At 34.8% G+C, this 40,557-nt stretch carries 48 protein-coding genes and 1 other annotated feature; of the genes, 45 read left to right on the top strand and 3 right to left on the bottom strand.

Features of this window, described 5'->3' with window-relative positions:
- From ACZM4J_RS01820 to ACZM4J_RS01795, 6 genes are all read left to right on the top strand, one after another.
- Positions 1 to 1,687 (top strand): hypothetical protein (locus ACZM4J_RS01820; RefSeq protein ID WP_489485506.1); only part of this gene is annotated, 1,687 nt, incomplete at its 5' end.
- Positions 1,688 to 1,718: 31 nt separating this feature from the next.
- Positions 1,719 to 1,877, top strand: coding sequence for a hypothetical protein (locus ACZM4J_RS01815; protein WP_022165714.1), 159 nt, complete (start codon positions 1,719 to 1,721; stop codon positions 1,875 to 1,877).
- Between the two features lie 16 nt (positions 1,878 to 1,893).
- Positions 1,894 to 2,859 carry a hypothetical protein gene (locus tag ACZM4J_RS01810; RefSeq protein WP_428245256.1) on the top strand — a complete coding sequence of 322 codons (966 nt, stop codon included), beginning with the start codon at positions 1,894 to 1,896 and terminating at the stop codon, positions 2,857 to 2,859.
- 197 nt (positions 2,860 to 3,056) lie between these two features.
- Positions 3,057 to 3,308: a binding site (T-box leader), on the top strand.
- Between the two features lie 138 nt (positions 3,309 to 3,446).
- Positions 3,447 to 6,608: an isoleucine--tRNA ligase gene (gene ileS, locus ACZM4J_RS01805; RefSeq protein ID WP_302690103.1), complete on the top strand. Its 3,162-nt coding sequence runs from the start codon at positions 3,447 to 3,449 to the stop codon at positions 6,606 to 6,608.
- Positions 6,609 to 7,016: 408 nt separating this feature from the next.
- Complete coding sequence (locus ACZM4J_RS01800; protein ID WP_412335862.1) at positions 7,017 to 9,470, top strand: glycogen/starch/alpha-glucan phosphorylase; 2,454 nt, start codon at positions 7,017 to 7,019, stop codon at positions 9,468 to 9,470.
- A gap of 826 nt (positions 9,471 to 10,296) precedes the next feature.
- Entirely contained in the window at positions 10,297 to 11,118 is an 822-nt protein-coding gene (locus tag ACZM4J_RS01795) for a hypothetical protein (protein WP_022165407.1), read from the top strand.
- A gap of 295 nt (positions 11,119 to 11,413) precedes the next feature.
- Here the strand turns inward: ACZM4J_RS01795 and ACZM4J_RS01790 are convergent, their stop codons facing one another.
- The gene (locus ACZM4J_RS01790; protein WP_428245257.1) at positions 11,414 to 12,814 is read right to left on the bottom strand and encodes an MATE family efflux transporter; all 1,401 of its coding nucleotides are present in this window, start codon (positions 12,812 to 12,814) and stop codon (positions 11,414 to 11,416) included.
- A gap of 467 nt (positions 12,815 to 13,281) precedes the next feature.
- Here ACZM4J_RS01790 and ACZM4J_RS01785 point away from each other — a divergent pair, with 467 nt between their 5' ends.
- From ACZM4J_RS01785 to ACZM4J_RS01760, 6 genes are all read left to right on the top strand, one after another.
- Positions 13,282 to 14,883, top strand: coding sequence for an MBL fold/beta-CASP domain-containing RNA metallo-hydrolase (locus tag ACZM4J_RS01785; RefSeq protein WP_022164726.1), 1,602 nt, complete (start codon positions 13,282 to 13,284; stop codon positions 14,881 to 14,883).
- Positions 14,884 to 15,352: 469 nt separating this feature from the next.
- Complete coding sequence (locus ACZM4J_RS01780) at positions 15,353 to 15,514, top strand: hypothetical protein (RefSeq protein WP_022165572.1); 162 nt, start codon at positions 15,353 to 15,355, stop codon at positions 15,512 to 15,514.
- A gap of 58 nt (positions 15,515 to 15,572) precedes the next feature.
- The gene (locus ACZM4J_RS01775) at positions 15,573 to 15,914 is read left to right on the top strand and encodes a class B sortase (protein ID WP_022165571.1); all 342 of its coding nucleotides are present in this window, start codon (positions 15,573 to 15,575) and stop codon (positions 15,912 to 15,914) included.
- 111 nt (positions 15,915 to 16,025) lie between these two features.
- Positions 16,026 to 16,577 (top strand): DNA-3-methyladenine glycosylase I, encoded by a 552-nt coding sequence (locus ACZM4J_RS01770; protein ID WP_022165570.1) that lies wholly within the window; start codon positions 16,026 to 16,028, stop codon positions 16,575 to 16,577.
- Positions 16,578 to 16,705: 128 nt separating this feature from the next.
- A complete protein-coding gene (gene ybaK, locus ACZM4J_RS01765; RefSeq protein WP_022165569.1) occupies positions 16,706 to 17,182 on the top strand; it encodes a Cys-tRNA(Pro) deacylase in 477 nt (158 codons plus the stop codon).
- A gap of 25 nt (positions 17,183 to 17,207) precedes the next feature.
- Positions 17,208 to 17,846, top strand: a complete 639-nt coding sequence (locus ACZM4J_RS01760; protein ID WP_022165568.1) for a 4'-phosphopantetheinyl transferase family protein — start codon at positions 17,208 to 17,210, stop codon at positions 17,844 to 17,846.
- Positions 17,847 to 18,179: 333 nt separating this feature from the next.
- Here the strand turns inward: ACZM4J_RS01760 and ACZM4J_RS01755 are convergent, their stop codons facing one another.
- On the bottom strand, positions 18,180 to 19,040 hold the full coding sequence (locus tag ACZM4J_RS01755; RefSeq protein WP_022165567.1) for a class I SAM-dependent methyltransferase: 861 nt from the start codon (positions 19,038 to 19,040) through the stop codon (positions 18,180 to 18,182).
- A 365-nt stretch (positions 19,041 to 19,405) separates the two neighbouring features.
- Here ACZM4J_RS01755 and rbr point away from each other — a divergent pair, with 365 nt between their 5' ends.
- The 33 genes from rbr (at position 19,406) to ACZM4J_RS01590 (ending at position 38,341) form a co-directional block, all read left to right on the top strand.
- The gene (gene rbr, locus ACZM4J_RS01750) at positions 19,406 to 19,945 is read left to right on the top strand and encodes a rubrerythrin (protein ID WP_022165566.1); all 540 of its coding nucleotides are present in this window, start codon (positions 19,406 to 19,408) and stop codon (positions 19,943 to 19,945) included.
- Between the two features lie 449 nt (positions 19,946 to 20,394).
- Complete coding sequence (rpsJ, locus tag ACZM4J_RS01745; RefSeq protein WP_022165565.1) at positions 20,395 to 20,709, top strand: 30S ribosomal protein S10; 315 nt, start codon at positions 20,395 to 20,397, stop codon at positions 20,707 to 20,709.
- Between the two features lie 115 nt (positions 20,710 to 20,824).
- Complete coding sequence (rplC, locus tag ACZM4J_RS01740; protein ID WP_022165564.1) at positions 20,825 to 21,454, top strand: 50S ribosomal protein L3; 630 nt, start codon at positions 20,825 to 20,827, stop codon at positions 21,452 to 21,454.
- 23 nt (positions 21,455 to 21,477) lie between these two features.
- Positions 21,478 to 22,098, top strand: coding sequence for a 50S ribosomal protein L4 (rplD, locus tag ACZM4J_RS01735; RefSeq protein WP_022165563.1), 621 nt, complete (start codon positions 21,478 to 21,480; stop codon positions 22,096 to 22,098).
- Positions 22,098 to 22,397, top strand: a complete 300-nt coding sequence (gene rplW, locus ACZM4J_RS01730; RefSeq protein WP_022165562.1) for a 50S ribosomal protein L23 — start codon at positions 22,098 to 22,100, stop codon at positions 22,395 to 22,397. Before rplD ends, rplW begins: the two co-directional genes overlap by 1 nt.
- A gap of 112 nt (positions 22,398 to 22,509) precedes the next feature.
- Positions 22,510 to 23,352, top strand: coding sequence for a 50S ribosomal protein L2 (gene rplB / locus ACZM4J_RS01725; RefSeq protein ID WP_022165561.1), 843 nt, complete (start codon positions 22,510 to 22,512; stop codon positions 23,350 to 23,352).
- A gap of 13 nt (positions 23,353 to 23,365) precedes the next feature.
- The gene (gene rpsS, locus ACZM4J_RS01720) at positions 23,366 to 23,638 is read left to right on the top strand and encodes a 30S ribosomal protein S19 (RefSeq protein ID WP_022165560.1); all 273 of its coding nucleotides are present in this window, start codon (positions 23,366 to 23,368) and stop codon (positions 23,636 to 23,638) included.
- A 33-nt stretch (positions 23,639 to 23,671) separates the two neighbouring features.
- The gene (rplV, locus tag ACZM4J_RS01715; protein WP_022165559.1) at positions 23,672 to 24,058 is read left to right on the top strand and encodes a 50S ribosomal protein L22; all 387 of its coding nucleotides are present in this window, start codon (positions 23,672 to 23,674) and stop codon (positions 24,056 to 24,058) included.
- A 15-nt stretch (positions 24,059 to 24,073) separates the two neighbouring features.
- Positions 24,074 to 24,721, top strand: a complete 648-nt coding sequence (rpsC, locus tag ACZM4J_RS01710; RefSeq protein ID WP_022165558.1) for a 30S ribosomal protein S3 — start codon at positions 24,074 to 24,076, stop codon at positions 24,719 to 24,721.
- The gene (gene rplP, locus ACZM4J_RS01705; RefSeq protein WP_022165557.1) at positions 24,721 to 25,158 is read left to right on the top strand and encodes a 50S ribosomal protein L16; all 438 of its coding nucleotides are present in this window, start codon (positions 24,721 to 24,723) and stop codon (positions 25,156 to 25,158) included. The genes rpsC and rplP overlap by 1 nt, the downstream gene beginning before the upstream one ends.
- Complete coding sequence (rpmC, locus tag ACZM4J_RS01700) at positions 25,148 to 25,357, top strand: 50S ribosomal protein L29 (protein WP_022165556.1); 210 nt, start codon at positions 25,148 to 25,150, stop codon at positions 25,355 to 25,357. The genes rplP and rpmC overlap by 11 nt, the downstream gene beginning before the upstream one ends.
- A gap of 37 nt (positions 25,358 to 25,394) precedes the next feature.
- The gene (rpsQ, locus tag ACZM4J_RS01695; RefSeq protein ID WP_021952768.1) at positions 25,395 to 25,649 is read left to right on the top strand and encodes a 30S ribosomal protein S17; all 255 of its coding nucleotides are present in this window, start codon (positions 25,395 to 25,397) and stop codon (positions 25,647 to 25,649) included.
- A gap of 29 nt (positions 25,650 to 25,678) precedes the next feature.
- Complete coding sequence (rplN, locus tag ACZM4J_RS01690; protein ID WP_022165555.1) at positions 25,679 to 26,047, top strand: 50S ribosomal protein L14; 369 nt, start codon at positions 25,679 to 25,681, stop codon at positions 26,045 to 26,047.
- A gap of 12 nt (positions 26,048 to 26,059) precedes the next feature.
- Entirely contained in the window at positions 26,060 to 26,371 is a 312-nt protein-coding gene (gene rplX, locus ACZM4J_RS01685) for a 50S ribosomal protein L24 (RefSeq protein ID WP_022165554.1), read from the top strand.
- A 22-nt stretch (positions 26,372 to 26,393) separates the two neighbouring features.
- A complete protein-coding gene (gene rplE / locus ACZM4J_RS01680; protein ID WP_022165553.1) occupies positions 26,394 to 26,933 on the top strand; it encodes a 50S ribosomal protein L5 in 540 nt (179 codons plus the stop codon).
- A 15-nt stretch (positions 26,934 to 26,948) separates the two neighbouring features.
- Positions 26,949 to 27,134 carry a type Z 30S ribosomal protein S14 gene (locus tag ACZM4J_RS01675; protein WP_021952764.1) on the top strand — a complete coding sequence of 62 codons (186 nt, stop codon included), beginning with the start codon at positions 26,949 to 26,951 and terminating at the stop codon, positions 27,132 to 27,134.
- Positions 27,135 to 27,161: 27 nt separating this feature from the next.
- The gene (gene rpsH / locus ACZM4J_RS01670) at positions 27,162 to 27,563 is read left to right on the top strand and encodes a 30S ribosomal protein S8 (protein ID WP_022165552.1); all 402 of its coding nucleotides are present in this window, start codon (positions 27,162 to 27,164) and stop codon (positions 27,561 to 27,563) included.
- A 104-nt stretch (positions 27,564 to 27,667) separates the two neighbouring features.
- On the top strand, positions 27,668 to 28,207 hold the full coding sequence (rplF, locus tag ACZM4J_RS01665) for a 50S ribosomal protein L6 (RefSeq protein WP_022165551.1): 540 nt from the start codon (positions 27,668 to 27,670) through the stop codon (positions 28,205 to 28,207).
- Positions 28,208 to 28,223: 16 nt separating this feature from the next.
- Entirely contained in the window at positions 28,224 to 28,592 is a 369-nt protein-coding gene (gene rplR, locus ACZM4J_RS01660; RefSeq protein ID WP_022165550.1) for a 50S ribosomal protein L18, read from the top strand.
- A gap of 17 nt (positions 28,593 to 28,609) precedes the next feature.
- Positions 28,610 to 29,119, top strand: a complete 510-nt coding sequence (gene rpsE, locus ACZM4J_RS01655; protein WP_118000545.1) for a 30S ribosomal protein S5 — start codon at positions 28,610 to 28,612, stop codon at positions 29,117 to 29,119.
- An 18-nt stretch (positions 29,120 to 29,137) separates the two neighbouring features.
- Positions 29,138 to 29,320 (top strand): 50S ribosomal protein L30, encoded by a 183-nt coding sequence (gene rpmD / locus ACZM4J_RS01650; RefSeq protein ID WP_022165089.1) that lies wholly within the window; start codon positions 29,138 to 29,140, stop codon positions 29,318 to 29,320.
- A 20-nt stretch (positions 29,321 to 29,340) separates the two neighbouring features.
- Positions 29,341 to 29,781, top strand: a complete 441-nt coding sequence (gene rplO / locus ACZM4J_RS01645) for a 50S ribosomal protein L15 (protein WP_022165090.1) — start codon at positions 29,341 to 29,343, stop codon at positions 29,779 to 29,781.
- A 1-nt stretch (position 29,782) separates the two neighbouring features.
- Entirely contained in the window at positions 29,783 to 31,123 is a 1,341-nt protein-coding gene (secY, locus tag ACZM4J_RS01640; RefSeq protein ID WP_302690187.1) for a preprotein translocase subunit SecY, read from the top strand.
- A 150-nt stretch (positions 31,124 to 31,273) separates the two neighbouring features.
- A complete protein-coding gene (locus tag ACZM4J_RS01635) occupies positions 31,274 to 31,918 on the top strand; it encodes an adenylate kinase (protein ID WP_022165093.1) in 645 nt (214 codons plus the stop codon).
- Between the two features lie 4 nt (positions 31,919 to 31,922).
- A complete protein-coding gene (gene map / locus ACZM4J_RS01630; protein WP_022165094.1) occupies positions 31,923 to 32,672 on the top strand; it encodes a type I methionyl aminopeptidase in 750 nt (249 codons plus the stop codon).
- Positions 32,673 to 32,690: 18 nt separating this feature from the next.
- On the top strand, positions 32,691 to 32,909 hold the full coding sequence (gene infA, locus ACZM4J_RS01625) for a translation initiation factor IF-1 (protein ID WP_022165095.1): 219 nt from the start codon (positions 32,691 to 32,693) through the stop codon (positions 32,907 to 32,909).
- 184 nt (positions 32,910 to 33,093) lie between these two features.
- Entirely contained in the window at positions 33,094 to 33,207 is a 114-nt protein-coding gene (gene rpmJ / locus ACZM4J_RS01620) for a 50S ribosomal protein L36 (protein ID WP_040446913.1), read from the top strand.
- Positions 33,208 to 33,522: 315 nt separating this feature from the next.
- Positions 33,523 to 33,891 (top strand): 30S ribosomal protein S13, encoded by a 369-nt coding sequence (gene rpsM / locus ACZM4J_RS01615; RefSeq protein WP_118000551.1) that lies wholly within the window; start codon positions 33,523 to 33,525, stop codon positions 33,889 to 33,891.
- A gap of 31 nt (positions 33,892 to 33,922) precedes the next feature.
- Positions 33,923 to 34,318, top strand: coding sequence for a 30S ribosomal protein S11 (gene rpsK / locus ACZM4J_RS01610; RefSeq protein WP_118000553.1), 396 nt, complete (start codon positions 33,923 to 33,925; stop codon positions 34,316 to 34,318).
- A gap of 17 nt (positions 34,319 to 34,335) precedes the next feature.
- Positions 34,336 to 34,929: a 30S ribosomal protein S4 gene (gene rpsD, locus ACZM4J_RS01605; protein WP_118000555.1), complete on the top strand. Its 594-nt coding sequence runs from the start codon at positions 34,336 to 34,338 to the stop codon at positions 34,927 to 34,929.
- Positions 34,930 to 34,995: 66 nt separating this feature from the next.
- Positions 34,996 to 35,955, top strand: coding sequence for a DNA-directed RNA polymerase subunit alpha (locus ACZM4J_RS01600; RefSeq protein WP_022164908.1), 960 nt, complete (start codon positions 34,996 to 34,998; stop codon positions 35,953 to 35,955).
- Between the two features lie 36 nt (positions 35,956 to 35,991).
- Positions 35,992 to 36,519 carry a bL17 family ribosomal protein gene (locus ACZM4J_RS01595; protein WP_022164907.1) on the top strand — a complete coding sequence of 176 codons (528 nt, stop codon included), beginning with the start codon at positions 35,992 to 35,994 and terminating at the stop codon, positions 36,517 to 36,519.
- A gap of 343 nt (positions 36,520 to 36,862) precedes the next feature.
- On the top strand, positions 36,863 to 38,341 hold the full coding sequence (locus tag ACZM4J_RS01590; RefSeq protein ID WP_022164906.1) for a glycosyltransferase family 2 protein: 1,479 nt from the start codon (positions 36,863 to 36,865) through the stop codon (positions 38,339 to 38,341).
- 75 nt (positions 38,342 to 38,416) lie between these two features.
- Here the strand turns inward: ACZM4J_RS01590 and ACZM4J_RS01585 are convergent, their stop codons facing one another.
- Positions 38,417 to 40,300, bottom strand: coding sequence for an LTA synthase family protein (locus ACZM4J_RS01585; protein ID WP_428245260.1), 1,884 nt, complete (start codon positions 40,298 to 40,300; stop codon positions 38,417 to 38,419).
- Between the last annotated feature and the right edge of the window lie 257 nt (positions 40,301 to 40,557).

The following is a 40,557-nucleotide window of genomic DNA, read 5'->3' as shown; positions in this document are numbered from 1 at the left end:
AGACATTAATGGAATAACAGGTTACAATGACAGTTATATTTCATTAAATGGTAGTTCAAAATATTTTACAGGAACAACAACTAAGATTTTTGTACAAAGGGGTGATAGTACTTCATTAGTTTCTAAGTCAATATATGATAGTTATTATGAAGGTCAGACATTAATGAATTCTTCAACAATGTTTGAATTACCGAAGGGATTTGCAAAAGGCACAACTTACTACTATGTAGTTCGTGTTTGTGGAAATAATGGAAATACATATAAGGATTTCTACTTTAAGATAATTCCAACAGATGATTCAATTGATTCAGGTGTTAATCATACAGGAAAATGGAGAGAGATTAGTGGTGAATCACAATTGTCTGTAAAGATGGGCTCAGGCTCGAAACTTAAAGGTACAATCAGCTTTTTAGATTATCCTGCATTTAATGAAGGTTCTTCTATAACAGAAAAAGGAGGAACAACATCTATTGGAACAAATACATATAATGCAGTTGGTTACAATGGATACTACTTATCCATAATCGGTGATACAAATTATTATGTAGCAGGTAACACAAAAGTCTATGTTTCAGAAGGAAGCGATTCTGTTTTATATGCAGAGAATGCAAATGATTTGACTTTTACAGAGAAAAAAGTAAGTGACCAGTCTTATTCAGGTCAGATAATCTCTGAAACAGAAGAACTGTTTAGTGTTGTTTATGCAACAACATATTATTTGTTGAAAGTTCAAAGTGGAGACAAAGTCACATACATACCTTTTGAAGTAAAAGTCAACATAGGAAATGTAGAAGTTCTGGGCTTCCAGATGAACACAAATAAGAATGCCGGTGGAGTAGCTGAATACAATCCATCATTTAGAGTTGTTTCAAAAACAAGTAATGTAATGACAATCAATAACAGACTGTATGAAGTTAAGAAAATGGGTACAGTTTATGCAATTGATGATGGAAATACGGACATAAAATCTAATATGAATTTGGATGCAGTTTCATCTAATGCAAATGTATCAAAATATGAAACAACAGATAGAGGCAAATTGGCAGGCTACACGACTTCTGCTAATGACAATGATTACTATACATACTATGCGTTAACATTTAAATATAATAATTACAAATATGCTTCATTGGAACAGAAGTGGGCATTTAGAGCATATGCAGTATTAGATATGGGTGATGGTACAGAAAAAGTTGTATATGGTAAAAATATTTACACAACAAATATGTATGACATTGCACAGAATTTATATAAAAATCAGAAAATGGGAACAAAAGAATCTCATGATTACCTATATGATAATGTTCTAAATATTGTTGATATGTATAACAATATGGGACAAATTGCAAATGCAATGTTTAAGGCAATGGGAGTCACATCAACATCTGACAGCAGATATGAGACAGTGACAAAAATGACACAGGACTTACACAATTATTGCAAATGCTTATGGGGAATATCATATGACACAAGAGGTAAGTTTAGAAGCTCCCAGGTAGAAGATGAATTACTGAAATTACTTAACGGAGTGAAAAACAATGACAAGAACTATGCTAGTGTTTATGATTGGATTTACAATGAAACATCCAAGTATGGAAAGAAAAATGGAACGAAATACAAAGGATGTTATAGGCTTGTAGATTATTCATGGGATAATAGCATTGATAAAGATTTTTATAAACAGTAATACTACATACAATTAATAGGAGGGTATTTAAGTGAGTCGCACAAAAAAATATGAAAAACCTATAATTGAAGTTACACGTTTTGACATAAATCAAAATATTATGGATGGCTGGGATGGTGACATTACCACAGTGGCTGATATTTCACAACCTGATGGTGGACCAACCACTCCGATAATAGATTTGGATTAGGAAAGGGGCAGATGTTATGAGAAAAGAATATAAAAAGATTATATCTACAGTGTGTGTTGTAACTTTAGTTGTAGGCTCCTTAACATTTACTAATAAACAAAATGTAGAAGCTGTGGGCAAAACCACAGCAGCTACATTCAATAAATCATTGAATCAAGGGATAAGCCTTTTAGCAGACGATACAGAAAATGGAACTTACACAGTGAAAGTTACATCCACATTGAACGGTGTGGAGTCAGAAGGTTCAGTATCTGACGCGGTAGAAGTTGTTTCAGTTTTAACTACAGATAATTCAGCAGTTGAAGGTTTCCAAATTAAAACAAATGGGGCTGATTCGAATATTGCTTTTAGAACTGTTTGTAAGGGACTAAACGTAGGAAGCGCTATTACAGCAAGTGATGGTAACACATATACTGTTAAACAATTTGGAATAATATATGCCCTGGATCCGAACCAAAGTGGCTATAGAAAAAATGATGCTTTAAACACAGCATATACAATTTTAAATCCAGATGTAGTTACAGGACAACAGTATTCTTACGAAGGAAAAATACAGTATGCCGGTAGTAATGTTACTTATGGCTTCCTAGCAAGTGATGGGGCAGTAATTAATAATTGGGATACTACTGATACAGAAAATACATATTATGTTGTAACAATGAATGGAATTAATCCACAGATTACAAATTCCATTTTTGTAAGATCATTTATAATAGCAACAGACACCACAGGAAATAATACAATCATTTACGGAAAGAAAACTGCTGTTATGTCGGTTGCAGAAGTAGCAGATTATTTATACCGCAACAGTAAAGCACAAAATTACTCAGGACATAAATATTTGTTTGAAAATATTTTAAGCAAGGTTGCTACAACCAATCCATATTTTAGAAACACAACACTTCCGTATGGCTGGGACAATAACTTGTTTACACCATCAAGCCCAACATATACTGTTACAGACGGAACGTTGGAAAATTAGAACAGGAGGTTAATATGTGTAAGGCAATAGATGCTGTTAACAAATATTATCAATAATTTAATTTTTTAAACTGTTAATATTTATAGAGAGCTCTTGAATTATTAATATTTATGTAGATTTCTTGAATTATTAGCATCTATAGTGGTTGACATTCTTAAATTAATTGACTAAAATAACAAATGTATAAAATTTAATGAAAAAAGACTTTGATAGAGACAGTAGTTTATCAGTGAACGTTTCAGAGAGCTTGACGTTGGTGGGAGTCGGGTATTAGTAGCAGATATATGAAAATCACTCTGGAGTTGCAGCCCGAAATGTTTTTTGACTTTTGTAGTTTATATTAATGTAGGCGCTGACGGTTTCTCCCGTTACAGAGAACACATATAAAGGGAATTCCCGAGTATGCTGTTAAAGGTGGTATAACGAAAATTCAGGCTTTCGTCCTTAACAGGGCGGAAGCTTTTTTACGTATGCGACTCATAGACCAAAGGTCTATGAGTAGACAAGGCTCATGCCCATACGTAGTGAGCAAATGATTAAACACTTAAATAGATAGCAATACTATATAAAAATGAAAGGAGTACAGAATGTACAAGAAAGTTTCAACTAATCTCAATTTTGTTGAGAGAGAAAAGCAGACAGAAAAGTTTTGGAAAGACAATGACATTTTTAAGAAAAGTATGGACAGTCGTAAGGAAGGAGAAACATATACATTTTATGATGGACCTCCAACAGCCAACGGTAAGCCACATATTGGACACGTTTTAACTCGTGTTATAAAAGATATGATTCCACGTTACCAGACAATGAAGGGCCATATGGTTCCAAGAAAAGCAGGTTGGGATACTCATGGACTTCCTGTTGAATTAGAAGTAGAAAAGATGCTTGGTTTAGATGGAAAAGACCAGATTGAAGAATACGGTCTTGTGCCTTTCATTGACAAATGTAAGGAAAGTGTTTGGAAATACAAAGGTATGTGGGAAGATTTCTCAGGTACTGTAGGTTTCTGGGCTGACATGGATAATCCTTATGTAACATACGATAACAACTATATTGAATCAGAATGGTGGGCTTTAAAAACTATTTGGGATAAAGGCTTATTATACAAAGGCTTCAAAATCGTTCCTTATTGCCCACGTTGTGGAACACCTCTTTCATCACAGGAAGTAGCTCAGGGTTACAAGGATGTAAAAGAACGTTCAGCAATCGTTAGATTCAAGGCAAAAGACGAGGATGCATATATTTTAGCATGGACAACAACACCTTGGACATTACCTTCAAACGTTGCTCTTTGTGTAAACCCAAATGAAGATTACGCAAAGGTGAAAGCAGCAGACGGCTATGTATATTACATGGCAGTTGCTTTATTAGATACAGTTTTAGGTAGCCTTGGAAATGAAGAAGAAGGTGTTAAACCATACGAAATTCTTGAAACATACAAAGGTAAAGAACTTGAAGGCAAAGAATACGAGCCATTATATGAATGTGCTCATGAAAAAGCTGAAAAGCAGCACAAGAAAGGTTTCTTCATTACATGTGATACTTATGTAACTCTTACAGATGGTACAGGTGTTGTTCATATTGCTCCTGCATTCGGTGAGGACGATGCCAATGTTGGACGTAACTATGACCTTCCATTTGTTCAGCTTGTTACTGAAAAAGGTGAAATGTCAGAAGAAACACCATTTGCCGGCTTATTTGTAAAGAAGGCAGATCCTGAAGTATTAAAAGATTTAGATGCAAGAGGTTTATTATTTGACGCACCTAAATTTGAACATAGTTATCCACATTGCTGGAGATGTGATACACCACTTATTTACTATGCACGTGAATCATGGTTTATTAAGATGACAGCAGTTAGGGATGATTTAATTAAAAATAACAACACAATTAACTGGATTCCTGAAAGTATCGGTAAGGGACGTTTCGGAAACTGGATTGAAAATGTTCAGGACTGGGGCGTAAGCCGTAACCGTTATTGGGGAACACCACTTAACATTTGGCAGTGTGATTGTGGTTGCATGCAGTCAATTGGCAGTCGTCAGGAACTTTTTGAAAAGTCAGGTGACGAAAAAGCTAAGACTGTTGAATTCCACAGACCTTACATTGATGAAATTACAATGCCATGTCCTGAATGTGGTGGCACAATGAAGAGGGTTCCGGAAGTTATTGACTGTTGGTTTGATAGTGGAGCAATGCCTTTTGCACAGCACCATTATCCATTTGAAAATAAAGATTTATTTGAACAGCAGTTCCCTGCAGACTTTATTTCAGAAGCTGTTGACCAGACTCGTGGCTGGTTCTACACATTACTTGCAGAATCAACATTGTTGTTTAACAAGGCTCCATACAAGAACGTAATCGTTTTAGGTCACGTTCAGGATGAAAATGGACAGAAGATGAGTAAGTCAAAGGGTAATGCAGTTGATCCATTTGAAGCACTTGATAAATACGGTGCAGATGCAATCAGATGGTACTTCTACATTAACTCAGCTCCATGGCTTCCAAACAGATTCCATGGCAAGGCAGTAGAAGAAGGACAGCGTAAGTTCATGGGTACACTTTGGAACACTTATGCGTTCTATGTACTTTATGCAGAAATCGATCAGTTTGATCCAACTAAGTACACACTTGATTATGATAAATTATCAGTAATGGATAAGTGGTTATTATCAAAGATGAATTCTATGGTTAAGGCTGTAGATGACAACCTTGGAAACTACAGAATTCCTGAAGCTGCAAGAGCGTTAGATGAATTTGTTGATGAAATGTCAAACTGGTATGTAAGACGTTCAAGAGAAAGATTCTGGGCAAAAGACATGCCACAGGATAAGATTAATGCTTATATGACACTTTATACAGCACTTGTTACAGTATCAAAGGCAGCAGCACCTATGATTCCATTTATGACTGAAGACATTTACCAGAATTTAGTTAGAAGTGTGGATTCAAGTGCAAAAGAATCAATTCACCTTTGTGACTTCCCAGAAGTTAATGAAGCTCAGATTGATAAAGAATTAGAAGAAAATATGGAAAGAGTTCTTAAGGTAGTAGTTCTTGGTCGTGCTTGTAGAAATAAGTCAAACATCAAGAACAGACAGCCAATTGGCAAAATGTTTGTAAAGGCTGATTTTGATTTACCTGAATTTTTCCAGGAAATTATTACAGAAGAATTGAATATAAAAGAAGTAGAGTTTACTGATGATGTTAGAGCATTCACATCATACTCATTTAAGCCACAGCTTAGAACTGTTGGACCAAAATATGGTAAGTTCTTAGGCAAGATTAAGGAAGCATTGGCAAGCCTAGACGGAAACAGTGCTATGGATAAGATTAATGCCGGCGAACCTCTTACATTTGACTTTGACGGTAATGAAGTTGTTCTTGAAAAAGAAGATTTACTTATCGACATGGCTCAGGTTGAAGGTTATGTTTCTGAAGCAGATGGCGACGTTACAGTAGTTCTTGACACTAACTTAAGTGATGAATTATTAGAAGAAGGTTTTGTTCGTGAAGTAATCAGCAAGATTCAGACAATGAGAAAAGAAGCTGGATTCGAAGTAATGGACAAAATCGTTGTAAATGTTGCTAATAATGACAAGGTTAAGGACGTTGTAGAACGTAATATTGATGAAATTAAGTCAGAAGTGTTGGCAGATAATGTCGAATTTGATACAATAAAAGGGTATGAGAAGGAATGGAACATTAATGGCGAAAAGGTTACATTAAGCGTTGAAAAAAACTCATAGTAGGCTAGTTATTTGAACAGAATATAAATTTATAAAGGAACGGTGTAAATCGTTCCTTTATGCGTGTTATACGAATATACGCAACAGCATATGTATAGAATTTATCGATATAAGTTGTGTTATATGTTGGTGTACATTTAATATTAGCATATAGGTTATATATGTTGGTACACATTTAATATTAGCATATAAGTGAAGTGTAAGCTTTGTAATATGTGATTCTTTGGGGAAAATCGAAGGAGTGCTAAGCATGGAACAGTCATCATAATTAGGATTGTGGTGTTTGGATATCGAAATCATATTGGGAAAACAGCAGCACATATATTTTGCAAAAGATAGATGAATTTTATTGTATGTTACCAAATAATAAGGATAGGAGAGGGGTTTATGACTAAAACAATGGACAGAATACAAAAAGAAGAATTCAAGGAAGAATTCAAAAAGCGTGTAAAAGATCAGGCAAAGATGCTTTACCGTAAGACTTTAGATGAAGTAAGTGACAGACACAAATTTGTATGTGTTGCTTATGCGGTAAAAGATATCGTTATTGACCAGTGGATTGCTACACAGAAGGCTTATGATGAAGCTGATGGCAGAACAGTTTATTATTTATCAATGGAGTTCTTAATGGGAAGAGCTTTAGGTAACATGATTATTAACTTATCTTCAAGAGATGAAATTAAGGAATCAATTGAGGAACTTGGACTTGATTTAAATGTAATTGAAGACCAGGAACCTGATGCAGCTTTAGGTAACGGTGGTTTAGGACGTCTTGCAGCTTGTTTCTTAGACAGTCTTGCAACTTTAAATTACCCTGCATATGGATGTGGAATCAGATACAAATACGGTATGTTCCAGCAGAAGATTGAAAATGGATATCAGAAAGAAATTCCTGAAGATTGGTTAAGACATATTAATCCATTAGAAATCAAGCGTGAAGAGTATGCTTGTGAAGTTAGATTTGGTGGTACTGTTAAGATTGATCACAGAGACGGACGTGATTATTATGGTCAGGAAGGTTATCAGGCAGTTATGGCTGTTCCTTATGATATGCCAATCGTAGGATATGGCAACAATGTTGTTAATACATTACGTATTTGGGATGCAGAACCAATTGTTCATTTTAACCTTGAAGAATTTGACAAGGGTTCATACATGGCAGCAGTTGAACAGGAAAACCTTGCTAAGACAATTACAGAGGTTCTTTATCCAAATGATAACCATTATGCAGGTAAGGAACTTAGATTAAAACAGCAGTATTTCTTTGTTTCAGCTTCACTTCAGACAGCAATTAAGAAGTATTTAAAGAAGCATGATGACATTAAGAAGTTACATGAAAAAGTAGTATTCCAGATGAATGATACTCATCCAACATTAACAGTTGCAGAATTAATGAGACTTTTAATGGATGTTTATTATTTAGAATGGGATGAAGCTTGGGAAGTTACTACAAAGTGTGTAGCTTATACAAACCATACAATTATGGCTGAAGCTCTTGAAAAATGGCCTATTGAATTATTCTCAAGATTACTTCCAAGATGTTATCAGATTGTTGAAGAAATCAACAGAAGATTCTGTCTTGAAATTGAAGAAAAATATCCTGGTAACTATGACAAGATTGCTAAGATGGCAATTATTTATGATGGTCAGGTTAAGATGGCAAACTTAGCAATTTGTGCCGGCTATTCAGTAAACGGTGTTGCTAAGCTTCATACAGAAATTCTTGAAAAGCAGGAATTAAAGGACTTCTATGAAATGATGCCACAGAAGTTTAATAACAAAACAAATGGTATTACACAAAGAAGATTCTTGCTTCATGGAAACCCTCTTCTTGCTGAATGGGTTACAAACAAGGTTGGCGATGATTGGATTACAGACCTTCCAAAAATCAAAGGCATTGAAGTATACGTAGATGATAAGAAGGCTCAGGCTGAGTTCATGAACATTAAGTATCAGAACAAAGTTCGTCTTGCAAAATATATCAAAGAACACAACGGAGTTGATGTAGATCCACGTTCAATCTTTGATGTTCAGGTTAAGAGACTTCATGAATACAAACGTCAGTTACTTAACATTTTACATGTTATGTATTTATACAATCAGGTTAAAGAACATCCTGATATGGAATTTACTCCAAGAACATTTATTTTCGGAGCAAAGGCAGCAGCAGGATACAAGATTGCAAAACTTACAATTAAGTTAATCAACAGTGTTGCAGATGTAATCAACAATGATGAGTCAATCAACGGTAAGATTAAGGTTGTCTTCATTGAAAACTACAGAGTTTCAAATGCAGAAATCATTTTTGCAGCAGCAGATGTTTCAGAACAGATTTCTACAGCTTCAAAGGAAGCTTCTGGAACAGGTAACATGAAGTTCATGTTAAATGGTGCATTAACACTTGGAACAATGGATGGCGCAAACGTTGAAATCGTCGAAGAAGTTGGCAAGGAAAATGCATTTATCTTTGGTATGTCTTCAGACGAAGTTATTGGTTACGAAAATAATGGTGGCTATGATCCAATGCAGATTTTTAATTCAGACATGGATATTAGAAAAGTTCTTATGCAGTTAATTAACGGATTCTACTCACCAGATGATCCTGAAAGATTCAGACCAATTTACAACTCACTTCTTACAAAGGAAGAAACAGGTTGTGCAGACAGATACTTCATCTTAAAGGACTTCCAGTCTTACGCAGAAGCTCAAAGACGTGTTGAAGCAGCTTACAAAGATGAAGCAGGTTGGGCAAAATCAGCAATGCTTAACGTAGCAAACGTAGGCAAGTTCACATCAGATAGAACAATCGAAGAATACGTAAGAGATATCTGGCACTTAGAGAAAGTAAAGGTAGAATTGTAGGAGATTTACCTAGGGGCAGCGTAGCTGCCCCTATTTTTTTGACTTGTTATGCAAACAAAACTAATATTATGGCGATAATACACCCTAAAGATGCCATAACAATTTTTAAGGGTGGAAAAAATAGAAAGACAGTAGTGAGAAAAAGAGTGAGAAGTCCAGCTTTCCACCCCCTAGGAAAAATAACAAGCTGAAGGGGTGGAAAAATGGGAAATACTGAAGAGAGAAAAAGAGTGAGGAGTCCAGCTTTCCACCCCATAGGAAAAATAACAAGCTATAAGGGTGGAAAAAAGAGAAAGATTGTAATGTGAAAAAGTGTAGGGAGTCCAGCTTTCCACCCCCCAGGAAAAATAACAAGCTGAAGGGGTGGAAAAATGAGAAAGACAGTAGTGCGAAAAAGAGTGAGAAGTCCAGATTTCCACCCCATAGGAAAAATAACAAGCTGAAGGGGTGGAAAAATGGGAAATACTGAAGAGAGAAAAAGAGTGAGGAGTCCAGATTTCCACCCCCTAGGAAAAATAACAAGCCATAAGGGTGGAAAAAATAGAAAGATTGTAATGTGAAAAAGTGTAAGGAGTCCAGATTTCCACCCCATAGGAAAAATAACAAGCCATAAGGGTGGAAAAATGGGAAATACTGAAGAGAGAAAAAGAGTAAGAAGTCCAGCTTTCCACCCCCTAGGAAAAATAACAAGCTGAAGGGGTGGAAATTTCTAAAAACAGTAAAATCGTCATATCTAATTAATAATAATACTTGAAAAATAAATCAACTTAACATATAATAAATGTAACATAATAGATGTAACATAACGGATGAACAAGGACGGCGCATGGAAAATTTAAAACAAATCTTATATGAAAAACAATTAGAGTTAGAAGAAATAGAAAAGACTAATAAAAAAATATTAGAAAGACTTCCTGAGGGATACGTTAATATAAGTAGAAATAAAAATTCAATTCAGTATTATTGGCGAAAAGATGATGGTACGGAAACATACATAAATAAAAAAAATCGTAGTATTATTAAAAAACTTGCTCAAAAAGAATATGAGAAAAAAGTTCAAATTATAGTTAAGAAAAATAAAAAGTGTCTTAGAGATATGTTGGATAAATATGAATTTGATGAAACATTAAAAGCTTACGACAAGATATCAGATAAAAAGAAAATATTTGTTGAACCATATACAATGCCGAATGAAATGTACGCAGAAAAGTGGCAGGCAGAACAAAACAAATTAAAAGAACAGAATATGAGTAAAGTAAGTGAAAAATACATATTCACAGATAAAGATAATGAGATACTTACTGAAAAGGGAGAGGCGGTTCGTTCGAAATCAGAAAAAATAATTGCGGACAAATTATATATGAAGGGGATACCATACGTTTACGAGCAACCGTTATATTTGAAAGGCTATGGATATGTAGTACCTGATTTCAAAATCTTGAATATTAGAACCAGAAAAGAATATTATTTGGAACATTTCGGAATGATGGACGACAGCGAGTATTCAAGGAAAGCATTAAGAAAAATCGAAACATTTCAGAAAAATAACATATTTCCTGGTGATAATTTGCTAATGACATTTGAAACAAGTGACAGTCCGCTTAATACAAGAATTTTGGAAGAACTGGTAAAAAAATATTTGGTATAAGATAAAAAAGATAAATGATTAACATTTGCATAAGGCGTGAAAATATAATCACCAATATTTGCTGTGATAGGGAATAGATTAAACTTAAAAATTAGATTAAATCACAAACTTAGAAACTAGATTAAAACAATAGGAAATAGATTAAACATAAGAATAGGATTGAGTGAGACATTACAATTCAATCCTATTCTTCATATAATCAAATGTTATAATGTAGACAAACTACACAAGATTCATCAAAAACTCAATCCTACTAATTCCATAAATAAGAAATATTAAGTAAACAAACCATATTCTACTCCACAATTGTATTCAGCCAAATGTCTTTTTTTACCATTACGAAACCAATAAATGACTTAATGCCTTCCAACATGTTTATAAGTAGGAATATGCTTACAATATTCATGGAGGTGAATTTTGCAAGGCACATTGAAACCGGCACATTTACAAGGCAAACAAAACAACTATCAAAAAGGAATGTAATGATAGTTTTGCCACCGCTTCGCAAAATAAAATATTCAGAGTTAGTGAATGATATAAAAGGTGTTGCCAGAGCTACCACCCAAATGAAACGTGTTGCCAGTTGGCGAATCTCCCCTGTTGTATTATAAAAATGTGGGAATATCGGTCCAAGTATAAATAAAATTACGGCAGTGCCTAATGAAATTAAAAACGAAAAAGTTGCCATACGTGTGGCTGTGACCTTTGCGTCTTTTAGTTTGCCAGCACCCAACAGTTGACCGACAACAATGGCGATGGTTGTACCAAGTGTTACAAAAATTGAATTTGAAATATTACCTAAAGTATTACAAATATTTAATCCACCGATTGTAGCAAGTCCCCTTGTAGAAAAAGCCTGTGTCTGCAAAGTAAGTCCGCCAGCCCACAAAAATTCGTTAAGCATAAGTGGCGTTCCGGTAATAAGAATTTTCTTCGCAAGTGACATAGGAAGTCTCAAAGTTCTGTAGCAATTTTTAATAAAAGGATATTCTTTTACATGTGTGTGGGTGTAAACAACCAAATAGCCACATTCCATAAAACGTGAAATAACAGTGGCGATAGCTGCACCGGTAACGCCCATGGCAGGCACACCGAATTTCCCAAAAATAAAAATATAATTCAGTACAATATCAAAAACTACAGCCAGAACTCCGGCTTTCATTGGCACAATAGTCTGCCCGGATTCTTTTAAAGTGGTGCTATAGCAGTTAGAAACTACAAAAGGTGCAATGCCGATAACCATCACGTATAGGTAGCTTCGTGCATAATTAAAAGTGTCAGCAATGTTTCCCGAGTCGCTACCTTCGTGGAGAAACATGTTAATCAAAGGTTCGTGTAAAAATAGCATAACCCCAAGAGATGCAATGATAATTGTTATGCCAATAAGAATCTTCATTCTAAAAACATTTCTCACACCGTCATTGTTTTTCTGACCAAAATACTGTGCGGAAAAAAGACCGGCACCTGACATACCACCAAAAACCAGCAAATTAAAAACAAAAAATAACTGATTTATAATGGCAACTCCGGACATTTGGTCAGTACCCAACTGCCCAACCATAATATTATCAGCCATACTAACAAGATTTGTCAGTAAATTTTGAATAATAATTGGAACGGCAATTGCAAGAATCATTTTGTAAAAAGCCTTGTCGCCGAAAAATTTATTTTTTAAAGAAATTGTCTCTTCGTTCATAAAAACCTTCTTTCTTTTTGTAAATGTCTATTTAATAATTTAGTTCCCAAACCTATCTAATATACAAATATGTTTAACCACTTAGTCTTAAAATATCTAACTAATATACAAATCTGTTTAACCACTTAGTCCTAAAAATATTTATATGTGTTGAAATACTATTATGCAATGAAAAAAATAATAGTTCAACATCTTTTATGCAGATTATGAAATTTTATAAAAAATCATTTCCTTTAAACAAATTGCAAAATATGCATATTATAAAGCAAGAAGAGCGGAAGGAAGCCGGACTGATGTTATATACAAAAAATAGTTGAAACTATTTTCTGAAAAAAAGAAAAACTCAAAAAACTCTCCATAAAAGTCTTTGTAAGTGTTATAATTAATCCATAACAGGAACGGATTAAAAGTCTTATAATAAGACAAAACAAACTAACGAAAAATAAACTTACAAAGGGGGCGATTTTATGATTCTCACATTTTTAGGCGCAGATCATGAGGTAACAGGAAGTTGTCACTATTTACAGGTAGGTGACAAGAAAGCAGTTGTAGATTGTGGTATGGAGCAGGGCAAGGATATTTATGTAAACCAGGAATTGCCGGTTCCCGCAGGGGATATTGATTACATTTTCCTGACACATGCTCACATTGACCACTCAGGTTTAATTCCATTGATGGTTAAGAAAGGTTTTAAGGGGCAGATTTTTGCAACCAAAGCAACCTGTGAACTTTGCAACATTATGTTGCGAGACAGTGCGCATATTCAGGAGTTTGAAGCACAGTGGAAGAACAGGAAGGCAAAAAGAGCAGGACGTGAGGAGTATGTTCCTATTTATAATACGGAAGATGCAGCGGCCGCTTGCGAGCTGATGATACCTGTAGATTACAATCAGGTTGTAAAAGTATGTGATGAATTTCAAATAAAATTTGTAGATGCAGGGCATTTACTAGGTTCATCAAGTATAGAAATGAAAGTTACGGAGAATGGTGTAAGTAAAACAATTATTTTCTCCGGCGATATTGGAAACATTAACAAGCCTATAATCAAGGATCCTGAAACTTTAAAAGGTGCGGACTATGTTTTGATTGAGTCAACATACGGTGACAGATTACATGAAGAGCGACCAGACTACATTAAAACATTAACGAAAGTTTTAGAGGAAACTTTTGAAAAAGGTGGTAATGTTGTTATTCCGTCATTTGCAGTTGGACGAACTCAGGAAATGTTATATTTCTTAAGGATAATAAAAAAAGCAAATTTGATAAAAAAATATCCTGATTTTGAGGTTTATGTTGATAGCCCGTTGGCTGTGCAGGCAACGAATATTTTTAATAACAATGTAGTTGACTGCTTTGATGAGGAAACGAAGAAACTGATTAATGATGGAATTAACCCTCTTCAGTTTGAGGGCTTGAAAGTTTCTGTAACAAGCAATGATTCCATTGCAATTAATGAGGATACCAAGCCAAAAGTTATTCTATCAGCATCGGGTATGTGCGAGGCAGGTAGAATAAGACATCATTTGAAACACAATCTGTGGAAAGAAAACTCAACAATTCTTTTCGTTGGTTATCAGGCAATTGGCACGTTAGGAAGAAATCTTCTTGAAGGTGCAACTTCAGTAAAACTTTTTGGTGAAGAAATTGCAGTAAAAGCAAGAATTGAAAGCCTTAAAGGAATTAGCGGTCATGGTGACCAAAAAGAATTGATAAGATGGCTTGAAGCAATGGAAATTAAGCCTGAAAAAGTTTTCGTAGTTCATGGTGAAGACAATGTGTGCGATTATTTTGCTAATCTTTTGGATAAAGAACATGGCTTTAATACATATGCTCCTTATAGTGGTACGGAATTTGACCTTTTGACAGGTGAAATTATCAAAGAGGGAGTGCCTATTCCAATTAAGAAAAAATCAGCAAAGGAAAGAAGGGCATCCTCTGTTTACGAAAATTTACTTGCAGCAGGTCAGCGTTTGCTTGCAGTTATTAAGCGAAGCGAAGGAGGTACGAACAAAGATTTAGCTAAATTTACAAATCAGATTCAAAATTTGTGCGACAAGTGGGACAGATAATGACAAGCAAAAAGCGTGCCGAAAACGCTTAGTGCGATTATTGTGCTATTGAGGCAGCAGAGAAGTTTGATAACGAAAAATATGTAAGTATACGCATGAAATTCAAACTATTCTTTTATAAGTGGAATATAAATCGGTCAGATCCATCTCCTCCACAAACTGACTGAGTAATCGCAAGGAATCGTTCTCCGGAATAATTGTTTCGATGTTTAGTGGAAGGTTTAATTGATATCCGCTTCTATTTAAAGTATAATTCGTATGTGTTAATTTTGGTTTTTACATAACTTAATTATACACCTACAGCCAGACTTTTAGGAGCCTGGCTGTAGGTGTTTTTAAAAAAAAATTTTTATTGAAATAGGCTGCCGCTAGTGGGACAGCCCCTATTTTTATTTATGCAAATTATTATAATATATGGGAAAAAAAGAAAAGGAGAAAGTGTAAAAGAAAACCACACCAGGAGGTTGTTATGGGTAAGGCTAAATTAAATAGGAAATGGACATCACTAATATTGATTTTAGCACTGGTTGCAACAATTATCCCAACCAGTGTCTATGGCAATTTATTGGTGAGCAGAAGCACAAACGGCGTGGCAATTCCCAGAGGATGTAATGTACCTTCTTTCTATTGAAAAAATATGAGATAAATGTAAAATTAAAAGTGCAAAAAGGCTGAAAAGGATTTTAAACATGAAAAACGGAACAATGTTTTCGGACCTAACTAAATACAAAAACAAGGATTTTTACAAAGAACATAAATATGTACAGTTTGACACAACAAAAGCCAGTGGAACCTATCTGGTAGTTTATGCTTTTGTTTCAGAAGTAAATGTGAAAAATGCATTTGAATACTATAACGCAGAGAACTGGTCAGACAAGAAAAAAACTCTAAAATACATAGAAAAACTTTCGAAGCTGAAACTCTACGATACAGGTGAGCAGATTACATCAAAGGACAAAATAATAACATTGTCCACTTGTGAAAATACAAATGAAAACAGCAGAATGGTAGTGGTTTGTAAAAAAAGTTGAAAAATAGGACGAAAATAAAATGATTTATTTACTAAAAAGCGAAATAGTAAATTGTAATCATTTATAAAATGCTATATAATTGACAGTTGGAAATGAAAGGTTTTGAATCCCATGCAGGAAGTGAAAAAGTGCCATTGGCTTAACGAAAAAAATGAAAAATATGTTGAATATCACGATAAGGAATGGGGCGTTCCTGTTCATGATGACCACAAGTTATTTGAAATGCTTCTATTGGAGGGTTTTCAGGCTGGTTTGTCATGGGAATGTGTTTTAAACAAAAGGGAAGCTTTTAGAGAGGCTTTCGATAACTTTGATTTAGAAAAAATTTGTAACTATGATGCAAACAAATTAGAAGAATTAAGAAATAATCCCGGCATAATCAGAAACAAGCTGAAAATTTCAGCTACGGTTAAGAATGCAAAAGCTTTCAAAAATATTATTGCAGAGTTTGGCAGCTTTGATAAATACATCTGGGGATTTACAAACTATAAAATCATTTATGAATACGATAAAACAACCTCTGATTTGTCAGATACAATTTCAAAAGATTTAAAGAAGAGGGGGATGAGCTTTGTGGGAAGCACAATTATTTATTCATATTTGCAGGCAGTAGGAATAATCAATTCCCATGAGCCACAGTGTTTTTTATACAACGTAATGTAACCTAAAAATAAATTAAACGTATCAGGTGCGTAGAATATCGCAAGTGACATTCTTTGTTGTTACAGAAAAAATATAAAAAGTTATAAAAGAAAAATGAAAAGAATAAGTACAAAAAGAAGGAATATAAAATGAAAAAAGAAGAAAAGACAAATGTAATGAGAGTTTTGGACAGCAAAAAGATTAATTACAAAAGCCACAATTATGTAGCCTCAGAGGCAGTAGCCGGTGACCAGGTAGCAAAAGCACTAGGTCAGGATCCTAATGGGGTCTTTAAGACTTTAGTTACGGTTTCAAAATCAAAAAACTATTACGTTTTTTTGGTTCCTGTTTGTAAAGAACTTGATTTAAAGAAGGCAGCAAAAGCTGTTGGCGAGAAGAAAATTGAAATGCTTAAGTCAAAAGAACTTTTACCACTTACAGGTTATATACATGGTGGCTGTTCTCCAATAGGAATGAAAAAGTTCTTTAAGACAACAATTGACGAAACAGCAAAGAATTACGACACCATTATGTTTAGCGGCGGCAAAATCGGTTATCAGGTAGAGTTGGCACTTGGAGATTTGGAAAAGGTTATCCGCTTCCAGTTAGCAGACATTACAGAGTAAAAATATAAATAAAAGAGGAAAAGAAATGAAGGTTTATTATTTTAATATAACACCATTAAGAAATAAAAATATATTTGCACAAAAAGTTAAAGAAGTAAGTCCAAGAAGACTTGCAAAAATCGAAAGACTAAAGAAAACAGACGATAAGTTAAGATGTCTCGGCGCAGGCTTGCTTATTAATTACATACGTGAAAAGTTTGATATTAAAGACGAAATTATGGTAGCAAAAAATGGCAAACCTCATTTTACAAGAACAAAAATGTCTTTTAATATCTCCCATTCAGGAAACTACGTTGTTATTGTTGTGTCAGAATATAATATCGGTATAGACATTCAAAGAATGGAAAAACACAATCATCTAATTGCCGAAAAGAATTTCTGCGCAAATGAGTGTGCTTATATAAACGAGAACGACAACTACGAAATTCAAAGACAAAGATTCCACGAAATTTGGACCATAAAAGAAGCCTATCTTAAAAACATTGGCATAGGTTTAAGAAAACCCTTAAATTCTTTTGAAATTGATTTAAGCCATGGCAATCCAAGAATTATAGATAATCCCGGCTACGCCATCTTGCAAATCAAGTTAGATAAGCTTTACGTTATGGCAATTTGCTCAGATATTCGAGATAAAGAATTTACAATGGAAGAAGTGGAAATATAAATTATCAAATGTTAATTAAGTTTAGGGATAACATAAATAATTAAGTTTAAGAAGAATATAAAAATTAAGTTTAAGAATAGTACAATAATTTTAGATTAAGAATAATATCAAGTTTAAGTATTGTATTAGATTTAAGAATAACTAGGAATTTTATAATAAAAACAGTTATGAAATAATATAATTTACTGTAGTAGATTGGGACAAAGGCCCCATTACATTACAGTGAGTAATATTATAATCATAACTGTTTATTTTTATATGTTAGAAATTCACATTAGTTTCTATGCCATATATAAAATCATTATTTGGAATTAGATGTTTCACTTATGTAATTTATTTACTCCAACGTCCTGAAGCCCCACAAGGTAAAACAAGACCATTTGATGATACAGGAAGCCCAATTTCTTCTGCTTCAACTTTTCCACCAAACTTTGGCACAATAGCAGTGTTAATCATATAATTCAAAACTGCCGGCTGTAAGCCTGTTGTATAAGAGTTAATAAGGAAGAATAAAGGATTATCACTTAAAATATTTGTACATAATTCCACAAATGGAAAAATGCTTTCCTCAATTTTCCAAGTTTCTCCCTTTGGACCTCTACCGTAAGAAGGTGGATCCATAATGATTCCATCATATTTGTTCCCACGACGGATTTCTCTTTCAACAAATTTTACACAGTCATCAACTAACCATCTCACAGGTCTGTCAGCAAGTCCTGAAGAAACGGCGTTTTCTTTTGCCCATGTAACCATTCCCTTTGAAGCGTCAACGTGTGTAACATGAGCACCGGCTTCTAGAGCAGCCAAAGTAGCCCCACCTGTATAAGCAAAAAGGTTTAATACCTTAACAGGTCTACCGGCATTGCGAATCTTCTCTGAAAACCAGTCCCAGTTAGTAGCTTGCTCTGGAAATAATCCTGTATGCTTAAAACTAAAAGGTTTAAGATTAAATGTAAGGTTCTTATAATTAATTGTCCATTGTTCAGGCAAATTGAAAAAGTCCCATTTTCCACCGCCTTTGTTGCTTCTGTGATAGTGACCGTTGTGCTTGTGCCAGCCTTTGTTTTTCTTTGGAGTGTTCCAAATAACCTGAGGGTCAGGTCTGACTAAAAGATAGTCACCCCATCTCTCTAATTTTTCTCCTGTTGAAGTATCTATAACTTCATAATCTTTCCAATTATCTGCAATCCACATAAATTAATCCTCTTTATCGTTAAAATTTAAAGTTAAGTATTTAATAGGTTACTTCCTATTATAATATGATTTTTAATATCTTGTATGATTAGTTCATAATGCATCCTGAAATATAATATTTAAATAATTAATAATTTATTTTTAAATAATCAATAATGTATTGCAAAATCCATTATTTAATAACCGCTAATATATTAACATAGAAAGCATCAATAAACAATTAAAAGTAATTAAAGTTTATTAAGTGTTAAAAGTTGAAAACGGTAAAAATATAAAAGAATTAGAAACAATAAAAGGTTGTTTCGATGAAGTGTTGTGTTATAATTATTTTAATTACAAAATATACAAAATTTGGAGGTAGCGTTATGGCAAATAAGTATGAGGGAACACAGACAGAGAAAAACTTAGAGGCTGCATTTGCAGGAGAATCACAGGCTAGAAATAAATACACATATTTTGCATCAGTTGCAAAGAAGGAAGGATATGAACAGATTTCTTCATTATTCTTAAAAACAGCTGACAATGAAAAGGAACATGCAAAAATGTGGTTCAAAGAATTAAGTGGTCTGGGAGATACATCAGAAAACCTTGCAGCAGCAGCTGAAGGTGAAAATTTCGAATGGACAGACATGTATGAAGGCTTTGCAAAGACAGCCGAAGAAGAGGGTTTCCCTGAACTAGCAAAGAAATTCCGTTTAGTTGCAGAAATTGAAAAACATCACGAAGAAAGATATCGTGCTTTACTTAAGAATATTGAAACAGCACAGGTATTTGAAAAGAGTGAAGTAAAAGTATGGGAATGCAGAAACTGCGGTCACATTTGCGTAGGAACAAAAGCACCGGAAGTTTGCCCTGTATGTAATCACCCACAGAGCTTCTTTGAAGTACATGCTGAGAATTACTAAATAGCAGAAATGTTATGAAAACATAGGTCATGTATTGAAAACACCTTTGGCAATGTATATACTGGTTATGTATATTGTCGGAGGTGTTTGTTTATGAAAAATAGTCAAGATATAGGATTGCCTAAATGTTTATTGAAGAAAAAAGAAACATTTTGAAAACTTAAAACTTTTTGAAAAAGGGTATTGCATTTAGAAAAGAGTTGTGTTATGATAACTCTTGCTGTGACATGATAGCGTTGAAACGTGAGGTTGCTACATTACATATATGTAGGTTTTCCGTGGAGCGAATGTCAAGTTAGGAAACTGGCGACAAGTCACTGTACAAATAATTGAGTCCACCATAGAGTGGAAACGTCCATGCGAAGTTGTAGAGAATACGACACGCACGGAAAGGTTGTACGGTCACCGCTTGTCGTGCTAAATAGTACGAAAAGGAGGCGGCTTTTTTTATGGCACAAGTAATGAGAATTACACTTAAGGCTTACGATCACAAATTAGTAGATCAGTCAGCTAAGAAAATTGTTGAAACTGCAAAGAAGACAGGAACAGAAGTTAGTGGTCCAGTACCTCTACCAACTAAGAAAGAAGTAGTTACTATTCTTAGAGCTGTTCATAAGTACAAAGATTCAAGAGAACAGTTTGAACAGAGAACTCATAAGAGACTCATCGATATCATTACTCCAAACCAGAAGGCAGTAGAAGCTTTATCAAAGCTTGAAATGCCAGCAGGTGTTTATATTGATATCAAAATGAAAAACAAATAGTGAGAAATTATCCTTGAAGGTTTATATAGATAATTAATCAGACGGATTAGTTATGAAACTGTTCTAGGATGATCGCGGAAAGCGATCCGCTGTAGATTAACAGGAGGTAATTAAAATGAAGAAAGCTATTTTAGCGAAAAAAGTTGGAATGACTCAGATCTTCAACGAAGCTGGCGAATTAGTACCAGTAACAGTTCTTCAGGCTGGACCTTGTGTAGTAACACAGGTTAAGACAGTTGAAAACGACGGTTACGATGCAGTACAGGTTGGTTTCGAAGATATCAGAGAAAAACTTGTTAACAAACCAGTTAAGGGAATGTTTGACAAGGCAGGCGTATCTTACAAGAGATATGTAAGAGAATTTAAACTCGAAGGTGAATACGCAGTTAAAGACGAAATCAAGGCTGAAATTTTTGAAGCTGGAGATAAGGTTGATGCAACTGCAATTGCAAAGGGAAAAGGATTCCAGGGCGCAATTAAGAGACATGGACAGTCAAGAGGACCTATGGCTCATGGTTCAAAGTATCATAGACATGCTGGTTCAAACGGTGCTTGTTCATCACCAAGTAAGGTATTTAAAGGAAAGAGAATGCCTGGTCACATGGGTGGCAAGAAGGTTACAACTCAGAACCTTGAAATCGTTAGAGTTGACGCAGAAAAGAACTTACTCTTAGTTAAAGGTGCTGTACCGGGACCTAAGAAAGCTTTAGTAACAATTAAAGAATCTGTTAAAGCCGGTAAGTAGTATTTGAAAGGAGGAACGCACAGATGGCAAAAGTATCTGTTTTAAATATGGAAGGAAGCGAAGTTGGAACAATCGAACTTAGCGATGCAGTATTTGGTGTTGAAGTTAATGAAAACTTAGTACATCAGGCTGTTGTAAGCCAGCTCGCAAACAAACGCCAGGGTACACAGAAAGCTAAAACTCGTTCAGAAGTTAGCGGTGGCGGAAGAAAACCATGGAGACAGAAAGGAACTGGTCATGCAAGACAGGGTTCAACAAGATCTCCACAGTGGACAGGCGGTGGAGTTGTATTCGCTCCAACACCAAGAGATTATTCATTTAAGATGAATAAGAAAGAAAAGAGATTAGCTCTTAAATCAGCATTAACATCAAGAGTTAATGAAGGAAAGTTAATCGTAGTTGACGAACTTAAGTTTGAAGCTCCTAAGACAAAGGAATTTGCAAAGGTTATGGCAAACTTAAAGGCTGACAAGGCATTAGTAGTATTAAACGAAAATGATGTTAACACAGTAAGATCAGCTAAGAACATCCCTACAGTGAAAACTGCTTTAACAAACACAATCAATGTATACGACATTCTTAAGTACGATACATTAGTAGTTGAAAAAGCAGCTGTAGCAACAATTGAGGAGGTGTACGCATAATGGCAGATATTAAATATTATGACGTTATACTTTCACCAGTTATTACTGAAAAAAGTATGAACGCTATGGCAGAAAAGAAATATACATTCTACGTTCACACAGAAGCTACTAAGTCACAGGTTGCAGATGCAGTTGAAAAAATGTTCGAAGGAGCAAAAGTAGAAAGCGTTAGCACAATGAACTTAAACGGCAAGAACCGTAGACGTGGTTATGTAACTGGAAAGACAGCAACTAAGAAGAAAGCTATCGTTCAGTTAACAGAAGACAGTGCAGATATTGAAATCTTCGCTGGTTTATAGATTGCGGTAAGGAGGGACCCACAAAGTGGGAGGATACCTTATCGCTTACAGGAAATAGTTAGACGCAGAAACAAGCGTGATAATAAATGTTTAGTTTGAAAGGAGAATTAAAATGGGAATTAAGACATTTAACCCATACACACCTTCAAGAAGAGCTATGACTATGCTTGACAATGCAGAGATTACAAAGGCAGCACCAGAGAAGTCTTTAACAGTATCTCTCAAGAAAACAGCTGGTCGTAACAATCAGGGTAAAATAACAGTTAGACACCATGGTGGTGGTTCTAGAAGAAAATATAGAATTATCGACTTTAAGAGAAACAAAGTTGATGTTCCAGCAACAGTTAAGAGTATTGAATATGATCCAAACAGAACAGCAAACATCGCATTAATTTGCTACGCTGATGGTGAAAAGACTTATATCCTTGCTCCTAACGGATTAAAAGTTGGCGATGTACTTATGAATGGTGAAAACGCTGAAGTTAAAGTTGGTAACTGCTTACCATTATCAGCTATCCCAGTTGGTACAGAAATCCACAACATTGAGTTATATCCAGGAAAGGGTGGACAGTTAGTTCGTGCTGCCGGAAACGTAGCTCAGTTAATGGCTAAGGAAGGCAAATATGCAACATTGAGACTTCCTTCAGGAGAAATGAGATTAGTACCTTTAGTTTGCAGAGCAACAATCGGTACTGTTGGTAATATTGAACACGGTCTTGTAAACATTGGTAAAGCAGGACGTAAGCGTAATATGGGTATCAGACCTACAGTTCGTGGTTCTGTTATGAACCCTAATGACCATCCACACGGTGGTGGTGAAGGACGTGCACCAGTTGGTCGTCCAGGTCCATGTACACCTTGGGGTAAACCAGCACTTGGCTTAAAGACTCGTAAGAAGAATAAGAAGTCAAACAAGATGATCGTTAGAAGACGTGACGGAAAGAACATGAAATAGGAGGTAGAAACTAATGGCTAGATCATTAAAAAAAGGCCCATTTGCGGATGAGAGCTTAATGAAGAAGATTGAAGCATTGAACGAGACTGATGAAAAGACAGTTGTTAAGACTTGGTCAAGACGTTCAACAATTTTCCCACAGATGGTTGGACACACAATCGCTGTCCATGATGGTAGAAAGCATGTTCCAGTATATGTTACAGAAGATATGGTTGGACATAAACTTGGTGAATTCGTTTCTACTAGAACTTACAGAGGACACGGAAAAGACGAAAAGAGAGGTTAAATAACCGTTAGAATTTGAAAGGAGGTCTCATCTATGGCAAAAGGACATAGATCCCAGATAAAGAGAGAGAGAAATGCTAATAAAGATACAAGACCATCAGCTAAGTTATCTTACGCTAGAGTGTCTGTACAGAAGGCATGCTTCGTTTTAGATGCCATCAGAGGTAAAGATGTTGAAACAGCAATCGGTATTTTAACATACAACCCAAGATATGCATCAAGCGTAATTTTGAAATTATTAAATTCAGCTATTGCAAATGCTGAAAACAACAATAACATGGATGTTAGTAAACTTTACATTGCAGAATGCTATGCAAATTCAGCACCTACAATGAAGAGAATCAAACCTAGAGCACAGGGTAGAGCTTATAGAATCTTAAAGAGAAACAGCCACATTACTATTGTGCTTGATGAGAGATAAGATAGGAGGCAAAGTATGGGACAGAAAGTTAATCCACATGGATTAAGAGTCGGAGTTATTAAAGACTGGGACTCAAGATGGTATGCAGAAGCTGATTTTGCTGACAACCTAGTTGAAGACTACAAAATCAGAACATACTTAAAGAAGAGATTATACAGTACAGGTGTTTCTAAGATTGAAATCGAAAGATCATCTGACAGAGTAAGAGTTAATGTTTACACAGCTAAGCCTGGTCTTGTAATCGGAAAAGGTGGCGCTGAAATAGAAAAAGTTAAAGCTGAAGTTCAGAAAATGACAGATAAGAAGTTATTCATGGACGTTAAAGACGTTAAGAGACCTGATAAGGATGCACAGCTTGTTGCAGAAAACATTGCACAGCAGTTAGAAAACCGTGTATCTTTCAGAAGAGCTATGAAGTCTGCAATGTCTAGAACAATGAAGGCTGGAGCTTTAGGAATTAAGGCTTCAACATCAGGACGTCTTGGTGGTGCTGATATGGCTCGTACAGAGTTCTACAGCGAAGGAACAATTCCACTTCAGACATTACGTGCTGATATCGATTATGGTTTCGCGGAAGCTGATACAACTTACGGAAAAGTAGGTGTAAAGGTTTGGATTTACAACGGCGAAATACTTCCAACTAAAGAAGGGAGCGATAAATAATGTTAATGCCAAAAAGAGTTAAACATAGAAAACAGTTCCGTGGTTCTATGAGAGGAAAAGCAACTAGAGGAAACAAGATTTCATATGGTGAATATGGTATCGTAGCAATGGAACCTGGTTGGGTTAAGTCAAATCAGATTGAAGCTGCCAGAATTGCTATGACACGTTACGTAAAGCGTGGTGGTAAAGTTTGGATCAAGATTTTCCCAGACAAGCCAGTAACAGCTACACCAGCTGAAACTCGAATGGGTAAAGGTAAAGGTGCACTTGAATATTGGGTAGCAGTAGTTAAGCCAGGAAGAGTAATGTTCGAAATTTCAGGAGTCCCTGATGAAGTGGCTAAAGAAGCATTACGTCTTGCAACACACAAACTTCCAATTAAATGCAAGGTTGTATCTCGTGAAGATTTAGAAGGCGGTGATAACAGTGAAAATTAAGGAATATGTAGAAGATTTAAGAGCAAAATCAGCTGCAGAATTAGAAGATGAATTAGTAGCTGCTAAAAAGGAACTTTTCAATTTAAGATTCCAGAACGCAACAAACCAGTTAGATAACACAAGCAGAATTAAAGAAGTTAGAAAAAATATTGCCAGAATTCAGACTTTAATAGTTGAAAAGGCAAATGCTGCTGAATAGTTACAGGTTAATCCCTAATTAAGAAAGGAGAATTGTTGTGGAAAGAAATTTAAGAAAAACACGTACAGGAAAAGTTGTCAGCGACAAGATGGATAAGACAATCGTTGTTGCTGTAGAGGATCATGTAAAGCATCCTTTATATAACAAAATCGTTAAGAGAACTTACAAATTAAAAGCTCATGACGAAGAAAACCAGTGCGGTATCGGTGATACAGTAAAAGTTATGGAAACAAGACCACTTTCAAAGGATAAGAGATGGAGACTTGTTGAAATTATTGAAAAGGCTAAATAGGCCTTATATAGAGATAGGAGGAATACAGCATGATTCAACAGGAAAGTAGACTTAAAGTTGCTGATAATACAGGCGCTAAAGAATTACTTACAATCAGAGTAATGGGCGGATCTACTAGAAGATATGCTAACATTGGTGATGTTATCGTTGCTACTGTTAAAGATGCAACACCAGGCGGAGTTGTCAAAAAAGGTGACGTTGTAAGAGCCGTAGTAGTTCGTACTGTTAAAGGCGCTCGTCGTAAAGATGGTTCATACATCAGATTTGACGAAAATGCTGCTGTAATTATAAAAGATGATATGTCCCCAAGAGGAACTCGTATTTTTGGGCCAGTTGCTAGAGAATTAAGAGATAAGAAATTTATGAGAATAGTATCTTTAGCACCTGAAGTTTTATAGGAGGTACGCATAATGTCAGCTATGAAGATTAAAAAGGGCGATACTGTAAAGGTTATCGCAGGTAAAGATAAAGGTAAAGAAGGTAAGGTTGTTGCCGTTGATGTTAAAAAGGGTACAGTAACAGTTGAAGGTGTTAATATGCATACAAAACATACTAAGCCAAGTGCTCAGAACCAGAACGGTGGAATCGTAACTCAGGAAGGACCTATTAATGTATCTAACGTTATGCTTGTTGTAAAAGGACAGGTTACAAGAGTTGGATTCAAAGTAGAAGATGGAAAGAAAGTACGTATTGCCAAGAAGACAGGCGACGTAATCGATTAATTGAGAGAGGAGGTCCAGAAAGTTGAGCAGACTTAAAGAAAAGTATTTAAACGAGATTAAGGATGAAATGCAGAAGAAGTTCCAGTATAAGAATGTTATGCAGATTCCAAAACTCGATAAGATTGTTATAAACATGGGTGTTGGCGAAGCAAAGGAAAACGCTAAAATCTTAGACACAGCTGTTAAAGATCTTGAAACAATTACAGGTCAGAAGGCTGTTGTAACAAGAGCTAAAAATTCAGTAGCTAACTTCAAGTTAAGAGAAGGACAGCCAATCGGATGTAAGGTTACTCTTAGAGGAGAAAGAATGTATGAATTCTTAGATAGATTAGTAAATCTAGCACTTCCTCGTGTAAGAGACTTTAGAGGTGTTAATCCAAATGCATTTGATGGAAGAGGAAACTACGCTCTTGGTATTAAAGAACAGATTATTTTCCCAGAAATCGAATACGATAAGGTTGATAAGGTTAGAGGTATGGACATTATCTTTGTTACTACAGCTAACACTGATGAAGAAGCTCGTGAATTATTGGCACAATTTAACATGCCATTTGCAAAGTAATTAGGAGGTAGACCCATGGCTAGAACTGCTATGAAAGTTAAACAGCAAAGAAAAGCTAAATTCTCAACACAGGCTTACAACCGTTGTAGAATCTGTGGTCGTCCACATGCTTATTTAAAGAAATACGGAATCTGCAGAATTTGCTTCCGTGAATTAGCATATAAAGGACAGATACCAGGCGTTAAGAAAGCAAGCTGGTAAGAGAAAATTTGAAGGAGGAAGTAAACTATGACTATGAGTGATCCAATCGCAGATATGCTTACAAGAATTCGTAATGCAAATACTGCAAAACATGATACTGTAGATGTTCCTGCATCAAAGATGAAATTAGCTATTGCTGAAATTCTTGTAAATGAAGGATATATCACAAAGTATGAAGTTTTAGAAGAAGGAAACTTCAAGACAATTAGAATTACATTAAAATATGGTGCAGACAAGAACGACAGAGTTATTACAGGAATCAAGAAGATTTCAAAACCTGGTCTTCGTGTTTATGCTGGAAAAGATGAATTACCAAGAGTTCTTGGTGGACTTGGAACAGCAATCATATCAACAAACAAAGGTGTGATTACAGATAAAGAAGCTAGAAAAGCAAACGTAGGTGGAGAAGTTCTCGCATTCGTTTGGTAATTAATTTAAACAGTGCAATATGAACAAGTGAATATGAAGAGAAATCTTCATTATTCACACTATGTTCATCACTATTTAGACGAAATATAAGGAGGTAAGGCGAAATGTCACGTATAGGAAGAATGCCTATCGCTATTCCATCAGGTGTAACTGTTGAAGTAGCAGAAAATAATAAAGTGACTGTCAAAGGACCAAAGGGAACTCTTGAAAGAGTTTTACCAGAGGCTATGGACATTAAAGTTGACGGTGAAGAAGTCGTTGTATCAAGACCAAATGATTTAAAGAAAAACAAAGCTTTACATGGTCTTACAAGAACACTTATTTACAACATGGTTATTGGTGTAACAGAAGGTTACGAAAAGAAACTTGAAGTAAACGGTGTTGGATACAGAGCACAGAAACAGGGTAAGAAGTTAGTACTTTCACTTGGTTATTCACATCCAGTTGAAATGGAAGATCCAGAAGGAATCGAAACAGTTCTTGATGGACAGAACATAATCATTGTAAAAGGTATTGATAAAGAAAAAGTAGGCCAGTACGCTGCAGAAATCAGAAGTAAGAGAGAACCTGAACCATATAAGGGTAAGGGTATCAAGTACGATACTGAGGTTATCAGACGTAAAGTTGGTAAGACTGGTAAATAATAAAGGAGTGTAGAGAATGGTTAGTAAGAAATCTAGAAGCGAAATTCGCGTTAAGAAACATAACAGACTGCGTAATCATTTAAGTGGAACAACTGAATGTCCACGTTTAGCAGTTTTTAGAAGTAATAATCATATATATGCTCAGATTATTGACGATACAGTTGGAAAAACTCTTGTAGCAGCATCCACAGTAGAAGCTGACGTTAAGAAAGAGTTAGAAAAAACTAATAACGTTGATGCCGCAGCATATGTTGGTAAAGTTATTGCAGAAAGAGCAGTTGAAAAAGGTATTAAGGAAGTTGTATTTGATAGAGGCGGCTTCATTTACCAGGGAAAAGTTCAGGCATTAGCAGACGCAGCTAGAGAAGCTGGTCTGGAATTTTAGTTGAGGAGGTAACACACATGAGACGTGATATAATTGATGCAAGTCAGTTAGAGTTAGAAGAGACAGTAGTATCTATCAAACGTGTTACTAAGGTAGTAAAGGGTGGACGTAATATGCGTTTCGCAGCTTTAGTAGTAGTTGGTGATAAACATGGACACGTTGGTGCAGGTTTAGGAAAAGCAGCTGAAATTCCTGAAGCAATTCGTAAAGGTAAAGAGGATGCTATAAAGAACCTTATTACTGTTCCTATGGATGAAAACAATAGTATTCCATACGACATTATTGGAAAATTCGGAAGTGCAGAAGTACTTCTTAAGAGAGCTAAAGAAGGTACTGGAGTTATCGCCGGTGGTCCTGCACGTAGTGTTGCAGAATTAGCTGGTATTACAAACATTCGTACAAAGTCTTTAGGTTCAAAGAATAAGCAGAACGTAGTTCTTGCTACAATTGAAGGATTAGCTGCATTAAAGACTCCAGAAGAAGTAGCTACACTTCGCGGTAAAACTGTAGAAGAGATTTTAGGCTAATAAGGGAGGTAATTAGAAATGGCAGATAAATTAAGAATTACTTTAGTAAAATCAACAATTGGAGCAGTTCCAAAGAATAAAAAGACAGCTGAAGCTTTAGGACTTACAAAGCTTAACAAGACAGTTGAAATGCCTGACAACGCTGCAGTCAGAGGTATGATTCAGAGAGTTAGACATTTAGTTAAAGTTGAAGAAATTTAATTTAGATAGGAGGTGCGACAATGGATTTATCAAATTTAAAGCCTGCAGAAGGTTCAAAACATAGTGATAATTTCAGAAGAGGCCGTGGACATGGTTCAGGAAATGGTAAGACAGCTGGTAAAGGTCATAAAGGACAGAAAGCTCGTTCAGGAAGCCCTAGACCTGGTTTCGAAGGTGGTCAGATGCCATTATATAGAAGAATTCCTAAGAGAGGATTCACTAATATTAATACAAAAGATATCGTTGGTATCAATGTTACTGCATTAGAAAGATTCGAAAATGATACAGTTGTTACAGTTGAAACATTACTTGAAGCAGGTGTAATCAAAAATGCTAGAGATGGCGTTAAGATTCTTGGGGATGGTGAATTAACTAAAAAGCTTACAGTAAAAGTAAATGCATTTAGTGAAGTAGCTAAGGCAAAAATCGAAGCGGCAGGCGGAACTTGCGAGGTGATCTAATATGTTAGAAACCTTCAAGAAAGCATTAAAAGTTAAAGAAATCAGAAAAAGATTATTATACACATTTTTTATGTTAATAGTTGTGAGACTTGGTTGTCAGATCCCTATTCCATTTGTGAATGGGGACGCAATCGCTCAGGTTATGAGACACTTTGCAAATGAGAACTTTAGTTTCTTCTCAGCTATTACAGGTGGTTCGATGGAAAAGATGTCAATTTTTGCTCTTAACATCACACCATACATCACAGCATCAATCATTATGCAATTGTTAACAATTGCTATACCAAAACTTGATGAACTTCAAAAAGATGGAGAAGAAGGTAGAAAGAAAATCGCTGAAGTTACACGTTATTTAACAGTAGCATTAGCATTAATCGAATCTACAGCAATGGTTATCGGTTTCGGAAATCAGGGAATTTTCGATACAGATGCTGTTAAATACTCAGCAATGCACGACATTAGAAAATGGGGTGTAATTGTAACAGGTATTTTAGCAATGACAGCCGGTTCTGCAGTATTAATGTGGATTGGTGAGCAGATTACTGAAAAGGGTGTAGGAAATGGTATTTCTATCGTTCTTACAATTAACATCATTTCAGGTATGCCTAGTGATATTGCTAACTTATTCAAGAACTTTGTATTTAAAGAAGGAATGTCAATCGGTGGTAGATTATTATCAGCATGCGTTATTTTGGGCGTTATAGTTGGTATCATCGTATTGGTAGTAATTCTTCAGGGTGCAATCAGAAAGATTGCAGTACAAATGTCTCAGAAGGTACAGGGTAGAAGACAGGTAGGTGGACAGCAGTCAAATATACCTCTTAAGGTTAATACAGCTGGTGTTATTCCAATTATCTTCGCTTCATCATTATTACAGTTCCCTGTAGTAATTGCATCATTCTTTGGTAAGTCACCTGAATGGTCACATTACTTAAGCCAGTCACACTGGTGTAATCCTTCAAATCTTAAATATTCAATTGGTTTTGTAGTATACTTATTATTAGTAATATTCTTTGCTTACTTCTATACTTCAATAACATTCAACCCTCGTGAAGTTGCTAAGAACTTAAACGACAGAGGTGGATTTATACCTGGTATCAGAAGTGGTAAGCCAACAGTAGAATATTTAACAAATATTTTGAATTACATTATTTTAATTGGTGCTATTGGTCTTATTATTGTAGCCGCTATCCCAATTTTAGCTTCAGGTATTTTTGGAGCACAGGTTGGATTCGGTGGAACATCTATTATCATCATTGTTGGTGTTATTTTAGAAACACTTGAAACAATTAAGTCAATGGTAACAGAAAAGAATTACAGCACAATTAAAGGAATATTTTAACATAAGTTTAGGGGACGGTGTTGCACTGCCCCCTAAATGTACTATAATTTGAAATTTTTAATAGTAACTATTGCAAATCCATGTTTATTTATGCTTTAATAGAAGTTATGAGAATATTTATAACGTTTATTAATGTAGAAGGAGGCAAATATGAAAATTGTAATGCTTGGAGCACCTGGTGCCGGAAAAGGAACACAGGCAAAGATGATTGCTGAAAAATATAGTATTCCTCATATTTCAACAGGAGATATTTTTAGAGCAAACATCAAAAATGGTACAGAATTAGGAAAAAAAGCAAAGTCTTTTATTGATAAGGGACAGTTAGTTCCTGATGAATTAACATTAGACTTGATTATGGATAGATTTAAAGAAGACGATTGCAAAAACGGATATGTTTTAGACGGTTTTCCAAGAACTATTCCACAGGCAGAAGCTTTAGATGAAGCTTTGAAGGCAAATGGAGAAAAAGTTGATTTTGCAATCGATATTGATGTTCCGGACGAGAACATCGTTAGAAGAATGGGCGGAAGACGTGCATGTGTAAACTGTGGAGCTACATATCATATTGTTTACAGCCCAACAAAGGTTGAAGGAAAATGCGATAAGTGCGGAGAAGAACTTATTGTAAGAGATGATGATAAGCCTGAAACAGTATTAAGCCGTTTGGAAGTTTATCATAATCAGACTCAGCCACTTATTGATTACTATAATGAACAGGGCATCTTAAAGAGTGTTGATGGAACAATTGATATGAAAGATGTATTTAATGAAATAGTAAAGATATTAGGAGCATAAGAAAATGCCAGTAACAATTAAATCAGAAAGAGAAATTAATTTAATGAGAGAGGCAGGAAAGATTCTTGCTAAAGTTCACGAACAGCTTGCACAGGAAGTAAAGGCAGGCATGTCATCTTATGAAATAGATAAGATATGTGAAGAAATTATTAGAAGTTATGATTGTATTCCTTCATTCTTAGGTTACGAAGGATATCCGGGAAGTGTGTGCATTTCAATTAATGATGAAGTTGTACATGGTCTTCCAAACAAAGATAAAATTGTCAGAGATGGCGATATTGTAAGTTTAGATACAGGTGTTATTTGGAAAGGCTATCAGTCAGATGCCGCAAGAACAATTGCTATCGGAGAAATCAGCAAAGAAGCACAGCAGTTAATTGATGTAACAAAGCAGAGTTTCTTTGAAGGTATAAAATTTGCAAAAGAAGGAAACCATCTATATGATATATCTGCAGCAATCGGTGATTATGCAGAAAAATTTGGATACGGTGTTGTAAGAGAATTAGTAGGTCATGGAATTGGTACAGAAATGCATGAAGATCCACAGATACCAAACTTCAGACAGAAGAGACGTGGCATGAAGCTTCAGGCAGGCATGACACTTGCTATTGAACCAATGATTAACATGGGAAGACCTGATGTTGCATGGACTGATGATGACTGGACAGTTGTAACAGATGATGGTTCATTATCAGCACATTATGAAAACACAATTCTTATTACAAAGGGTGAACCGGAAATCTTATCACTCTAAAATTTAGGAGGAACAAAAATGTCAAAGGCAGACGTAATTGAAATTGAAGGAAAAGTTGTTGAAAAATTACCAAACGCAATGTTTAAGGTAGAATTAGAAAATGGACATATTGTTTTAGCTCACATTAGTGGTAAATTAAGAATGAACTATATTAAGATTTTACCGGGTGATACAGTAACAATTGAAATGTCACCATACGATCTTTCAAAAGGAAGAATCATCTGGCGTGATAAATAAGCAACGCATTTCTCAATAAAAGAGCAAACTTGTGCTCCCACAAGAGTTTGCTCTTTTATTTGGAAATTAACTTAGGTAACTATTAATTAAAATAAATTAATAAAATTTCAAAAAAGTTCTTGTAATATTTTGAAAACTATGATATTATCATACTTGGACTTTTTTGTGGAAGGAGGATTTTACTGTGAAAGTTAGATCATCAGTTAAACCAATTTGCGAAAAATGCAAAGTCATTAAAAGAAAAGGAATCGTAAGAGTAATTTGCGAAAATCCAAAGCACAAACAGCGTCAGGGCTAATTTATAAGTTTTTGATATAAAGTGAATGATTTTTATTGTTCACTTGTTTGTGTGTTTGTAGTTATTATATGTATTATAACTACATTTTAGCATGCGGCTGCAGTAATTCTAGTGTTACATAGTATCTAGTGTGATAGAGAATTACTATTATAATATGAGGGTATTATTCCCGGAGATTAGTAGAAAATTTGCTGAACTACTAATACGAAGAAACTTTAAACTGTGAATTTTTGGATGCGTACACATTTCAGACGTGTTACACACGGGCTACGTTATTTAATGATTCATACAAATTAACTAATGGAGGTTATACACATGGCTCGTATTTCAGGTGTTGATTTACCAAGAGAAAAGAGAGTTGAGATTGGCTTGACTTATATTTATGGTATCGGTATTTCAAGTTCTAAAAAGATTTTAGCTGAAGCTGGTGTAAATCCTGACACAAGATGTAAGGATTTAACTGACGAAGAAGTTAAGAAGATTAGTGAAGTTATCGATGCAAGTCAGACAGTAGAAGGTGATTTAAGAAGAGAAATCGCTTTAAACATTAAGAGATTACAGGAAATTGGATGCTATAGAGGTATCCGTCATAGACGTGGACTTCCTGTTCGTGGCCAGAATACAAAAAATAATGCCAGAACAAGAAAAGGTCCTAAGAGAACTGTAGCAAACAAGAAAAAATAGTTAGAAACCCATAAGGGAGGTTAGTTTAGAAATGGCTAAGAAAGTTACAAAGAAAGTGACAAAGAAGCGTGTTAAGAAAAACGTTGAACACGGACAGGCACATATCCAGGCATCATTTAATAATACAATTGTCACATTGACAGATGCTGAAGGAAATGCTTTATCATGGGCAAGTGCTGGCGGTCTAGGATTTAGAGGTTCAAAGAAATCTACTCCTTATGCAGCTCAGATGGCAGCAGAAACTGCAACAAAAGCAGCTTTAGTTCATGGTTTAAAATCAGTAGATGTTATGGTTAAGGGTCCAGGATCAGGTAGAGAGGCAGCTATTCGTGCCCTTGCTACATGTGGTCTTGAAGTTACATCAATTAAGGACGTAACTCCAGTTCCTCATAATGGATGTCGCCCACCAAAACGTAGAAGAGTCTAATTTAGGAGGGAATAGAAATGGCAGTAAATAGAGTTCCTGTTCTTAAAAGATGTAGATCACTTGGTTTAGATCCAATTTATTTAGGAATAGACAAGAAATCAAATAGAAATTTAAACAGATCTAGTAGAAAGATGAGTGAATATGGTCTTCAGTTAAGAGAAAAGCAGAAAGCTAAATTCATTTACGGCGTACTAGAAAAGCCTTTTAGAAATTACTACAAGAAGGCACAGAGACAGCCTGGACAGACAGGTGAAAATCTTATGATTATGTTAGAAACTCGTCTTGATAACGTAGTATTCCGTATGGGATTTGCTAGAACAAGAAAAGAAGCTAGACAGATTGTAGATCATAAACATGTTTTGGTAAACGGTAAGCAGGTAAACATTCCTTCATACCTTATCAAGGCTGGTGATGTAATTGAAATCAAAGAGGACTGCAAAGGTTCACAGAGATACAAGGACATTATCGAAGTTACTGGTGGAAGAACAGTCCCAGCATGGGTTGAAGTAGACCAGGATAATCTTAAGGGTGAAATCAAAGAACTTCCTAAGAGAGAAGAAATTGATGTACCTGTAGATGAAATGCTTATTGTCGAATTATATTCTAAATAATATATATTTATTTATATTATTGTTCCCAATAAGTTTAAGCAATTCCCAAAAAAGGAGGGGCTATTAGTGTTCGATTTTGAGAAACCAAATATTTTAGTAGAAAAATCAGATGATGGAAGATACGGTAAGTTTGTAGTAGAACCACTTGAAAGAGGTTACGGTACAACACTTGGAAATGCTTTAAGAAGAATTATGCTTTCATCTTTACCTGGATCTGCTGTAAGTCAGATTAAGATTGACGGAGTTCTTCATGAATTTAGTACAATTCCAGGAGTTAAGGAAGATGTTACAGAAATAGTTTTAAACATAAAGCAGTTAGAAATTAAGAATACCAGTGCAACAGATGAACCTAAAATTGCTCATATTGATGTTACTGGCGACCAGGTAGTTACAGCTGCTGATATCCAGGTAGATTCTGATATTGAAATTTTAAACCCTGATTTGGTTATTGCAACACTTAACGGTGGTGCTGATAGCAAACTTAGTATGGAGTTAATCATTACTAAGGGAAGAGGTTATGTAAGTTCAGATAAGAATAAAAACGATAACTTACCTATCGGAGTTATTGCTGTAGATTCAATCTACACACCAGTAGAAAGAGTTAATATGGCTGTTGAAAATACTCGTGTAGGTCAGGTTACTGATTTTGACAAGCTTACATTAGATGTATATACAAATGGTACATTAGATACTGATGAAGCTGTAAGTTTAGCATCAAAAGTTCTTTGTGAACACTTAAAATTATTCATTGACCTTTCAGAAACTACAAAGGACATTGAAGTTATCGCTGAACCAGTTGATGATGAAATTGATAAAGTGTTAGAAATGAACATTGATGAATTAGAGTTATCAGTTCGTTCATACAATTGTTTGAAGAGAGCAGGTATCAATACAGTTGAGGAATTAGTAAATAAGACTTCAGATGATATGATGAAGGTTAGAAACCTTGGTCGTAAGTCATTAGAAGAAGTACTTGCTAAGTTAAAAGAACTCGGCCTTGGATTGAAACCAAGCGACGAAAACTAATAAACTAGAGTTTGTTAGCATTATGGAGGTAAGAAAATGGCAGGTTATAGAAAACTTGGAAGAACTTCAAGTCAGAGAAAAGCTTTAATTAGAGGTCAGGTTACTAGTCTTTTAAATAACGGCAAGATTGTTACTACTGAAACAAGAGCTAAGGAAATCAGAAAAGTTGCAGAAGGTCTTATTGCATTAGCAGTTAAGGAAAAAGATAACTTTGATGAAGTTGAAGTAACAGCAAAGGTTGCTCGTTTAGATAAAGATGGTAAGAGAGTCAAAGAAGTTGTTGATGGCAAGAAAGTAACAGTTTTCGATGAAGTAAAGAAAACTATTAAGAAAGATCAGCCTTCAAGACTTCATGCAAGACGTCAGATGAATAAAGTTCTTTACACAGTAACAAATAATGAAACTGGAAAGAAGAAAGATGCTAAGAAGGTAGACTTAACAAATAAGTTATTTGACGAAATTGCTCCTAAGTATGCAGATCGTAACGGTGGTTACACAAGAATCGTAAAGATTGGCCAGCGTAAAGGTGATGCAGCTATGGAAGTATTACTTGAATTAATCTAGTTGCGAAGCTTTGAGCGAAGCGATTTAATATTATAAAAAGAGAAGTATAAGTGCTGTATGCGCCTATACTTCTCTTTTTGGTTTGTAATTTAATTGAATTAAGACAATAAAACTAAAATTTATTGTCTGCAAAATTACAAAGACACACCAAAATTAAAAATACATTTACTAAGTTATAAAAGGTAGAACGAGATTTATTTTTTATTATAAAATTAGGAAAATAAAATAATATATTTCAATATATATAAATCAATAGCAAATAAGGAGAGAATAATTTTCCTCTAGTATTTTGTTAGACTTGTTAGTATAATATAATAAGTTTGCACTTAAGAAAGGAAAATACATGGAAATAAATACAATAATAGTAATAAACAAAATAGCAAATTTTATGTGTAGCATTTACTCACCAACATTGGCTATATGTGGGATAATAACTATTTTTATGAGTATTTTAGTTATACATGAGAAACCTTATATGATAATAAGTCTGTTGGTAACAAGAAAGTTCCAGCCGGCTAAGAAAAATCACAAGTATGCAGTTGTAATACCGGCTAGAAATGAAGAGCCTGTAATTAAGAACCTGATTAACAGTATTAAGAAGCAGGATTATCCCAGCGAGCTGGTTACAATATTTGTTATAGCCGATAATTGTACAGACAATACTGCAAAGGTAGCAAGAGAAAATGGTGCAATTTGCTACGAACATTTTAATCCTGATGAGAGAACAAAAGGTTTTGCGTTAAAATATGGATTTGAGCAGATTGAAAAGGATTATGGCATACAATCTTTTGAAGGATATTTTATTTTTGACTCAGATAACCTTCTGAAAAAAGATTATATTTCCAGAATGAATGATTCTTTCGATGCAGGAGAAAAAATCATTACTTCATATAGAAGTACAAAAAACTGGACAGAAAGCTGGATAGCTTCAACTTATGCAATTCATTGGTTACGTTCAATCAGATGGAGACATAGGGCACGTTCATTTTTACATTTGGCAACAAATATTCAGGGAACAGGATTTTTGTTTTCAAATGAAATAGTAAAAGATGGTTGGAAATATACATCTTTAACAGAAGATAGATCTTTAACTGCAGATTGTGTAGTTGAGGGCTATGAAATATCATATAATAACGACGCGATATTCTATGATGAACAGCCAACAAGCTTGAAAGTGGCACTTCGTCAGCGTTTAAGATGGTCCAAGGGGCATCTACAGGCGTTTGCAGAAAGTGGCTGGGGATTGTTTAAAAACATCTTTGTTGATAAGCATACAGAGCATAAAGAAGATGATGCCTGGTATGACTATTTATGGAGAACAATAAGACATAGATTCATGTCCTTTGATACATTTGCACAGTTAGTGCCAAAAAACATTGTATACATAGCAAAATGGATATTGACCAAACTTATTCTTTATCCATTTATTGTATGGAAAATAGGAGCAACTTTCTGGGTTTTCAATGGGGACAGTTATATAGCAACTTTGTGTAAACACATTTTTGGAAATATAAACATTACATTGGCTCCAGGTTGGAAATCCTATGGACTAAGCCTGTTACTTGTTATATGGGCAAGAATTTTCTATAGAATATGCAAATATTTCATTAATATTTGGATTGCAGTGTACATTTTTATAATAGAATACAAGAGAATACCAAAATTCAGTATATGGCGTAAAATTCTTTATTGTTTCACATGGCCTACATTTGATATTATCCAACGATATACTCAGTATGTAGCCTTGTTTAAGAAAGTTGAATGGAAGCCGATACCTCATAACAGTAAAGTTACAATTGAGGATATTGAAGAAGGTGCATAAAAAAATAGTTGCGACAGGCACGTACTTGATACGTAAATGTCGCAACTGTTTTTTATTATATATTCTTATAGGAAATTATTTTCCAAGTGTTTTGAAGTAATCATATTTCAGTGTTAAGTCATTTTTTCTAAATAATTTGTTTACCTTGTCGCTTGTTTCTTCAAGTTTCTTTTTGGAAATTTTCTTTCCGTTAACAACTTCGCCGTTTTCCACATACACATTACCGTCGTACCAGGAATAATCGCTGAAATAAGCAAGTCCTTTGTATTTAGGTGACAATGCATTAGTTCCCAAATAATAATTGCTATTATAGTCAATTCCAAACAAATTAAGGACAGTAGGCAGGATGTTCATCTGCATTGTAACTTTATTAACTGACTGGGATTTAATGTCGCTGCTCCAAATAAAGAATGGAGTGTTGTTAATTAAGTTGCCCTGTGTATCTTTATATTTGTCCAAAACAGTTTTGTCGTTAATTGTGTAAAGGTAATGGTCTGCGTAGGCAACTATAACTGTGTTATCGTACAAACCGTTATCCTTAAGTGCCTGAATAAGAAGACCAACCATATAATCAGTTTCGCCAACCATAAGTTTAGCCGATTCTTCCTCGCTTAAATCAGGAACATTCCCCTTGCCGTACTTGTTTTCGGCAACAAGCTTACCAACTTCCTTACTTGTTGTAAAAGGAGTATGAGGAGTATAGGAAATAATATAATCAACAAATTTCCCCTTTTGCTTAAACATCTCATTGTAAAAAGTTTTATTTAAAATAAGCTGTCGGTCAAGTTCGTAATCCAAGTCGCTGTAGTGACCAATATCTTTTAAACCAAAATAGTTGTCATAGCCCCAACTCTTGTAATTAATACCTCTTGAGTAAAAACCTGAAGTGTTCATATGAAAAGCATTTACAGTATAGCCTTCATTTTTAAACAGCTTAGCCATTGTGTGGTTGTTTGTGTTGGTATTTAAAGTATAAACATTTTCTGTATAGGAAGCAGGAGTCGTGAACCCTGTATTAACTGCAAATTCAGAGTTAAAAGTTGACCCACCGCCGGTGTATATTGAATAATGCTTTTTAAAATCAATAGAATTTTTCTTCAAATTATATAAGTTAGGCGTTGTCTTTTTAGTCAAAAGCCATGTGTCCATACCCTCTAACTGTAGGAAAATAATATTTTTTCCTTTGAACATACCTGTATATTCATCACTTGTTTTTGTATCTTTTGCGTTGTAAATGCTGTCCAAAAACGCTTTGTCCTTAGAATTAATTTTTTCTTTAGGCTTAACGAAAGTAATATAAAAGTTCCTAAAAGAATATTCGTACAAACCTGAAACTCTCATACTTTTATTGCTGTCACTGTAGCTGTTGTAAACATTTCTAGGATTTTTAAAACTGCTCCATTTTAAATGGCTGTTAGCAAAACCTAAACCTAAAGGTGCGGCCAAATGCAAAACAATAAAAATAACAAAAATAACAAGCAGTCTTTTAGGTCTGAAATCTCTCTTTGGAGAAAACTTTCTGAAAACAATTATTGCTATTATAAGAATAATAACTGCCACAGCATAAATTATAGGATTTGCGTGAATAATTGTATCAACAATATAAGAGCTACCTTCACTTGCCATAAGCATCAGATTGAAACTAAAGTAAAAACCTGTTAATGAGTAGTAAACGGTGTTAGTTAAAAACAATGCGTATGCCAAAATAAAAAGCACCCAGTAAGCAATGCTGCAACCTTTTCCTTTAAGACAGGTTATGATTCCAATAAATAGGAAAATCCAAACCAAAGTAAAAATATTAGGTGCAGGATAAAAGGTTGGAAAATACCCTATGGCATAACCAAACGCCCTTGTAAAAATGTCCATTAAAAGAAATGGAATAATTAAATATAAGGTATATCTGTGAACAGATATGTATCTTCTTATTTTCAAAAATAAATCTTTGATTTTCGCGTTCATAATAATCCTCCCAAATGTGAAATAGAACAAATATTAAGATAGCACAAATAAGAAAAAAAGTGAAATGTTTTTAAGGTATTGAAGTTGTAAAATATAAAATTTTTTTTAACCATTGTGGAGAAGAAAAAGAAATAGTGTTAAAAAGAAAAAAAGTAGTATAAATAAATTAGTTTTAAATTGTTAGTGTAAAATTTTAGTTGGCAAAAAATAAATAAAAAAATGGGAAGTAGAAAAAACCACTTCCCAATCATACAGTT

The sequence above is a fragment of the Eubacterium sp. genome (assembly GCF_057858645.1).
Note: the sequence above shows the minus strand (reverse complement) of the source record. Positions and strands in the feature narration are given on the sequence as shown.

Excerpts from the sequence above, each read along its gene's own strand:
- ACZM4J_RS01810 (WP_428245256.1), top strand. The coding sequence starts at position 1,894 with ATGAGAAAAGAATATAAAAAGATTATATCTACAGTGTGTGTTGTAACT.
- ileS (WP_302690103.1), top strand. The coding sequence starts at position 3,447 with ATGTACAAGAAAGTTTCAACTAATCTCAATTTTGTTGAGAGAGAAAAG.
- ACZM4J_RS01795 (WP_022165407.1), top strand. The coding sequence starts at position 10,297 with ATGGAAAATTTAAAACAAATCTTATATGAAAAACAATTAGAGTTAGAA.
- ACZM4J_RS01790 (WP_428245257.1), bottom strand. The coding sequence starts at position 12,814 with ATGAACGAAGAGACAATTTCTTTAAAAAATAAATTTTTCGGCGACAAG.
- ACZM4J_RS01785 (WP_022164726.1), top strand. The coding sequence starts at position 13,282 with ATGATTCTCACATTTTTAGGCGCAGATCATGAGGTAACAGGAAGTTGT.
- ACZM4J_RS01780 (WP_022165572.1), top strand. The coding sequence starts at position 15,353 with ATGGGTAAGGCTAAATTAAATAGGAAATGGACATCACTAATATTGATT.
- ACZM4J_RS01775 (WP_022165571.1), top strand. The coding sequence starts at position 15,573 with ATGAAAAACGGAACAATGTTTTCGGACCTAACTAAATACAAAAACAAG.
- ACZM4J_RS01770 (WP_022165570.1), top strand. The coding sequence starts at position 16,026 with ATGCAGGAAGTGAAAAAGTGCCATTGGCTTAACGAAAAAAATGAAAAA.
- ybaK (WP_022165569.1), top strand. The coding sequence starts at position 16,706 with ATGAAAAAAGAAGAAAAGACAAATGTAATGAGAGTTTTGGACAGCAAA.
- ACZM4J_RS01760 (WP_022165568.1), top strand. The coding sequence starts at position 17,208 with ATGAAGGTTTATTATTTTAATATAACACCATTAAGAAATAAAAATATA.
- ACZM4J_RS01755 (WP_022165567.1), bottom strand. The coding sequence starts at position 19,040 with ATGTGGATTGCAGATAATTGGAAAGATTATGAAGTTATAGATACTTCA.
- rbr (WP_022165566.1), top strand. The coding sequence starts at position 19,406 with ATGGCAAATAAGTATGAGGGAACACAGACAGAGAAAAACTTAGAGGCT.
- rpsJ (WP_022165565.1), top strand. The coding sequence starts at position 20,395 with ATGGCACAAGTAATGAGAATTACACTTAAGGCTTACGATCACAAATTA.
- rplC (WP_022165564.1), top strand. The coding sequence starts at position 20,825 with ATGAAGAAAGCTATTTTAGCGAAAAAAGTTGGAATGACTCAGATCTTC.
- rplD (WP_022165563.1), top strand. The coding sequence starts at position 21,478 with ATGGCAAAAGTATCTGTTTTAAATATGGAAGGAAGCGAAGTTGGAACA.
- rplW (WP_022165562.1), top strand. The coding sequence starts at position 22,098 with ATGGCAGATATTAAATATTATGACGTTATACTTTCACCAGTTATTACT.
- rplB (WP_022165561.1), top strand. The coding sequence starts at position 22,510 with ATGGGAATTAAGACATTTAACCCATACACACCTTCAAGAAGAGCTATG.
- rpsS (WP_022165560.1), top strand. The coding sequence starts at position 23,366 with ATGGCTAGATCATTAAAAAAAGGCCCATTTGCGGATGAGAGCTTAATG.
- rplV (WP_022165559.1), top strand. The coding sequence starts at position 23,672 with ATGGCAAAAGGACATAGATCCCAGATAAAGAGAGAGAGAAATGCTAAT.
- rpsC (WP_022165558.1), top strand. The coding sequence starts at position 24,074 with ATGGGACAGAAAGTTAATCCACATGGATTAAGAGTCGGAGTTATTAAA.
- rplP (WP_022165557.1), top strand. The coding sequence starts at position 24,721 with ATGTTAATGCCAAAAAGAGTTAAACATAGAAAACAGTTCCGTGGTTCT.
- rplN (WP_022165555.1), top strand. The coding sequence starts at position 25,679 with ATGATTCAACAGGAAAGTAGACTTAAAGTTGCTGATAATACAGGCGCT.
- rplX (WP_022165554.1), top strand. The coding sequence starts at position 26,060 with ATGTCAGCTATGAAGATTAAAAAGGGCGATACTGTAAAGGTTATCGCA.
- ACZM4J_RS01675 (WP_021952764.1), top strand. The coding sequence starts at position 26,949 with ATGGCTAGAACTGCTATGAAAGTTAAACAGCAAAGAAAAGCTAAATTC.
- rpsH (WP_022165552.1), top strand. The coding sequence starts at position 27,162 with ATGACTATGAGTGATCCAATCGCAGATATGCTTACAAGAATTCGTAAT.
- rplF (WP_022165551.1), top strand. The coding sequence starts at position 27,668 with ATGTCACGTATAGGAAGAATGCCTATCGCTATTCCATCAGGTGTAACT.
- rplR (WP_022165550.1), top strand. The coding sequence starts at position 28,224 with ATGGTTAGTAAGAAATCTAGAAGCGAAATTCGCGTTAAGAAACATAAC.
- rpsE (WP_118000545.1), top strand. The coding sequence starts at position 28,610 with ATGAGACGTGATATAATTGATGCAAGTCAGTTAGAGTTAGAAGAGACA.
- rpmD (WP_022165089.1), top strand. The coding sequence starts at position 29,138 with ATGGCAGATAAATTAAGAATTACTTTAGTAAAATCAACAATTGGAGCA.
- rplO (WP_022165090.1), top strand. The coding sequence starts at position 29,341 with ATGGATTTATCAAATTTAAAGCCTGCAGAAGGTTCAAAACATAGTGAT.
- secY (WP_302690187.1), top strand. The coding sequence starts at position 29,783 with ATGTTAGAAACCTTCAAGAAAGCATTAAAAGTTAAAGAAATCAGAAAA.
- ACZM4J_RS01635 (WP_022165093.1), top strand. The coding sequence starts at position 31,274 with ATGAAAATTGTAATGCTTGGAGCACCTGGTGCCGGAAAAGGAACACAG.
- map (WP_022165094.1), top strand. The coding sequence starts at position 31,923 with ATGCCAGTAACAATTAAATCAGAAAGAGAAATTAATTTAATGAGAGAG.
- infA (WP_022165095.1), top strand. The coding sequence starts at position 32,691 with ATGTCAAAGGCAGACGTAATTGAAATTGAAGGAAAAGTTGTTGAAAAA.
- rpsM (WP_118000551.1), top strand. The coding sequence starts at position 33,523 with ATGGCTCGTATTTCAGGTGTTGATTTACCAAGAGAAAAGAGAGTTGAG.
- rpsK (WP_118000553.1), top strand. The coding sequence starts at position 33,923 with ATGGCTAAGAAAGTTACAAAGAAAGTGACAAAGAAGCGTGTTAAGAAA.
- rpsD (WP_118000555.1), top strand. The coding sequence starts at position 34,336 with ATGGCAGTAAATAGAGTTCCTGTTCTTAAAAGATGTAGATCACTTGGT.
- ACZM4J_RS01595 (WP_022164907.1), top strand. The coding sequence starts at position 35,992 with ATGGCAGGTTATAGAAAACTTGGAAGAACTTCAAGTCAGAGAAAAGCT.
- ACZM4J_RS01590 (WP_022164906.1), top strand. The coding sequence starts at position 36,863 with ATGGAAATAAATACAATAATAGTAATAAACAAAATAGCAAATTTTATG.
- ACZM4J_RS01585 (WP_428245260.1), bottom strand. The coding sequence starts at position 40,300 with ATGAACGCGAAAATCAAAGATTTATTTTTGAAAATAAGAAGATACATA.